This window comes from Hymenobacter sp. CRA2, assembly GCF_002007105.1.
Lineage (GTDB): Bacteria > Bacteroidota > Bacteroidia > Cytophagales > Hymenobacteraceae > Solirubrum.
Map to the genome: position 1 here is coordinate 115343 of NZ_MVBC01000013.1, position 57671 is coordinate 173013.

The following is a 57671-nucleotide window of genomic DNA, read 5'->3' on the forward strand; positions in this document are numbered from 1 at the left end:
GGCACCGGGCTTGCAAAGAGACTGGCAAGGACGCAGCGTCCTGATTTCCAAAAGAGAAACCACCCTCCCCAACCGTTTTCAGCCATGAAAAAGCAACTCTTCAGCCTCGCTCTTATCCTCGGTCTTGCTGGCTCGTTTGCCGGTTCTTCCTTCGCCGCCGACTTTGGCAAAGACCACGACAAGGACCGCCGCGCGCTGCGCCAGGACCGCGACCGTGACGGCCGCCAGGACAAAGGCCGTAAGCAGGACCGCAAAGACGACGCCCAGCGCCGGCAGCAGCGCCTCGACCGGATGGCCAAGGAGCTTGACCTGAGCAAGAAGCAGCAGGAAAAAGTAGCCAAGATCTTCCAGGATCAGCAGCAGCAAATGCAGGCCCTGCGCGGCCGCTCGCAGGGTGCCGACCGCGGCGCCCGCATGGCCGACGCCAAGCGCATCCGCGAGACCGGCGACAAGCAGCTGAAGGACGTGCTGTCGAAAAAGCAGTACGCGCAGTTTGAGGCCAAGCGCCAGGAACGCCTGAAGCAGATGCAGCAGCGCCACGGCCAGCACGACCAGCGCCGCGACTTCGGCCGCCGCAGCTAAGCTAGCCGCTGCCTGCTCCCTGGTTTGCCTGAATCAGGAGCAGCAAAAACCGCCCCGCCGCGTTTGTCGGCGGGGCGGTTTTGTTATTCTGGCGCCGTCAGCGTAAAGTATTTCGCGTATCATCCCGATTACTTAAGTACGCCGCGCCTCCCTCCTGCCTATGCCGCACCTCAACGCTTCTGCTGCCCGCTCGGCCCGTTTCTGGGCGGCCCGGCGCCACCTGCTTCAAACCATCGGCAGCGTGGGGGCGGTGTTTGTGGGCGTGCTGCTGGCCATGGCGCTGCTGCTGTGGGTGCCGGGGCGGGCGCTGCTGCCGCTGGCCCTGGTGGGGTTGCCCATCGGGTGGGCACTGGGCGTGCTGGAGGCGGTGGTGTTTCCGGCGCTGGTGCAGCGGTTTTCGCTGCGGGTGGCCTCGCTGCTGAAGTTTCTGGGCCATTTTCCGCTGCTGGGCCTGCTGTACGGCGGCTTTGAGCTGGTGGCGCAGCGGCTGAACCTGCCCCAGCTCTGGACGGTGCCCGCCGGCCAAACGCCCAGCCTGGTGCTGCACGTGCTGCGGGTGGCTATCATTTACCAGCTGGCTGTGTTCATAGCCTCGCTGATGCGGCAGCTGCTGCAGCGTATGAGCGGGCGTCGGCTGCGGGAGCTGCTGCAAGGGCGCTACCAGCAGCCCGAGGCCGAGGACCGCCTTTTTCTGTTCGTCGACCTGAAAGACTCGACCCGGCTGGCCGAGGCCCTGGGCAACGAGCGGTACAGCCGCTTCGTGCGCGACTTTTTCCGCGACGTGAGCCCGGCCATCACCGCCAGCCGCGGCGAGGTGTACCAGTACGTGGGCGACGAAGTGGTGGTGACGTGGCTTTCCGGCGTGGGGCTGCGCTACGCCAACTGCCTGCACTGCTTCTTTGAGATGCAGCGGCTGATAGAAGAGCGGCGCGCCTACTACCAGCGCGAGTACGACGCCGTGCCCACCTTCAAGGCCGGGGCGCACGGCGGCCTGGTTACCACGGTACTGGTGGGCACCGCGCACCGCGAGCTGGTGCACCACGGCGACGTGCTCAACACCACGGCCCGCATTCAGGCACAATGCAACGCGCTGGGCAGCCGGTTTCTGATTTCGGCCGCGCTGCGCGAGCAGCTGGGGCTGCAGCCCGAGTTTCACTTTACGCCCCTGGGCGGCCACAACCTGCGCGGCAAAATCGGCAGCACCGAGCTGCTGGACGTGCAGGAATACCTTCCGATTCTGGCATGAGAAAACCTTTCAAAACCGCCGGCCGCTGGGTGCTGAGCCTGCTGATTTTGCTGCTGCTGGCCGGCGTGGCCTTTGCCAACCTCAGCCCCGAGCTGGGCGGCAAGCCCACCAAGGCCCAGCGCGCGGCCTACGCCAAATCGGGCCACTACCGGGACGGGGAGTTTCAGAACCTGGTGCCCACCGAGGTAATGACCGGCGGCAGCACCATGGGCCTGTTGTGGCGCTTTTTGTTTACGAAGACGCCGCACGAGCGGCCCGCCGCGCCGCTGCCCACCCAGCCGCTGGACTCGGCGCGCATCCGGCAAAAAACCGCCGCAACGCTGCGCGTGACGTGGTTTGGCCACTCGGCCAGCCTGGTGGAAATAGCCGGCCACAACGTGCTGCTCGACCCGATGCTGAGCGTAGACATGGGCCCGATTTCGTGGGTGACGCCCAAGCGCTACAACCCGCAGCTGGCCATCAGCCCCCAGCAGCTGCCGCGCATTGCGGCCGTGCTCATCTCGCACGACCACTACGACCACCTCGACTACAAAACCATCCGTGAGCTACGCGACAAAGTCGACAACTTCTACGTGCCGCTGGGCGTGGGCGCGCACCTGCTGCTATGGGGCGTGGCCCCGACCAAGGTGCACGAGCTGGATTGGAACGACTCCGTGCGGCTGCCAGGCCTGACCATCGTCAGCCAGCCCGCGCGGCACTTTTCGGGCCGGGGTCTGACCAACCGCAACTCCACCTCGTGGTCGTCGTGGGTGCTGAAGGCGGATAACGGGCGGCGCGTGTTCTACAGCGGCGACGGGGGCTACGGGCCGCACTTCGCCGCCATCGGCCGCAAGCACGGCCCCTTCGATCTGGCCCTGATGGAGTGCGGGCAATATGACCAGAACTGGAGCCAGATCCACATGATGCCCGAGCAGAGCGTGCAGGCCGCCCTCGATGTGCGCGCCCGCGTGTACCAGCCGGTGCATTGGGGGGCTTTCACCGAAGCCCACCACGCCTGGAACGAGCCCGTGACGCGCGCTGCCGCCGAAGCTGCACGGCGGCAGCTGTCCATCGCCACGCCCGAGCTGGGCCAGCCCATAACCGTGGGCGTCGGCCCGCTGCCGCAAACGCGCTGGTGGCAGTGATTAGGTGGCTATGGCAGCTCCCGCGAAGCAAGGCTATTATACCGAGCCCTGTGCTGAACCAGGACAATGCGAGTTAATCAGATTGCGAGGCCAGCACTAAGGTTAAGGCTAGTTCCCCTCCTCAGCTGAGGAGGGGCTAGGGGTGGTTGACCTTGACGTTTAGCCGTCATCTAACTCTAGACTTTTAGCTCTAATCTTTCAACCACCCCCAGCCCCTCCTCATCTGAGGAGGGGAGCTAGTTTTTAGCTCCGCTGGGCTTGGCTTCTCTGGCTCACTAGCTTTTCAGCGCACCAGCGCGGCCAGCTTGCGGTACAGCTCGGCTTCTTCGAAGGGCTTGGCCACGCAGTCGTTCATGCCGGCGGCCAGGTACTGCTCGGTGTCGCTCTGGAAAGCGTTGGCCGTCAGGGCTAGGATGGGCACTTGGGCGCGTTGCGGATCGGGCAAGGCGCGGATGGCGGCGGTGGCTTCGGTGCCGCTCATGCCGGGCATCTGAATATCCATCAGCACCGCGTCATAGGCGTTGGCAGTGGCCAGGGCTACGCCTTCCGGGCCGTCTTCGGCCTCGTCCAGCTCGGCGCCCCACTCCTCGATGAGCATGCGCGCCACCAGGCGGTTGATGTCGTTGTCTTCCACCAGCAGCAGACGCTTGCCGCGCAGCGCGCCAGTGTCGTAATCGGCGGCAGCGGGAGCGGCGGGGACGGGTGCCGAGGCGGCGCGGGGCAGCGTGAGGCGGAAGATGAACGTGCTGCCCTTGCCCAGTTCGCTTTCCACGCTGAGCGTGCCGCCCATCTGCTCGGCCAACGCGCGCGAAATGGTCAGCCCAAGGCCGGTGCCGCCGAAGTGCCGCGAGGTATCGGCGTAGGCCTGGGTGAAGTTCTCGAAGATGCGCTCCAACTTGTCGGGCGCAATGCCCACGCCGGTGTCGCTGAAGCGAAACTCGATGGTGAGCGAGTCGTCGGTTTCGGCCAGCTGGTAGCCGCCGGCCGTGATTTTGCCGCCGGCGGGCGTGAACTTGATGGCGTTGGAAAACAGGTTGAGAATGATCTGGCTGATGCGGTGCGCGTCGCCGATGGCCTGCGGATTGGGGCAGGACTCGTGCAGGCGAATGGCCTCCACCTCAATGCCTTTTTCCTGCGCCTGCACGAAGAGCGGCTGCGCGGCTTGGTAGAGCACCTCGCACACGTCAAACGGCTCGTGGGCCAGTTCCAGCTTGCCGGAGCTGATTTTGGCCATGTCCAGCACGTCGTTGATGATGCCGAGCAGGTGCTGGCCCGACGAGCGGATAATGCCCACTAGCTCCTGCTGGCGGGCGTTGAGCGGGGTTTTGGCCAGCTGACCGGCCATGCCCAGCACGCCGTTGAGCGGGGTGCGGATTTCGTGGCTCATATTGGCCAGGAAGTTTTCCCGGGCGCGGGCAGCGGCCGTGGCCGCTTCCGTGGCGCGCTTCAGCTCGGTTACGTCGGTGCTCACGCCCAGCACGTGCGGTTCGCCGTCGGCCCAGCTCAGTAGCTGGCGGGTGGTGTGGAAGCAGCGGTGGTTGCCGGGTATAGCCAGCTCGTCTTCCAGCACGCTGGGCTGGCCGGTAGCCAGCACGGCAGCGTCGGCGGCGTCGTGGCGGGCCATCTGCTGAGCCTGTTCGGCGGCTAGCTCGGGCGTCGGTTCGGCGGCCGTAAGGCCCTCGCCCAGGGCCAGAGCCGTAGCATTCCGAAAGACGTAGCGCCCGGCGGCGTCGCGCACGTACACGAGCACGGGGGCCGTGTCGAGCACCTGCTGGATAAACGCCTGCTGGGCAGCCTGCTCCTGCTGCGCTTCCACCAAGGCCGTCTGCTCGGTCAGGTACAGGTTTACGTACTGCTCCTGCGCAAACGGCACGATACGGGCCGAATAGTAGCGCCCGCCCACGTGCAGCTCGCGCTGCATGGGCTGACCGGTGGCCAGCGCCTCCATGGCCCAGCCGAAGGCCTGCTCCCGACCGGCGGCCACTTCCTCGGCCGAAAGCTGAGCGGCCAGGCGCTCGGCGGCGGGGTTGGCAAACAAGCGCTGCTGATTGGGACCCAACCGGTAGATGGGGTTGGGATTCTGCAACGGAATGCGCGCCAGCATCCGCTGCTCAGCCAAAGCCGCGCGCAACGCCTGAATTTCGGCCTGGGCCTCTTCCAGGGTGGTGGGCAGCACCTCAATGGTGGAGGATGTAAGCATCGGAGCGAAAGGTAAGTAGGGCCTGATTGTCCGCAGGGTGCGGCCCGTGGACTAAGGCCGCCAAAGTTCGGGCATTCGAGGCAAATGATATTATATCACACTATTGCCTTTCCGCTGCTACTAGTGGCGCCTCGGCGCCTACCTGCGGCAACAGCAGAATAAACGAGGTACCCAGGCCGGGAATAGAGTTAACCTCTATTTCGATCTGGTGCGCGTCGGCAATGGTCTTGACGATGGACAAGCCCAGCCCGAATGAATCGGCGTCGGCCGCGGCGCCCTTGTGGAACCGCTCGAACAGGTGCGGCAGCTGCCCCTTTGGGATGCCCTGGCCGGTGTCGCGCACTTCCAGGGCGTAGCGACCGGTGCCCGGCTGCCGCCCCCCGATGAGGTAGATGTGCCCGTCGGGGCGGTTGTACTTGATGGCGTTGTTGACGAGGTTGAAGAGCAGGGTGAACAGCAGCCCGCGGTTGGCCTGCGGCAGCAGGTAATCCTCGGCCACTTGCGGGTGCAGGCTCAGCGTACGTACCAGCAGCCGGTCCTGGATTTCCTCGCTGACTTCTTCCACCAGCTGCCGCACCGAGACGGTGTCGTCGCGCTCGAACTGGTCGTTTTCCACCTTGGAGATGAGCAGCAGGGACTTGATGACGCCCCGCAGCCGGTGCAGGGTGCGCTGGGACTCCATGATCTTGACCAGGTTTTCGTCCGACAGCGTCTCGTCGGTGAGCATGTTGTCGAAGCGGTACTGCAGCACCGCCAGGGGCGTGAGCAGCTCGTGGGACGTGTCGGCAATGAACTTGCGCTCCTTTTGAAACGAGGCGCGGATGGTGGTCATCATTTCGCGGATACTCTCGTCGAGGTAGCGAAAGTCGTCGGTGCTGGTGCGAATGGGGGCCAGGTTGAAGGCGGCCGGGTGGCGCACATTGCGCAGGCGCTGGCGGATAATGGTGCCCAGCGGCTCGAGCAGGTAGCGAAAAAAAGCCACGTCGGCCAGGGAGGTGAGTAGGCCTACCACGAGCAGCAAGACCAGCGCGTACTGACGGAAGTTGCGCTCCGTTTCGCCGATGGAGCCGGTACTGCGCCCGATTTCGAGCAGGTAGTGCCGCCCGCCCTGCGCAAAGGAGTAGCTCAGCACCCGGTATTCCACGATTTCGTCCTCCACCGCCCGCTTCGAGTCCTCGATAACGTTGATGTTGGGGCCGGGCGGAATTTCTTCCAGCGAGATAAACTCTTCCTTGAGCAGGTTGTAGCTGCCGTAGGAAGTCTGCCCCTCGGTGAGCAGCGCCCCAATGCCCTGCCGGTAAATCAGGCGCAGCACCTTGTCCTTTTTCTGGGCCAGGCGCTGGTCGGTGGTGAGCAGGGCCACGCGGCTCATCACCAGCGGCAGCACGCCCACCAGCAGCACCAGCAGCAGCAGGCGCGAGACGGCGTTGTAGAGCGAGAACTTGGTTCCGAGCTTCATCCCAGCGGGCGGCTAGAGCTTGACGCGGTAGCCCAGCCCGCGCACAGTTTCGAGGAAGTCGGGCTCGGCAAACTGCCCTAGCTTGCGCCGCAGGTTCTTGATGTGCGCGTCGATGTAGTTCGAGTCGAAGCCGGTGTCGGGCAGGTTGCCCCACACGTGCTCGGTGAGCTGCAGGCGGGTGAGCACGCGGTTGCGGTGCAGCACCAGGTAGCTCAGGATGTCAAACTCCTTCACCGACAGCGCCACCTCCTGGCCCGCGTGCAGCACGCGCCGCTGCTGCACGTCCAGCTCGAAGCCGCCTACGCGTACGGTGGGCTTGTGCAGCCCGAAGCGGCGACGCGTAATGGCGTGCATGCGGGCCAGCAGCTCGGGCAGGGAAAAGGGCTTGGCCAGGTAGTCATCGGCACCCAACTCCAGGCCGCGAATACGGTCCTCTACTGCGCCGCGGGCCGTGAGCACCACCACGGCAGCCGTCAGCTCGTTCTGCTTAGCCTCGGCCAGCAGCTGCAGCCCGTCGCCGTCGGGCAGGCCCAGGTCGAGCAGCACAAAGTCGTAGCTGCCGCCGGCCAGGCAGTCGGTGGCGGCGCGGGCCGTGCGGGCCACGTCGCAGCTGAAGTTGTGCTGATGCAGGAAAAACGCCAGCTCCTTGGCCAGCGTCCGCTCGTCTTCCACAATCAAAACGGTCACGACGGTGCGGATTAGAGGTTGAGCAGCAGGCCCACTGTCCAGTACGAGCGGGCACGGGTCACGTCGTCGGGCAGCAGGTTGACGGGGATGGAGTAGCGCCAGGCCGTTTCCACCGCTACTTTGCCCAGGGTGTAAGTCACCGGCACCCGCGCCTCGTAGTTGAGCACCCGGAAGCGGGTATTGTCGGTGGTGACGGTGGTCGTGGGGCCCTGCCCCTGCCCGCCGTGACCGTTCCCATTTCCGTTGCCGCCGTTGCCGGTCGGCCGCCGCTCGATGCTGGTCTGGGCGAAGTGCTGGGTACCGGCCAGCACGCTCACCCGCGGCTCGATGGACAAGTAGCCCTGGGGCGTGAACACCCGGTTGATTTCGAAGTAGCGGGAGTTGTCGAGGATGAGAAAGGCATCGTGGGCGCCGCCGAACAGGCAGCTGCCGCTCAGGCGCGAGTACACGTAGCCCCAGTCCCAGCCCAGGTAGCCGTCGAGGGAGTTACCCACGGCCGACTTGAGCAGGGGGCTGTTCGGAGCAAAAAAGAAGTGCGAGTAGCTCACCGAGGCGTCCACGCTCTTGGATAAGTCGCCGTCCCAGCCCACCGAAGCATCCGTCTCATCGACGAAGCTGGCGGTGTTGAACAGGTCGTAGCTCACCACCGAGCCCCAGAAGCCGGCGGGCAGCTTATAGGTCAGTTCCCCCGACAAGTAGGGGTAACGCGTGGTCTGGGTACGCCCGAAAAACAAGGAGTTGTTGCCGTAAGTCAGGCCGGCGGTGAAGCGGCCCTTGCTCGTTTTGCTCGAATCGGCCGCCGCCAGCGGGATACCCGGCGTTGCCGCCCGGGCCATGACGGCCGCGGCCAGCAGCACCACTCCAGCCAGCAGGCCACGCCCAAATGCGTAGTAGTTCCGCATAAATGCCTTGCTAATCATCATCCTTCATTAGCCCGGGCACTTAGTGCCCGCGGCCCCGTCCGGCCCCTGCCGGTCGGCCCGCGCCGCCCCTGGCCCCGCGGGCCCCAGCGCCACCGTGCAGCCCCCTGCCCCGCGCCGACATACGCGCTCCACGGGCGCCGCCGGCCTCGTCTACGCGTTCCGGCTTGTTCTGGCGAGCCGCCGGGGGCACGGCCTTCACCGGCGCCTCATCCGCCACGGCAGCTGCCGGCGTCGGCTGGGCCGGTGCCTGGCTCGGCGGCCCCTGCTGTGCCCGCAGGGCACCGGCGCTACACAGGGCGAAAAAAAGAAGTGCAATCTGACGCATGCAAGCGGCAAGTAAGCTGAGGATGAACTACAAAAATATCAAAAACAGGCGCGTCTAACCAGACGTCCTGCCCAACGACAGCCCAAATTCTGACCTCCTCACTCCCGGCAGCGGCTAGTCCTGGCGTCCGCCCGCTCCGAACGGCGGACGGACGCGCAGGGTGCGGCGCTTAGTGGCCGCGGTGCCCAGCCGTGGCGCGGTGTGTGGCGCCGTGGCTGGAAGCGGAGGCGTGGGCATGGCCTCCGGTGGTGCTACGGCCGCGGGCGCTGCGCTGGGGGGCGCGGGCCACGTCGGCGGCGTTGTTGCTGCCGTTGCGCTTGGTGCGGGCCACGGCGCTGATGGCGGCGCCCTTGTCGGCCCCGGTCAGGGTGGTGCTGGCAGCCACGGCGCTGACGTCCTGGCCGTGGTTGCCCACGGTGGCGCCGCCGTTTTCACCATCCTCGGCGTGCTCGGTCTTGGCGGGCTCGGTCTTGGCGGGCTTCACGCGCTTGGTGTGCGTCTTCTCGGTGTGGGGCTGCTCGGGCGTCTGGGCAGCAAAGGTTTGGGCTTGGGCACTCAGGGCAAACAGGGCCAGAACGGGCAGCAAGAGGAGCTTCTTCATGGAAGGTGGTCGGTACAGGTGTGATGATTACGCTGCCAACCTCGCACCCCAACATGAAATGAAAGTGATAAGCCGCCCGGCCACGCTTCGGGAGGCGTTGGCCTTATCCCACATGCTAACTCCCTGCACCAAAAGCAACTGCCCCAATCCGGCAGCGGTGGCGGATTGGGGCAGCGTAAAACTTATCAGACGATTCGGTGGCTCCTTTTCATGAATCCGGCAACCAAGCGGGTTCAGCGCAGCCGGAAGCGTAAGCGGATTTCGGCCCGTGGCCGCAGGGTGATGAGCGGGCGCATCTGCACCGGCGGCTGCTCCACCCACTCCACCTCAAAGCGGCGCAGCACCTCCAGCAGCACCAGCTGCATTTCGGTGAGGGCAAACTGATTGCCGATGCACAGGCGCGGGCCGCCCCCGAAGGGCAGGTACGCGTAGGGCGGCTGCTCGCGCTGCTGTTCCTTGCTGAAGCGCGCCGGTCGGAAAGCTTCGGGCTCGGGCCAGAGCCGCGCTAGGTGGTGCACCCCGTAGAGGTAGGCCGAGATCAGCGTGCCTTTTGGCAATGGCAGGCCGTTGTACTCGTCGTCTTCGGCGGCCTGGCGGTCCACTATCCAGGCGGGCGGGTACAGGCGCAGCGTTTCCTGCACGACTTGCAGCGAATACGGCAGGGCGGGCAGCTCGGCAAAAGTCGGGCGGCGGGGACCGAGCACCGGCTGGGTTTCAGCGCGCATCCGGGCTGCTTCTTCGGGGTGCTGGGCCAGCAGGTACCAGAGCCAGGAAAGCGCGTTGGCGGAAGTTTCGTGGCCGGCCACGAGCAGGATGGCAGCTTCGTCGAGCACCTGCTCGTCGGTCATCGGCTCGCCCGTGTCTTCGTAGCGCGCGTCGAGCAGCATCTGCAGCAGGTCGTCCTTGCCGGCGCCACCCTCCGCTTTGCGCCGCTGAATGTAGCTCATGATAAGCCGGCGCATTTCGGCGGACAGCGCATCGTGGTGGCGGTACTGGCCCGACACGCCCAGCCAGGGCCGCAGGTAGGGCTGGCGCAGGGTACGCACGTAGAAGGCCTGGATATCGGTGAGCAGCTGGGCCATGCGCTGCAGCTCGGCCTCCGTCATGCTGGTGCTGAACACCGAGCGGGCAATGATGCGGAAAGCCGTGGTGGTCATCAGCTCGTGCACCGGCACTTCCACGCTGCCGCCCTGGGCCTGCGCGGCGGCGGCCACGGGCCCCAGGCACTCCTCGATGACGTCGAGCATCAGCTCGGTGAGGGCCGCGAGGCGCTGGCGGTGAAAACCCGGTTGAATGAGGCGGCGCTGCTGCAGCCAGTAGCTGCCCTCGGAAGTGAGCAGGCCGTGCCCGAGGTAGCGCGCCACCCCGTGCGACATCTCCGACTTGGGGTAGTTGCGGTGGTTTTTCTGCAGAATGTGCTGAATCAGGCCCGGGTCGCGGGTGAGCAGCGTGGGGCGCACGCCACCCAGGTGCAACCCGATGGTGTCGCCGAACTGGTCGAGGTAGTCCGAAATGACCGGAATGGGATTGGCGGCCAGGGCCCACGAATTGCGGAAGGAGCGCAGCCGCGGCACGCGGGGCAGATCACGGATTACTGCAGATTTTTCGGATTCCACGGATTTTATAGGCGATTATAGGTCTGGGCTTGTGCGGGACCAGGCTTTGGTAGCTCTGGTATTTCTCTTCGGTTTTGTCCCGCTTCGGCGAGGCTCAAAACCTACCATGCTGGGGCGTAACCGTCCACAATCGAAGATCAGCGAAGCTAAAATCCGTGAAATCCGGCGAATCCGTGCCAATCCATGATTTATCTTTTTTGCCGTTGCCTGCGTACCATCAGGGTGCGGCCGAGTTCGGCCGCGCATCCTCTCGCCTCTTCCTTTCTCCAAACCAAACCGCCCTTCCCTATGTGGATTCAGCAAAAAGCTAACGAACCCGCCTCCCTCCAGGAACTGCAAGGCCACACCGTGGGCCTCAAATTCGAGTGCAACCAGTGCCACACCGAGGTCTTCACCGACCTGATCGGCGTGCCGGCCCCCGACCACCTGGCCAACTCTACGGAAGACGACGGCCAGTTCGAAAAAGAAGAAGTAAAGTGCCCCGGCTGCGACATGACGCACCAGATTACCGTCAAGAGCACCTTCGACGGCGTCACGTTTGATGTATCGGACGTGGCCCCCGACAGCGTGAGCTACCAGATTCCGCCCGCCGAACAGCAATAAGCGGCGCTCCTCGGGGTTCTACCCCGCAGTCAAACGCCCCGCCCCCGTCGTGCTGCGATGGGGGCGGGGCGTTTGGCTGCGGGGCTGGTCAGGCGGTTACGGCTGCGGGTTCGTGAGCTGGCCGATGAACAGGATGGCGTTGGACGACTTCTCGCGGATCAGAAACACAAACGGCCGGTCGAAGCGGACACTAGGCGGCACCGAGGTGGTGGTGATGCCCACCGATGTGGCGGCTGCCGCCTCCGTTCCTTCCTCGTTCACCTCGACGAAGGTCTTGTGCAACACTTCGCTGATAGCCAGGTTCTGTTGCCCGGTGAGCATGCGACTGAAGTTGGCCTGCTGGGTGAAGGCCACGCCCATGCCCATCTGCGTCAGGGTCTGATTGAGGTTGGTTTCGTACTCCAGCTTGAACTTGGGCAGAAACAAATCGATGCTGCTGGGGAAAGCGCCGGCCAGCCACGTGCTCAGGCTCTGGCTGCTCAGGCCCGCCACTACATCCTGCACGGTAGCCGTACCTTTGGGCAGCACCAGCGTCATGCTAAACTGCCGGTTGCCGTAGGGAAGGTCTATCACCTGCTTGGTAGCATCTTGGTAGAGCGCGTATTGGCCGTTGCGCAACTGCATCATCTCCACGGGCTTGGTACTGCCGTTAGGCAGCGTGAAGGACGCCGTACGCGTAAGCTGCCGGTCAAAGCCCGTGGTCCAACTCCCCTTGAAATAGATGGCGTTGATCAAAAACAGCACGTGCGACGGCGTTATGGTCTTGACCAGATCCTTGATTTTGCCGTTGGTTTTCTCCTCCACCCAGGTATTGATGACGGCCTTGGCGGCAGTCGGGTTGCCAAAGTCCAAGCCCTGCACCTTCGCGTCGAAGTACGTGGTGTTCTGCTGCACAAAAGGCGCCTGCAGCTGGTACTGCTGCCCGTGCCACAGACTGTTAGCCGAAGTAAACGTGACCTTTTTGTCGATGCCGCTCAGCAGCTGGTTCAGGCTCTGATACGCTTGGTTGATTTGGGTATCGGTGAGCGGGGCAAAGCCCAATGCGTCGCGCATAGCCGTTTTAGTCGTGCCATCGGCGCCGTTGTAGGCCATGGTGAGGGCCGCCGAAATGCTCAACGGCGAGATGAACACGTTGTCGGCAGGCGCCTGAGCCTGCAGCCGGGCAAACGAGCGAAACGCAAAGTCGTTGGCGCTACCCAGCGTTTGCATTTCCGTTTCCGTCAACGGCCGCAGGTTGGGGGTGTTGTTGTCGTCGGCAGCCGGTCCGGCCACTTCTTTTTGGCAGGCAGTGAGCAGCACCGCGCTGGTGACGGCCGCCACCGCCGTTCGGATAAGGGTTAGGTTCATAGCAGGCAGGGTTGATGGACAGTTCAACAGCCCGGCGCCGGGCTTTCCAGTACACGAGTCACCCGCCGCAGCTTTGGTTGCATGATGCTCTAGCGTGGCCGTCGCAATACGGCCTCCAATCAACCTAACCCGCTCTTTATATATATTATTCTATTTCTCCCGCTCGATGGTGTAGTCAATCAGCTGCTCCAGCGACACGCGGGCCGGCGAAGCAGGAAAGGTGTGCAGAATCTGCACGGCCTCGTCGCGGAACTGCTTCATGCGCTCAATGGCGTAATCCAGCCCACCCGATTTTTTCACGAACTCGATGACGGCCTGCACGCGGTCAGCGCGGCCGTCGTTGTTCTTGACGTTGTAGATAATGCGGCGCTTCTGCAGCCACGGAGCTTGCTGCAAGGCGTAAATCAGGGGCAGCGTCATCTTTTTCTCCTTGATGTCGATGCCGACAGGCTTGCCGATTTCGGCCGTGCCGAAGTCAAACAGGTCGTCCTTAATCTGAAAAGCCATGCCCACCTTCTCGCCGAACAAGCGGGCGCGCTCCACCAACTCCTTGCTCGCCCCTACTGATGAGGCGCCCACGGCCGTGCAGGAGGCAATGAGCGAGGCGGTTTTCTGCCGGATGATGTCGAAGTACACGTCCTCGGTGATGTCGAGGCGGCGGGCTTTTTCGATCTGCAGCAGCTCACCCTCGCTTAGTTCGCGCACGGCGTTGTTGACGATTTTGAGCAGGTCGAAATCGTCGTTTTCCAGCGCCAGGGCCATGCCGCGCGAGAGCAGGTAGTCACCCACCAGCACGGCAATCTTGTTTTTCCAGAGCGCATTGACGGAAAAGAAGCCGCGGCGGTAGTTGGATTCGTCCACCACGTCGTCGTGCACCAGCGTGGCCGTGTGCAGCAGCTCGATGAGGGCCGCGCCGCGGAAAGTGGCCTCGGGCAGGGCGGCGGTGGGGTCCTGGCTGGCGGTGTGGGCCGTCAAGAAGACGAACATCGGGCGCAGCTGCTTGCCTTTGCGCTTGATGATGTACCCCATGATTTTGTCCAGCAGCAGCACCCGCGTTTGCATGGACTGGCGGAATTTGGTTTCAAATTCCTGCATTTCGGCCGCTATCGGGGCCTGTATATCGTCCAGCGAATATCTCATGCGGTGGTTGGGCGCGCAATGATACGCACGCGGCGGCAGTTTTCGGCACAATACGGCGGGCCGAGTGCCGAGGCTGCGTAGATTAGGGCAATCAGCCCACGTCCGTCGTCGCCATGTATGCCGTTGCTACCGCCGCCCATTGCGCCCACTGCCAAGCCGAGCTGCACGGCGACTTCTGCCCCCGCTGCAGCGAGAAGCACCTCGGCCATCACGACTACTCCCGGGCGCACTTCGCCGAGCACACCGTGGATACGGCCACGCACTTCGACGCGCAGGTGGTGCGCGGCACCTGGAGCCTGCTCTCCCGCCCCGGCCACATGACAGCGGAAGTGCTACGCGGCTGCCGGGTACCTTGGCCAAAGCCCCTGCAGCCGCTGACCATCTTGCCGGTGCTGCTGGCCCGGTTTATCCGCTTGGTGCTGCAGCGGCCCATCGATGCCGTCTGGGCTGCTACCGCTTTTCGGCCTAGGTATGCTGCTGAGCCTCGTGGTATGGGGCTATGCCCTGTAGCAACGCATCTACGGCGGCCGGTCCTGGCTGAATCTGCTGTGGGCTGGGGTGGGCAGCGTATTCTTTGCCTTTCTGCGATGTACGTGTACCGCCCTTTTCTTTTCGCGGTTACTTACCTGCTGGTCTAACCCCAGCGGCTGCCCGCTTGTTGTTCTTCGCACCCGTTCCCTCCGCTATGGCTACTCCCACCCGGCTTGATTTTGCCCTGACGCCCGGCCACCACACCCGCGCCTTCGCCGCCGATGCCCGCTTCGTGCCCGATGGCCGCCCCAAGCCGGTGGTGGTATTCGTGCACGGCTTCAAGGGCTTCAAGGATTGGGGCCACTTCAACCTGCTGGCTGATTATTTCGCCCATCAGGGCTTTGTGTTCGTGAAGCTGAACCTCTCGCACAACGGCGTGGTCATTGGCGGGACCGGCGACCTGGAGGACCTGGAAGCTTTCGGGCGCAACAACTTCAGCCTTGAGCTGGACGACATCGGCTGCCTACTCGATGCGCTGCACCAAGCCGGCCAGACGCCCATCCCAGCCGCCGAGCTGGACCTGAGCCGGCTTTACCTGATAGGCCACAGCCGGGGCGGAGGGCTGGTCATGCTCAAGGCCGCCGAAGACGCCCGCGTACGTGCCGTGGCCACCTGGGCACCCATCACCGACGTCAACCCCGGCTGGCCGGAGGCCATGATGGCGCACTGGCAGCAAGCCGGCGTGATGCACGTGGAAAACGCCCGCACCAAGCAGCAATTGCCGCTGTACTTTCAGATTGTCGAGGATTATCACCAGAACCGGCGCCGCCTCGACATTCAGCACAACCTACGCCGCAAGCTGCGTCAGCCCCTGCTCATCATCCACGGCGACCAGGACGAGACGCTGCCCGTGGCCAAAGTGCCGCTGCTGCAGGCCGCCAAGCCCGACGCCGAAGTGGTCATTCTGCCCGGGGCGGGGCATATGTTTGGCGGGGCGCACCCGTGGCCGCAATCTGAGCTGCCCGAGCTGGCAGCGGAGGTAGCAGCCCGCACTGCGGCGTTTTTTGCGCAGCACTAACGGTTGTCGGCCTGTTTCTATCTTGCCCCGGCCTAAGCCATTCTCTTCTCCTCTCACTCCCCATGAAATCTGCCCCCGCGCCTGCCCACACCGCTTACCTGCTGCTCGGCTCCAACCTCGGGGAGCGGGTGGTGACGCTCCACCGCGCTCTGGTGGCTTTGGCTGAATGCGCCGGCAAGATCAAGACGGTGTCGGCGGTGTACGAAACCGCCGCCTGGGGCAACGAGGGGCAGCCCGCGTTTCTGAATCAAGCCGTACAGCTCGGCACCGACCTGAACCCGCAGGAACTGTTGCGAGCCTGCCAGCAGGTCGAAAACGACTTCGGCCGGGAGCGGCTGGAGCCCTGGGGCCCGCGCACCCTCGACGTGGATATCCTCTTCTACGACGACCTGGTCCTCGATTCCGAACAGCTAACCATTCCGCACCCGCGCCTGCAGGAGCGCATGTTTGCTTTGGTGCCCCTAGCCGATATTGCCACCACCTACGTGCACCCGCGGCTGCAACGCTCCGTCGCGGATTTGCTGGCCGACTGCCCTGATAAGCTGCCCGTAGAGCAGTGGATGGGCGACTTGTAAGCCCTTTCGCGTCGCTTACGGGCGCGGCGTGGGCCAGCTGAGCACCTGCATCTGGTGGCAGAAATGCGCCACCCGCCCGGCTCGCGCTACCGGGTATAGCAGCCAGAGCGCCAGCACCCACCGCAGCCAAGGCCGGCGGGGCTGCAGGCTGGCTGCGGCCTCGGCCAGCACCAGCAGGAAGGCGCCATACACCACAGCAGCGTAGCGTTCCACGTCGTACACATTGCCCCCAGCGCGGCTCATCACCGTCGTGCCGATGTGGCAGAGCAGGTAGCACAGCACCACTGTACCCAGCAGGCGTACAAAGGGTGCACGGCTGCGCCAAACTGCATAGCCTAGGCTCAGCAGCAGCACGGGTAATATCAGCTCGAAAAGCCAGTGCTTGGGCCAGCCGGCCTGCTGCACGGGCACCAGCCAGCGCGTGAGCACGTAGCCGTAGTCGCCCAGGGTTTCGCGCAGGCCCTGCCAGCCGCGGCTGCGGTACAGCTCGGGCGTAGCCGCCGCACGCTTGGCGTAGAGCAGCCAGGCGCCGTTGCCGAGGCCTATCACGAGAGCGTGTATCAGCCACCGACGCCAGTGGGCCCGCCACTCATAGCCGTAGTACACTAGCAGGCCCAGGCCCACGCCAAGCAGCAAAAACAGGCCGGACATACGCTGCAACGGCAGCAACAGGCCTAGTACCGTAGCGGCAGCCCACCAACTAAACCGCCGGTTGCGCAGATAAGCGTAAAGGCAGCTGGCGTAGCCAGCAAACAGCGCCTGAAACACCGGCTCCGACCACACAAACTTGGCTGTAACCAGCCAGGGCGCCGCCACAGCCAGTGCTGCTACCAGGCCGGTCGCCAAGTAGCGCTGCGGCAATAGTTGCCAGGCCAGCCAACTCCACCCTGCCCAGCATAGTAGGGTGCTGAGGAGCTGTAGGGCCGTAGTCCACGCGCGCTCCTGCTCCACGCCCGGCGCCAGCAGCACTGGATACAGCGGCCCCCACGACGTGTAGGGCGTGCCGTCAGGGTTCAGCAGCCGGCCCGACCCGGCCCAGCTCGCCGCCGCTGCCAGGTAAAAGCGCGAATCGGAAGTGCCTGCCAGGCCCGGCGCCAGCGCATACCACAGCAGCCCCAGCAAGGCCGCAGCGCTTAGCAGCACCACGGCCCGCGGCATGCTCAGCCAGGAAAAGGCGCCGGGGCGGGAAGAAGCAGTACGCATGAGCCGACAATGAAAGAGCCGGCGGACACCGGCTCTTTCTCTTTTATCGTTACTGGGCGGAGCTGGTGGCCGCCTGCGGCGAAATTTTCTTCACCAGGCCTTGCAGCACTTTGCCCGGGCCGCACTCCACAAATTCGGTGGCGTCGTCCTGCGTCATACGCTGCACCGATTGGGTCCAGCGCACGGGAGCGGTCAGCTGGCGGATGAGGTTCTGGCGGATTTCGTCCGGGTCGGTGTGCGGGGCCGCGTCCACGTTCTGGTACACCGGGCAGCGGCCGGCGCTGAAGGTGGTGCGCCCGATGGCCTCGGCCAGCGCCGCTTCCGCCGATTGCATCAGCGGGGAGTGGAAAGCCCCCCCCACCGGCAGGGGCAGGGCGCGCTTGGCGCCGGCGGCTTTCATGGCTTCGCAGGCCTGCTCGATACCGGCCTTGGAACCGCTGATAACCAGCTGGCCGGGACAGTTGTAGTTGGCGGCTACTACCACATTGCCGCCCTGGGTGATTTCCTGGCAGATGCGCTCCACCACCGCGTCGTCGAGGCCGAGGATGGCGGCCATGGTGCCGGGCTGCTCTTCGCAGGCGGACTGCATGGCCTGAGCCCGGCGAGCCACCAGCGGCAGCGCGTCCTCAAACTTCAGTACGCCCGCCGCCACCAGCGCCGAAAATTCGCCGAGCGAATGCCCCGCTACCATATCGGGCTGCAGGCCGGGCGTGGTCACGAACTGCGCCACCGAGTGCACGAAAATGGCCGGCTGCGTCACGTCGGTGCGGCGCAGGTCTTCGTCGGAGCCGGTAAACATGATGTCGGTGAGCGAGAAACCCAGGATGTCGTTGGCCTGCGCCATCAGGCGCTGAGCCTCGGGGTGCTGCTCAAACAAGTCGCGGCCCATGCCGGTAAACTGGCTGCCCTGGCCGGGAAATACTACTGCTTTCATCGAGGAAGTCGGTGGGATAATGCGTTGCGGACTCAATCTACGCCTCAGCCAGCGGTTGGCCGGCCGAAACGGGCCGCAAGGTGCGCAATGAAGCCTTTACGCGCAAAATCGGGCTGCTGCTTCTGGCTTTATCGTCATGCCGTTCGCTCAAGCCAAGTGCTGAGTTAAGCCAACAAAAAAGGGCCGTCGACGCATCGACGGCCCTTTTCCTTTGTCAGCGCAACCGGTTTAGCGCATTACCTCCAGCCAGCCTTTGTAAGAGCGGACGGTACGCTTCAGGTTGTTGAACTCTACCTCAATCAGGTAGTAGTAAGTGCCCGCCGAAGCTTTGGCGCCGCCGTCGCGGCCTTCGCCGCTCCGGACCCCGCCGCCGTCCCACAGGGTCAGGTCAGCTGCGGCGTTGCCTTCGTATACTTTCACACCCCAGCGGTTGAAGATCTGCACCTTGGCCCGGGTGATGGGCGTGGCAAAAATCGGGCGGAATGTGTCGTTCGAGCCGTCGCCGTTGGGCGTGAAGATATTCGGCAGCACAAACACCTCGCAGTTGTCCTGGCACTCGATGTTGCTTTGCACGCTGCTCTGCCCCGTCGAATCCACTGCCACCACGGCGTAGCAGCCGGCGGCCGAGGTCAGGTTGCGGTGCACGAAGCTGCGCACCGGCGTACGGCCGATTTCGGTGAACTGCCCGTCCTGCGTGGGGCTGTAGAGCACCCGGTAGAAGGCGATGTTGCGGCCGCAGTCAGCGGGCGTATTACCCAGGACCCAAGTCAGTCGGTTATCATACAGAGCTTGGCGGCCCCGCGGCAGGCTGGTGGCCACGCTGTCGCAGTTGATGGGGCGCAGCGTCAGGATGGGCGGGCATGGAATGGAGGCCAAAGCCACGCACCGCACTTGGCTGAGGTTGATCAGGTTGGTGGGCAGGTTGGCGGCGCCGTAGGTGCCGTTGGTTTCCACGTAGTAGCAGTACGTCTGGTTTTTGCGCAGCGGTACGGCCGCGGTGCCTCGGTCGGTAAAGGTGCCGCCGTTGCGGGTAGCCACCGTGTCGCCGATGAGCACAAACGTAGTCGAGCCCGGGTCACGGCGGAAGATGCGCGTACGCTGACGGCTGTTGTCCCAGGGCACGTTGTAGGTCCAGGTCAGCTTGATGCTGTTGCCCAGGGCATTGGCTACCCCAGCCAGTCGTACGCTGCTCGCGGGCCCGGCCGTTTCGGTCAATACCGCCGAATTCGGCTGGCTCGATACGTTGCTGAAGAACTCCAGCCGGTAAGTGTAGGCTTTGTTCTCAGTATCAAGGTTGCCATCCACGTACACCGTATCATTCAGGTTCGAGAACGTGCGCACCAGCGTATAGCCGTTGGTAGCCGGGTTCTGCGTTTCGCCGCGGAAGAGGCGGTAGCCGACGGGTGGGGTAAAGCCGGAGGTGCTGAACGGCTTGGTCCACTTCACCGTGATTTGGCCGGTGGTAGCGTCGGTGCGGTCGACGGTGACGTTGGTGAAGAGGGCGGCGCGTCCCTGCAGGGTGACGCAGGCTTCGCGCGAGGCCAGGCTGGCCCCGCCGGCCGGGCGGGGAAACTCGGCGTAGATGCGGTAGCAGTAGGTCTTGCCCCGGTCCAGCCCGCGCCCGGCGTTGTCGTCGAGGAAGGTCTGCAGGTTGGCCGCCACCGTGCCCACCTGCACGTAGCCCGCGCTGGCCGGGATGCCCACGTCGCAGGCCCCCGACGGGTTCCAGGTGGACGGGTTCTCCTTGCGGTAGATCAGCAGCCGCGAAGCGTTCTGGCACACGTACCGGTCCCACGTCAGCTGCACCGTGCTGCCCTGCGCCGCGGCCCGCAGGTTCGTCGGCGGCGGGCCCACCACCGTGATGCGCCACGGCCGCTCGTCAATCAGCACCGGCCCGCTCGTGGGCTGGTCTTCGGCCTTGAACACGACTTGGGTCGGATCGGTCGCGACGTCGGAGCAGCTCGTCGACCACGTGAACACGCCCTCGGCGCGCCCAGCTTGGTTAACCGTTTGGCGGAAGGTGGCCGGCGGGAAAATACCGCCGTACGCCGTCAGCCGAATAGCATTGTTGTCCGGGTCGGTGGCCCGAATCGTGCGCGTGATAGTAGTACCTGCTACCACGCACGTATCACGCGGTACAATCACCAGTGGCCGCTGGTTAGCCGTGGCAAATACGGTCACCTGCATGTCGCGCAGCACTTCCCCGATCTTGCGCCTGCCGCCGTTGGCGTCGCGCCGCCATTCCTCTACCACAAAGGCCACGTTGTAGTCGCCGAGCAGCCCCGGCGAGTTCCACACCATCTGCCCCGTGACCACGCTCAGGTCCAGCACGGCGTTATTGCCGGGTTGGCCAACGGGCGGCCCGGGGTAAGCAACCTGCGTGCCTTGAAAGCTCGGGTCATCGGGAAACAGGTAGCCCGGCAGGTTGGTCGGCTGCGGCCGGTTGCCGCCGGGGTTGATGGTGCCCTGCACGCCGCGCGGGTCGTACTGGCAGATGCGCAGCTTGTAGGCTAGTGAGTCGCCATCGGCATCGGAAGCGGCCGGGTTGTGCAGGAATACCTGCGCCCGCGCCGCCCGGTCGACAGCCGGTGCGTTGAGCACTGGCGAACGGTTCACCCCCAGCGTCGGGTCGATGGTGATGAGCGTGTAGATATAAAAGTTGCGCTGGTCGGACGAGGGTACGTTTCGGATGCCGGTAGCGCGGTTTTCGCCGATAAAAGCCACTGTGTACCGCCCCGGAGCATTATAAGTATGCTCGAAGTAGTACACGTTGCGGTTGATATTGTTGCCGATGTTGGTGCCACGCCCGCCCTGCCGAAACACGGTCGCATTGGTCCCGTCACCGAAGAAAATAACCTCGTCGTTTTTTGCGTCGGCGGGCGAAGTCAAATCCGTATAGGTAATCATCTTAAAAAAGATGCGCAACGGATTTCGCCCCGCAGTCGTGTCGGACTTGGCCTGAATGTCGCCGGCCCGGATGTGCGTGGCCCAGGCCGCGGGGGCGGTCAACAGCACCAGGACCAATAAGAACGCCAGACTGGCCAAGCTACGTTTGGCTGAGTCGCGGAGTAATGGAAATGTCATACAGCTAGACGGTTAGGAAGCGTCGGCGGGAGCAGCAAAAGGTGGGGAAAAACCAGATAACAACCTAACAAAAACCGTACGCAAACGGTTGCGTAGGAGGCATCATCCGTGTAACGGCAAGCAGGGCAGCCTGGTTCACCTGCAAGCTCGTGGGTTTTGGGTGACGCACAAGTGAATTGTTTCATAGCAGGTCGGCCCGTACCTTTGACCAGTACAATCGACCTTTTTCTCACCCTTCCGTTCACCTATGAGTTGGCTTAGCAACGCGCTTACCAGCAGCATTGGCCGCAAGATCATCATGGCCGTCACAGGACTTTTCCTGTGTTCGTTTCTGGTGATTCACTTGATTGGTAACCTCCAGTTGTTCAAGAACGACGGCGGCCAAGCTTTTAATGTGTATTCCCACTTCATGGGCACCAATCCCGTCATCCGAACCATCGAATGGGTTCTAGTGGCGGGATTCGTGTTTCACATCTACGAGTCGATCATGCTCACCCGCCGCAACAAGGCAGCGCGGGGCCCGCAAGGCTACGTGGTCAACCACAACGAGCAGAATTCGCCCTGGCAGTCCCGCAATATGGGCATTCTGGGCACCATCATTCTGATCTTCCTGTTGATCCACTTGTACAACTTCTTCTACCGGGCCCGCTTCGGCGACCTGGATCCGGACATCAACAACAACGATGACTTGTACACGCTGGTTGTCAGCTCTTTCCACCAGTGGTGGTATGTGCTGCTGTACGTACTAGCGCAGATTGCCTTGGCTTACCACCTCATTCACGGTTTCAAGAGCGCGTTCCAGACGCTGGGCCTGACCCACCGCAAGTACACGCCCTTCATTACGTACTTCGGCTACGCCTTCTCCATCATCGTGTGTGCGGGCTTTGCGGTGATGCCGCTGTACTTCTTCTTCATCAAGTAACCTCACCAGTTTACATCCGATATGAAGCTGGAATCAAAAATTCCCGAAGGGCCGTTGGCCGAGAAGTGGGACAAGCATAAGTTCAACGTTAAGCTCGTCAACCCCGCCAACAAGCGGAAGTACGACGTTATCGTGGTAGGTACCGGCCTGGCTGGGGCTTCGGCTGCCGCCTCGCTGGCCGAGCTGGGCTACAACGTGAAAGCCTTCTCCTTCCACGACTCGCCCCGCCGCGCGCACTCCATCGCCGCACAGGGCGGTATCAACGCCGCCAAGAACTACCAGAACGACGGCGACTCTGTGTACCGTCTGTTCTACGACACCGTGAAGGGCGGTGACTACCGCGCCCGCGAAGCCAACGTGTACCGCCTCGCGCAGGTGTCGGTGAACATCATCGACCAGTGCGTGGCCCAGGGCGTGCCCTTCGCCCGCGAGTACGGCGGATTGCTGGCCAACCGCTCCTTCGGCGGCGCCCAGGTAAGCCGGACGTTCTACGCCCGCGGCCAGACGGGCCAGCAGCTGCTGCTCGGGGCCTACTCGGCCCTGTCGCGCCAGATTGCTTATGGCAAGGTGAAGATGTACACCCGCACGGAGATGCTGGATCTGGTGATTGTCGACGGGCAGGCCCGCGGCATCATCACCCGTAACCTCATCACGGGCGAAATTCAGCAGCACGCGGCCCACGCGGTGGTGCTGGCTACCGGCGGCTACGGCAACGTGTTCTACCTAAGCACCAACGCCAAGTACTCGAACGCTACGGCTGCGTGGCGCGCCCACAAGAAAGGCGCCCTGTTTGCCAACCCCTGCTTCACCCAGATTCACCCCACCTGCATCCCCGTATCGGGGGACTACCAGTCGAAGCTGACGCTGATGTCGGAGTCGCTGCGCAACGACGGCCGCGTGTGGGTGCCGCGCACCAAGGAAATGGCCGAGCGCCTGCGCACTGGTCAAGTCCGCGTTGCCGACATTCCGGAGGAAGAGCGCGACTACTTCCTGGAGCGCAAGTACCCTGCCTTCGGCAACCTGGTGCCGCGCGACGTAGCCTCGCGCAACGCCAAAATGATGTGCGACGAAGGTCGTGGCGTGGGGACAACCGGCTTGGCCGTGTTCCTGGACTTCGCCGACTCCATCAAGCGCAACGGTGCCGCTTGGGTTGACGCCAAGTACGGCAACCTGTTTGCCATGTACGAGAAAATCACCGGCGAAAACCCCTACGAGGTGCCCATGCGCATCTATCCGGCCGTGCACTACACCATGGGCGGCCTGTGGGTGGATTACAACTTGCAGACCACCATTCCGGGCCTGTACGCCACCGGCGAGTGTAACTTCTCGGACCACGGTGCCAACCGCCTCGGCGCTTCGGCCCTAATGCAAGGCCTGGCCGACGGTTACTTCGTGATTCCCTACACCATCGGGGATTACCTGGCCCAAACGGCGCCCAAGCCGGTAACGACTGAGCACCCGGCCTTCAACGAAGCCGAAGCCAATGTCCGCGCTCAGATTCAGAAGCTGCTCAGCATCAACGGGACGCGCACGCCGGACGACTTCCACAAGGCCCTGGGCCATATCATGTGGGAGAAATGCGGCATGGCTCGTTCCGCCGAAGGCCTGCAGCAAGCCAAAGCAGAGATTCAGAAGCTGCGCCGCGAGTTCTGGCAGGACCTGAAAGTAGTGGGCACCGGCGAGGAGCTGAACCAGACCCTGGAGAAAGCCGCCCGTGTGGCCGACTTCATTGAGCTGGGCGAGCTGATGGTAGACGATGCCTACCACCGCAACGAAAGCTGCGGCGGCCACTTCCGCGAGGAATACCAAACGCCGGAAGGGGAAGCCCTGCGCGACGACGAGCACTTCGCTTACGTGGCCGCGTGGGAATACCAAGGTGAAAACTCGCCCGAGCTGCTGCACAAGGAGGACCTCGTGTTCGAAAACGTGAAGCTCACGCAGCGTAGCTACAAGTAATTTTAAAAGACCTTAGATGTAGACAGTAGAAGTGAGAGCCGCGCCCCGGCCGGGCTTCGCCAAGCTTACGCCGCCCCGACTCTCACCTCTCACTTCTCGCGTCTCACTTCTCAATAAGAAAATGGCTGGAAGTAACCCCAATGCCAAACCCTTAAACCTCACGCTGAAGGTGTGGCGGCAGAAAAACCGCAACACCAACGGCCAGATGGTGGATTACCAGGTGCGGGACATTTCGCAGGAGATGTCGTTCCTGGAAATGCTGGACGTGCTGAACGAAGACCTGCTGCGCAAAGGCGAAGAGCCGGTTGCCTTCGACCACGACTGCCGCGAAGGCATTTGTGGCTCGTGCAACCTGTTCATCAACGGCCGTGCCCACGGCCCGGAGCCGGGCACGACGACCTGCCAGCTGCACATGCGCAAGTTCAACGACGGTGACACCATCACCATCGAGCCCTGGCGCGCTGAGGCCTTCCCCGTCAACAAGGACCTGTCGGTGGACCGCTCGGCCTTCGACCGCATCATCCAGGCGGGCGGCTACGTGTCGGTAAACACCGGCGGCGTGCCCGACGCTAACGAAATTCCGATTCCGAAGTCGATTGCCGACCAGGCGTTCGACGCGGCTACCTGCATCGGCTGCGGCGCTTGCGTAGCAGCCTGCAAAAACGCTTCGGCGATGCTGTTCGTTTCGGCCAAGGTGTCGCAGCTGGCACTGCTGCCCCAGGGCCAGGTGGAACGCAAGCAGCGCGTGGAAAACATGGTGGCTCAGATGGACAAGGAAGGCTTCGGCGCTTGCACCAACATCGGCTCGTGCGCCGCGGAGTGCCCGGTGGGCATCTCGCTGGAGAACATTGCCATCCTCAACCGCGAATTCCTCGCTGCTAAGGCTACCTCGAATAACCTTGCCTAGGGTTTCGTGGTTTGAACAACACAAAAAAAGCGAACCGGGTAGCCGGTTCGCTTTTTTGTTTGTGCGTTGCCTAGAATTGGGAAGTAAGAACGATGCCGGCCGTACCTAATTCGTCTTAATGCTCAATTTTTAATTATTACTTTCTCCGATGATAACCATCGTTGCCGGCACCAACCGGCGCAACTCGCGCGCCCGCCGCATCAGCGACCTGTACGCCGCTCAATTGCGGGAATTCGGTGCTGATTCCCGGATTCTGGACCTGGCAGACCTGCCCGCCGACTTCACAGCTACCGCCCTCTACGACAATGCCGGTCTGCACCCCGAGTTCAACCAGCTGGTGAGCCTGGCCAGCGACGCGGACAAGCTCGTGTTTGTGGTGCCCGAATACAATTGTTCTTATCCCGGGGTGCTCAAAGCCTTCATTGATGGCCTCCCCTACCCGGGCGGCATCCGCAACAAAAAGGCGGCACTGGTTGGCTTGTCATCGGGCACGCAAGGCGGCCTGCTGGCCCTGAGTCATCTCACCGATGTGCTGATGTATCTGGGCACGGCGGTGCTCCCCCTGCGCGTGCGCCTGCCCACCATCGAGGCTTCCCTTACGACTACGGGCCAACTTAACAATCCGCTATTTGAGCAACTGATACGGGAACAGGCAGAGCAGTTCTTGCAGTTCTGAAGTTCCCGGTCGGTCTGCGCGGACAAAGTCTGTGTTTGTTGGGGTGAAACCTATGCCGGAAAGCTATATTTAGGCGGCTTAACCCTTACCACGCGTGCAAAAGTGCTTGGCCATCTGCCTTACCTTGCTCATCCTGCTGCAGTCGTTCAGCCGGGAGCTGCTGGTAATGGATTACGCCTTGCACAAGGAGCGTATCACGCAGCTGTTTTGCGTGAACAAGGACAAGCCTCAGCTGCACTGCAACGGCAAGTGCCATTTGCGCCGGCAGCTGGCGCAATCAGCAGCGGAGAAGAAAACCCCGGACCGCGCCACTAAACTCAAACTTGACGCGGCCCTAGTACCCACCCGGCTGGTGTTTACGCCCGCAGTAGTGGTTTTGGCGTCAGCTGAGTATGCCGTCCTGGTTGGGTCGAAGTATGGGCACGAAGCGCCGAGCGGTATTTTCCGCCCGCCGGTAAGCTGAGCCTGAACGTTGGGCTGCCCGTCAGCATCCAGGCGCCCCCTGCTTACCTTCCACCCAGCTTTCCACCCATGACTTTCCGTACGCTTTCTTCCTGTTCCGCTGCCATTTTGTGCGCAGCCACTGCCTTGCTCTTCACGGCCTGCGACGACGATAACGAGACGCCCGCGAAGGGCAAGCTCAACGTTGAATTCGAGAACGTGGCCGGTAGCCAGCCGCTGAACTTTGGCAGCACGTATACCACGGCCGCCGGTGACCCGTTCACCGTGAGCAAATTCAATTACTACATTTCCAACATCAAGCTGACCAAAACCGACGGCACTGAGTGGGCCGAGCGGGAAAGCTACCACTTGGTGAAGCAAGCCGACGCCGGCTCGCGCAGCTTTCAGCTAACGGACATTCCGGCGGGTGAGTACAAAAAGCTGACCTTCACCATCGGCGTCGACAGCGCCCGCAACGTGTCGGGCGCGCAAACGGGCGCATTGGATCCGCTCAACGACATGTTCTGGACCTGGAGCACGGGCTACGTGTTCCTGAAGATGGAAGGCAACTCCCCGAAGTCACCGACGGGAAACCTGCAGTTCCACATCGGCGGCTTCCGTTCCCCCAACAACACTATTCGGACCGTGTCGCCGGGCATGCCCGCGGGCGTTACCGTGCAGGTTACGGCCAAGAAAACGTCGGCAATTCACTTGCAGGCCGACGTGCTCAAGATGTTCACCGGCCCGAACCCCATTCAGTTTGCGCAGACGTCCAACACGGGTCACAGCTCGGACCCGAATTCGGTGAAAATTGCCGCTAACTACGCCGCGGGCATGTTTACCATTGCTCACGTGCGCGCCGGCGAGTAAAAGCCTTTGGCCATGAAGCGTACCCGGACAGCCCCGTTGGCCGCCGTGCTGGCGGGGCTGCTCATGGCAGGGTGCCAGCCCGATGCCGATGTGCAGCAGCCCGCCGAAGCGGTGCCGGGCAGCGTGCTGCCTGGCAATTTCCCCACGCCGGTGTACGCCCTGGAGCAGAACTCGCCTGACCGCGCGACGTTCGAGTTGGGCCGCCGCCTTTTTTACGACAAGCGGCTGTCGGGCGACGGTACGGTAGCCTGTAGCTCGTGCCATCTGCAGCCAGCGGCCTTTGCCGACCCTGGCCGAGCTTTCAGCACCGGGGTGCAGGGCCGATTGGGGACGCGCAATACCCCGCCGCTGCAAAACCTGCGCTGGCGCCGCACCTTGCTGTGGGACGGTGGCGCTTCCAACCTGGAAGTTATGCCGCTGGCGCCGCTCACCAATCCCCTGGAAATGGACGGTTCGCTGGCTGGGGCCCTGCAAACGCTCAACGCCGATGCCTACTACCGCCGCCGGTTTGCCGCCGTGTACGGCGAGGGGCCGATAAACTCCCAGCAGTTTTTGCGGGCGCTGGCACAGTATCTGGCCGGCCTCACTTCGGCCAATAGCCGCTACGACCATTACGTGCGCCGTGAAGGCGGCGCGTTCGATGCCACCGAGCTGCGCGGCCTGGCTATTTTTCGCGCCAACTGCGCCAGCTGCCACGCCACGGATCTGTTTACCGACGAGTCGTTTCGCAACAACGGCCTGGACCGTAGCTTTCCCGCCGACTCCGGCCGGGCCCATATTACTGGCCGCCGCGGCGAACGAGGCCTGTTCAAAGTCCCCAGCCTGCGCAACGTGGCCCTGACAGCCCCCTACATGCACGACGGCCGTTTCCCAACGCTCGGCGCCGTGCTGGCGCATTACGACCACGGCGTAGTGGAATCGGCGACCCTTGACCCGGCTTTGCGCCGCCCGGACGGCTCCCTCGGCATTCCGCTTTCAGCCCAGCAGCAAGCCGAGTTGCTGGCTTTCCTGCAAACCCTCACCGATGAACCATTGCTGACCAACCCGCAGCTAGGCCCACCGCAGTAACGTCGCTTGCGGCGAGTTGAGCGGGGTTGAACTGCTAAGTCAACCCAGTGGTTTCCTATTGAAAAGCAGTATTTTCAGCCCACCACCCTCTCTACCCCGTACCCGTGTTAAAACCCTCTACTTGGCGTTCTTGGTGGGCACTGCTTCCCGCGGGGCTGTTTTTTCTGGCCGTAGCCTGTCAACCCGACAAAGACGTTCCAGCGGAAACGTTTAGCGCCCCGACACCCATGACATTTCCGATGCCAGCCCAAGCCGGCTGGCCGGCCCCACAACCCATGCCAGCCGATAACCCCCTCACGGAGGAAGGCGTTGCCCTAGGGCGCCGGCTGTTTTATGAGAAGCAGTTGTCCGCCGATGGCACTATCTCCTGCGCCTCCTGTCACCAGCAAAGCAAAGCCTTTACCGATGGCCGTGCCTTTGCTATTGGCGTAAACGGGCAGCAGCACCGGCGCAGCAGCATGTCACTGGTCAATCTGGCCTGGGACAAGAGCTTTACCTGGGATGGCGCTACCAACAGCCTGGAGACCCAGGCGCGGGTGCCGCTGGAAAACCCCGTCGAAATGCACCAGTCGCTGGCTACCAGTGCGAGTAAGCTGCAGCAGCTCGGCAACTACCCGCAGCTATTCGGCAAGGCGTTCGGCTCGTCCCAGATTACGGAAGACAACATTCTCAAAGCCCTGGCGCAGTTTGAGCGGACGCTGGTGTCTTACAACTCAAAGTATGATCGATCTAAGCGCGGGGAAGTGCGCCTGACCGCTGATGAGCAGGCTGGGCTGGATTTGTTCAGCACTCACTCAGGCCCTGGAATCAACGGTGCCGAGTGCTTCCACTGCCACAGCTTGCCGAGCGTATCAGGCATCCACGAATTCACCAACAACGGCGTCGATGTGGCCCCCTTCGCCGACCCCGGCCGCGGCGGCGTTACGGGTCAGGCCTTCGAGGTCGGCCGCTTCAAGATTCCGAACCTGCGCAACGTGGCGCTGACGGCCCCCTACATGCACGACGGCCGCTTCCAAACGCTGGAGGAAGTAATCGACCATTACAGCGACCATGTCAAAAGCGCCCCGACCACCGATGGCATCCTGTTCAGCAACCCTAATAATTTCCCGTCGGGCCGTATCCTGCTGAACGCCGACCAGAAACGCCAGATCCTGGCCTTTCTGCACACGCTCACGGACACTTCGTTTCTCACCGACCCGCGCTACTCCGACCCCAACCCCTAGTCAGCATCGCGCCCCAAGCAAAGGCCCCGCCCGGTTGCGTACCGGGCGGGGCTTTTGCTTGGGGCGCGCAGTATGGCCAAGCTAGTCCACGTTGTCGTGCAGGAAGCGGTTGTCGCCGAGCAGCTCGTTGTCGTCCGAGAGGTTAAAGCGCGAGATGTTGCGCTCCGACGAGGGCTGCACCTGCTCCAGCTTCACCTGCCGACGCAAGTAGGCCGGTACCTCCAGCTGCTCCTTGATAGCATCGTTGGAAATGCCGTTACTCAGCTCCATCAGGCGGCGGCGGCGCTCCTCGGCGCGCGCATCCAGCGACGGACGCGCCGGCGAAACCTGCGGCATTTCCGAGGCGGCCGGGGCCGGTTGCTGCACTACTTGGATGGGCTCGGGCGCCGACGGGATGGGGTACACCACCGGCGGCACGAAGGGCGAAGGCGACTCCAGGTCGAAGCGAGCCTGCGGCTGCTCGGGCAGCGAAGGCTGCACGGGCGGGTAATCGGCGCTGGCAACGGGAGCGGCTACCGGCGCGGGCGGCACCACCACGGGGCTGGCCGCCGTCGGGCGTACGGCTACGGGCTCATGACGGTCCTTGTCGAAGAGGTTGATTTGCGGATCAGCTACCACCGGGGCCGTTTCGGCTTTGGCGGGCTGCAGATCCGTGAAGCCGCCCATGATGGAGATGCTGTGCGTGTCGCGGGCAAAGCCGGTGGCAATAACCGTCACGCGGATGCTCTGGCCCAGCGTGCCGTCGATGCCGTGGCCGAAAATCACCTCGGCATCCTGACCGGCTTTGGCTTGGATGTACTCCGTGATTTCCGTCAGCTCGTCCATTTCCAGCTCGGCCTGGTCGCCCGACATAATGCTGAGCAGGATCTTCTGCGCGCCGTGGATGTCGGTGTTGTTCAGCAACGGTGAAGCCAGGGCCTCCTCGGCAGCGCGACGGGCGCGGTTTTCGCCCTCGGTGATGCTGCTGCCCATCACGGCCGCACCCGAGTCCTTCATGACGGTTTTCACGTCTTCAAAGTCCACGTTTACATCGGCCGTCACGGTGATGATTTCGGCAATGGACTTGGCAGCGGTGCTCAGCACGTTGTCGGCCTTGGCGAAAGCCGAGCGGATGGGCAGGTTGCCGTACATCTCGCGCAGCTTGTCGTTGAGGATGACGAGCACCGTGTCGCAGTTGTCGCTCAGGTCGCGGATACCCATTTCGGCCTGCTGGCGCTTCTTGCGGCCCTCAAACAGGAAGGGCGCCGTTACGATGCCGACCGTCAGAATGCCCAGCTCCTTGGCTACTTTGGCAATAACCGGCGCGGCGCCCGTACCGGTGCCCCCGCCCATGCCCGCCGTGATGAACACCATTTTGGTGCCGTTGCTGAGCAGCTCGCGGATTTGCTCGCGGCTCTCGATAGCGGCCTGCTTGCCGCGTTCGGGGTTGGCACCGGCGCCGAGGCCTTCGGTCAGGTCCACACCGATTTGCAGTCTATTGGGCACGGAAGAGCTCTGCAACGCTTGCTTGTCGGTGTTGCAGATGACGAATTCCACGTCCTTGATGCCCTGCGAGAACATGTGGTTGACGGCGTTGGAGCCGCCGCCACCCACGCCAATCACCTTGATGATGGACTTGCTCTGGGGCGCGATATCAAATTTAAAATCCATATGGCTGGGGAGGTCAGATGGCTGAGGAAATGGCTAAGGCGTTGACGTGCCAAATGGTTAAATGGCTGAGGTTTCCATTGGTAGAGCTACTTGCTCCGGAACATTCAGCCATCTAACCATTTGACAATGTAGCCATTTAGTACTGTTTATCGTCGAAATCGTCGATGAGCAGGCCTTTCGTACGGCTCAGGATGTCGCGGAAGAAACCGGCAGCCTTGCTCGGCTGCTTGGGCTGCTCCGGCTTGGCGGGCTGCTGCGGCTGCTGATTTTGCGGCGTGACCGGCTGCGTATTCTGCCGGACCGAAGCCTCATGCGGGCGCGTCATGGTGTACTCGTCATACTGCTGGCGGCCGCCGCGGTCGTCGAGCGAGCGGTAGCCGGCCAGCACCAGGCCCACCGTGGTAGCGTACATCGGCGACTTCACCGCCTCGATGCGCGACTTGCCCAGGTGCTCGTTGGGGTAGCCGATGCGGGTATCCATGCCGGTGATGTACTCGGTCAGCTGCACCAGGTTTTGCAGCTGCGAGCCGCCGCCCGTCAGCACGATGCCGGCGGCGAGGCCTTTCTCGAAGCCGGTGCGCTGAATCTCGGCGTACACCAGCTCCAGAATTTCCTCCATGCGGGCCTCAATGATGTAGGCCAGGTTCTTCAGGCTGATTTCCTTGGGGGCCCGGTCGCGCAGGCCGGGGATGCTCACGATTTCGTACTCGGAAGCCTCCTCGGCAATGGCCTTGCCGAACTTCACCTTCAGTTGCTCGGCCTGGTTCTGCATTACCATGCAGCCCTGCTTGATGTCCGACGTGATGATGTTGCCGCCGAAGGGCAATACCGCCGCGTGGCGAATGATGCCGTCCTTGAAGATGGCCAGGTCGGTGGTGCCGCCGCCGATGTCAATCAGCGCAACGCCTGCTTCCTTCTCCTCGTCCGACAGCACCGACATGCTCGACGCCAGCGGCTCCAGAATCAGGTTGTCGATTTCCAGGCCGGCCTTTGTGACACACTTGTTGATGTTGTTGATGGCCGTGCTCTGGGCCGTGATGATGTGGAAGTTGCCCTCCAGGCGCACCCCCGACATGCCCACCGGGTCCATGATGCCTTCCTCGTAATCCACCTTATAATCCTGCGGCATTACGTGGATAATTTCGGAGCCGGGCGGCGTCACCAGCCGATACATATCGTTGGTGAGACGCATCACGTCTTCCTGGGTAATTTCCGAATCCTGCGAGGCGCGGGTAATCGAGCCGTTGTGCTGCAACGACTTAATGTGCTGACCGGCAATACCGACGTTAACGATGCCGATATTAATCCCGGACTGTTCTTCCGCCTGCCGAATGGCGCGCTTAATTGCATCCACGGTCTTGTCGATATTCGACACGATGCCGCGCACAACCCCCTCCGACACGGCTTTGCCCATGCCGAGAATTTCGAGTTTACCGAACTCATTTTTACGACCCACCAAGGCGCAGATTTTGGTGGTGCCAATGTCGAGGCCGACGACGATTTTATCTTGTTGCATGGGGTATGGCGGGGCAGTGGAGAGGTGTTCGGGGAATCAGGGAGAGCGGAAAACGCAGAAATCCAGCGCAATTTAACGCTGGTGCTATTCGCAAATTATTTGGTTTTGGAATTCCACATTGACGCGGTGGTAGGTGTCCCATCCTAAAGCTGGAGGAATTTGGCGGTAAAATACCATTAGTTTGGCAAATTTTTCCGAAATATTCTCCGGATATCCAAATTCTACGCGCTGGTCACCTACCTGTTGAGTGAAAATTATTTTTCCGTTCGGGGACAAAAATACTTCAGCAACTTGAGCCCGCCAGAAAGGATGCTCGTCTACGTAACGCAAAAAATCAAGATACCGGCTACCGGTAGAATCTTGGAAAAATTGAGCGTTTAATGGGCTCCCTCCTACTCGGGCAATAGGAACCACCCGCGCCGAGTACAGCGAGGACAATGGCAGGGACTGTCCGTCGGCGTCGAGGTACTGGTCCTGGCTGGCGTCGGGGTGCACCAGGCGTGCGATGGGGCGGTTCTGGCGCACATCGGCGTGCAGGTTGCCGCCCAGGTCGCGGTACACCTGGGCATCTTTCACGAACGGGTGCGTTTTGAGCCGGCCCTCAAGAGCGCGCAGGTCGAGGTCCTGCTGCGCGGCCCCGCGCAGTTGCTGGTTGCCATTACGCGTGAGCAGGGACGTCACCTGCTGTTCGCTGATAAAGAAATTGTTAAACTCGTTGCTGATCGTAACGATGACGGCGCCTACCGGCCGGGAGGCCTGACGCACAGAGGCAAAGACGGTCAGGGCCGTCAGCAAAAGCAGACAGCCAATACCGAAAAGTACATTTTTCGCCTTACGCTTCAGCGCCATACCACTTGTTCCGCAAGATTTTTTTCAATTCCGGCACCAATTGATCGATGTCGCCGGCTCCGACCGTGGCAATGACCTCAAACTCGTCGTCGGCGTAGCGCTCGGCCTGCGCGGCTTGCTCTTTGGAAAGCAAGGCCTTACGCGGGCTGGTGAGCTTGTCGAAGATGATTTCGGACGTAACGCCGGCTATCGGCAACTCGCGTGCCGGATATATCGGCAGCAGAATTACCTCGTCGGCCAGACTCAGGCTCTGGGCAAAGCCCTCGGCGAAGTCGCGGGTGCGGGTAAACAGGTGCGGCTGGAAGATGACGCGAAGCTTCCGGCCGGGGTACAAAGCGCGTACAGAACGCAGAAAGGCCTCTATCTCGCGCGGGTGGTGGGCATAATCATCCAAGTAAGCCCGCTCCTCCCCTTGCGTCACCACAAACTCGAAACGGCGGTTGACGCCGCGGTAAGCAGCCACGGCGGCGGGCAACTGTTCCCAGCTCAGCCCCACAGCATGCGCGGCGCCGGCGGCGGCCAGCATGTTTTCTACGTTGTGGAAGCCTGGCACGGGCAGCTGCAGCTCGGCCACGTAGGCGGCTTCCAGCCCGGGGGCTACCAGCTCGAAGCGGAAGGTATGGCCGTGGGCACGCACCTGGGCGGCATGCAGATCGGGACCCTGCTTGTCGGTGAGGCCGTAGCGCAGCACGCGCACGCCCGGCGGCACGGCCTGGGCCACGCTTGGGTCGGCGGTGTGGTTCAGCAGCAGGGTGCCGCCGGGTTTGATCTGACCGACAAACTCCCGGAACGACTGCACCAGCGCGTCCTTATCGCCGTAAATGTCGAGGTGGTCGGCATCGGTGCTGGTAACGATGGCCACGTCGGGGTGCAGCGTGAGGAAGCTGCGGTCGTACTCGTCGGCTTCGACTACTATCGGAACATCCGGGCCCGCTTCGGCCGGGGGCAGCAGGAGGTTGGAGCCAAGATTGACGCTGATGCCGCCCAGAAATGCGCCGGCGGGCATACCTGCGTGGTGCAGCAGGTGAGCCACCATGCTACTGGTGGTGGTTTTGCCGTGGGTGCCGGCTACGGCCACAGTGCGGCGGCCCGCGGTGAGCAGGCCCAGCACCTGGCTGCGCTTACGGATGTCGTAGTCCTGCTCGCGCAGCCACGCCCACTCCTGATGGTCCTTGGGAATGGCTGGCGTGAGCACTACCAGCGTCTGGGCCTTGTTCTCGCGCACCTCCGTCGGCAGTTGGGCCGGCGCGTCGTCATAATGAATCAGGATGCCTTCCTGAGCCAGGGCTTCCGTCAGTGGGGTGCGCGTCTTGTCATAGCCCCATACTTGGTGGCCGTTGGCCCGAAACCAGCGCGCCAGCGCCGACATGCCGATGCCGCCGATGCCGAGGAAGTAGACGTAGGGAAACTGGGCGACTGGATTCATCGGGCAGCTTGCTTGGCGCGTTGGCGGTCAATGAGAACTTCCAGCTCGTCGACGATGGTGCTGGTGGCGGCGGGACGAGCCAGCGGCTCGATGTTGCGGCGCAGCTCGGCCTGCTTAGCCGGGTCGCGCAGCAAGTCCAGAGCCACGCTGTAGAGCCTGTCAGCGGCTTCGGCGTCGGTGACGAGCAGGGCGGCGTGGCGCGTGGAGAGGGCGCGCGCGTTTTTGGTCTGGTGGTCTTCGGCCACGTTGGGCGAAGGCACCAGCACGCAGGGCTTGCCCGTCAGGCACAGCTCCGACACCGACAAGGCCCCGGCTCGGCTGATAACCACGTCGGCGGCGGCGTAGGCCAGGTCCATGCGCTTAATGAACTCCAGCGCGTGCAGTCCGTGTGCCTGGTACTCGGCCGCTTGCTGCTCGGCCGTGGGGAAGTACAGCTTGCCGGTTTGCCAGAGCAGCTGCACACCGGCTTCCTGCAGGCGCGGCAGCGCCGCGGCGGTGGCATGGTTCAGGGTGCGGGCCCCAAGGCTGCCGCCGATGACGAGCAATACTGGTTTATCAGGGTCGAGGCCGAAAAAGCGCAGGGCTTCGGCCCGGTCGCCGCCCGCAATTTCGCTGCGCACGGGGTTGCCGGTGAGCTTCAGCCGGTCGGCGGGGAAGAACTTTTCCATGCCTTCGTAGGCCACGCAGATCTTGTCGACACGGCGGGCCAGCAGCTTGTTTACCAAGCCGGCGTAGGAATTCTGCTCCTGAATCAGGGCGGGTACGGCGCGCGAGGTTGCCGCCAGCAGCACCGGCGCGGAGGCATAGCCGCCCACGCCCACCACGGCATCGGGCCGAAACGACTCAACCAGCTTGCCCGCTTTGCGCACCGATTGGAACACTTTCAGCGGAAACAGCAGGTTTTCGGGCGTAAGGCGGCGCTGCAGCCCGCTGATGTTCAGGCCCACGATGCGGTAACCAGCCTCGGGCACCCGGGTCATTTCCATGCGGCCATTGGCGCCCACAAATAGAATGTCGGCGTCGGGGCGGCGGCGCTTCAGCTCGTTGGCAATGGCCACGGCCGGGAAAATGTGCCCACCCGTACCCCCGCCGCTAATGATGACGCGGCAGGAAGCATTGGGATTAGGCTCGATATGCAAGGCCGATTCGGGCATGTTGTTGTTCTAAGTCAGATTCTTGCAGAGGGCACGCTAGGTTGCTCCAACGGGGCTACGCCAGCGCCGTCTGCTTGGCAATGCGCGGCTCGTCGTCCGGTTCACCCACCATCGGGCGGATTTCCCGCTCGCCGCGGCTTACACTGAGTATGATGCCGATGCTCAGGCCGGTGAAAATCAACGAGGTGCCCCCCATACTCAGCATGGGCAAGGGCAGACCGGTAATCGGGCCGAGGCCTACGGCTACACCCATGTTCACCATGGCCTGCAGCACCAGGCTAAAGCACAGGCCCGCCGAAAGCAGGCCCCCAAAGGCGCCGTAACTTCGCATCACCGTCAGTAGGCCGCGGTACAGGAAGGCCAGGTAGAGGAACAACACCGCAATGCCGCCGAGCATGCCGTACTCCTCAATGATGATGGCGTAGATGAAGTCAGAATACGGGTGCGGCATGATGTTGCGCTCCGTGCTCTGCCCTGGGCCTTTGCCTACCAGGCCGCCGGTGGAAATAGCAATGTAGCTGTGCTCCAGCTGAAACGGCACCGGCTTGCTCTTGTCGGTGAAGTTCTGGATACGCGACACCACCGTCTTGCCACGCTGTCCAGTGGCCAGGCCGATGCCGCCGACCACAGTGCCGATGAGCACCATGATGAGCATCTGTTTCAGGGGCACGCGGCCGATGAACATCAGCAGCAGGCAGGTAAAAAACAGCAGCAGCGCCGTTGAGGCGTTGGACATCACGATGATGCCACAAATCACGCCGACCCACAGCATTACGGGCAGCAGCGTGGTCTTGAAGTTCTCGATGTACTGCTGCCGCCGGCTGAGCATGCTGGCCAAGTGCGAAATCAGGGCGAGCTTGGCTAAGTCGGACGGCTGGAAGGTCTGGTTAATCACCGGAATGGTCAGCCAGCGCGAGGCGTCGTTCACAGTGGTGCCGCCCACGAAGTAGGTGAATATCAGCAACGGCACCGAAGCCAGCAGCGCGTATAAGGACAGACGCGAGTAGTGGCGATAGTCGATGCGGTGGGCCAGCCAGGCAAAGAACAAGCCCACCACAATCAGGCCGGTGTGCTTGATGAGGAAGTACTCGGTGTTGCCGCCCATCTTCTTATAGGCCAGCGTGCCCGTGGCCGAGTACACCACCGCAATGGAGATAAACGAAAACATCAGCACGATGGCCCAGAGCACCGGGTCACCTTTCAGGTTGTTCCGCAGCCAGTTTTTGACGGGTTCCATAGCGGTGAGGTTGTGAGATGGTGAAATGGTGAGTTGATGGGCAACGAAACGGCTACGTCAGAACGGCACACGCACCATTTCACGATTTCACCAACTCACTGACCGCCTGGGCAAATTGCCGGCCGCGGTCTTCGTAGTTCTTGAATAGGTCGAAGGAGGCGCAGGCGGGCGAGAGCAGCACCACGTCACCGGCCTGGGCCAGTTCGGCGGCGCGGTGCACGGCGTAGCGCACGTCCTGGGTTTCTTCCACCAGCGGCACCACCCCGTCGAAGGCGGCGCGCAGCTTGGCGTTGTCGACGCCGAGGCAGATCAGGGCTTTTACTTTCTGCTGCGCCAGTGGCACCAGCGTGCTGTAGTCGTTGCCCTTATCGGTGCCGCCGGCAATCCAGATCAGCGGAGCTTTCACGCCGTCCAGCGCGTACCAAGCCGCCTCCACGTTGGTGGCCTTGCTGTCGTTGATGAACTGCGCGCCGCCTATTTCGCCCACGGGCTGCAGGCGGTGGTCGGCATTGCTGAAGGTCGGCAGGGCAGCCTCGATCTGCTTCACCGACAGGCCAGCCACACGGGCTGCAAGGATGGCCGCAGCCATGTTCTGGCGGTTGTGCTGCCCGATGAGCGGCGAGCGGGCAATGCTCACGTCCTCGTGGTCATCGTCCTGCACCTGCGGAATGTCGAGGCGCAAGGTGGTTTCGGCGACGTAGCGGCCGGCGCAGTGAATGTCCGGGCGGCGGTGCAGGCTGAAGGGCAGGTCATTGGTATCGACGAACACCGATTGGTATTCCTGCTGAATCACCCGGTCGTCGGCGTTGTACACGAAGTACGAGCTGCTGTCCAGGTTGCGGGTGATGCGCAGCTTGGCCTGGGCGTATTCCTCCAGGCTGTAGTGGTAACGGTCGAGGTGGTCGGGCGTGATGTTGAGCAGCACGGCCACGGTGGGCGTGTAGTCGTAGGTGTCGTCGAGTTGGAAAGAGCTCAGCTCCAGCACAAACCAATCGAAGGTATCCTCAATAACCTGCTCGGCGAAGGAGTGGCCCACGTTGCCGGCCAGGCCCACGTTGTAGCCAGCCTCCTTGAGCAGGTGGTAGGTCAGCAGCGTGGTAGTGGTTTTGCCGTTGGTGCCTGTAATGGCAATGCTTTGGGCCTTGGTGTAGCGGCTGGCCAGGTCAATTTCGGAGATGACCGAAATTTTCTTTTCCCGCACGGCCTGCATCACCGGAGCTTTTTCCGGGATGCCCGGGCTCTTCACGATTTCGTCGGCCGTGAGGATTTCCTCCAGCGTGTGCGTGCCTTCCTCGAAGCGGATGCCGGCTTTGTCGAGCTTCTCCTTGTAGATAGGCTTGAGCGCACCGCCATCCGACACGAACACGTCGTAGCCCTTGGCCTGCCCGAGCAGGGCGGCTCCTACTCCGCTTTCGCCGGAGCCGAGAATGACCAGTTTTTTGCCTTCGCTGGAGTGCTGCATGGGTTTAGCGCAGTTTGAGGGTTACCAGGGTGAGCACAGCCAGCATGATGCCCACAATCCAGAAGCGCGACACGATTTTGGACTCGTGGTAGCCCAGCTTCTGGTAGTGGTGGTGCAAAGGCGACATGCGCAGCAGGCGGCGGCCTTCGCCGTATTTCTTCTTGGTGTACTTGAAGTAGCTCACCTGCAGAATAACCGAGAGGTTCTCGACCAGGAAAATGCCGCAGAGCACCGGAATCAGCAGCTCCTTGCGCACGATCAGGGAAAGCACCGCGATGATGCCGCCGATAGCCAGGGAACCGGTGTCACCCATGAAGACCTGCGCCGGGTACGAGTTGTACCACAGGAAGCCCACGCAGGCCCCCACGAAGGCAGTACAGAAAATGGTCAGCTCGCCCACGTTCGGGATGAACATGATGTCGAGGTAATCGGCCAGCACGGCGTTGCCCGATACGAAGGCGAAGATGCCCAGCGTGGTGCCGATGATGGCCGAAGTGCCGGCCGCCAGCCCGTCGAGGCCGTCGGTGATGTTGGCTCCGTTCGACACCGCCGTGATGATGAAAATCACGATGGGAATGTAGAAGAAGGCGTAGTACTCGTTGAAAAAGTCGCCGGCGGTGGCAAACAGGTCGCCGTAGTTCAGCTCATTGTTCTTGGCGAAGGGGATGGTGGTAATCATCAGCTTCACGTCCTGGTACACGCGACTGGCGTCCACGGCCGAAATCTGGCCGTTTGCCAGCAGATACTGGCGCACCGTTACGTCGTGGCTGAAGAAGAGCACCCAGCCCACCGTCAGGCCCAACCCGATCTGCCCCAGCATCTTGAAGCGGCCGGCCAGGCCTTCCTTGTCCTTCTTAACGACCTTGATGTAGTCATCGACGAAGCCGATGAGCCCCAGCCACACCGTGCTGAGCAGCATCAGGATAACGTAGATGTTGTCGAGCTTAGCGAAGAGCAGCGTGGGCACCAGGATGGCCAGCAGAATGATGAGGCCGCCCATGGTGGGAGTGCCCTTCTTCTCCAACTGCCCCTGCAGGCCCAGGTCGCGCACCGTCTCCCCGATCTGCCGGCGTCGCAAAATGGCAATCAACTGCTTACCGAACAGCTGCGCGATGATGAGCGACGTGACCACGGCCATGGCGGCGCGGAACGAGGTGTATTGGAAAACCCCCGTGCCGGGCACGTTGTAGTGGCGGTGCAAAAAATCGAAGAGGTAGTAGAGCATTGGTCAGGCTGGTGCGGCGCCGCTTCAGGCGCCAGGAAGCCGCAAATTTTCGGCTTTTTCGGCAGTGGTCAAACGTTGCGTTTGCGGGGATTTTGTGCTATTCCGGTGGATTAGAACGAGTCCAGTAGAACGTCCCACGGAACGTCATTCCGAGCTTGTCGAGGAATCTCGCTGGATAGTAACTTCAATCGTTGAGTTTTCTATCTAACGTCAGCACACGAGATGTCTGAACTTCGCTCGACACGACGTTCTATGTGGCGGCTTATCATAAGCTCAGCAGCTCGTAAGCTTCCAGTAGCACCAGTCTATCGTCGAAAGCGGAACGCTGCCCCTGAATTTCCTGGTAGTTTTCGTGGCCTTTACCCGCTACCAGCACAATGTCGCCGGGACGGGCCAGGGCGCAGGCCGTTTTGATGGCTTCGCGGCGGTCAGGCACGGTCAGGTACTTGCCCGCGTCGGTGGGGCGCACGCCCGCCTGCATCTGGCGCAGAATTTCGTTCGGGTCCTCGAAGCGGGGGTTATCGGAGGTCAGCACGGCCCGGTCGGACAGGCGGCAGGCCAAATCGGCCATGATGGGGCGCTTGGCCCCGTCGCGGTTGCCGCCGCAGCCCACCACCGTGATGACGGCTTGCTCGGGCCGGCGGATATCGGCAATGGTTTGCAGCACGTTTTCCAGCGCGTCGGGCGTGTGAGCGTAGTCCACAATGCCGACCACGCGCTTGCGCGGCGACACCACCGGCTCGAAGCGGCCCGGCGCCGACGTGAGGCCCGAAAGGACCGTCAGAGTTTCCTCGGGCTCCTCGCCCAACAGCGTGGCCGCGCCGTACACGGCCAGCAGGTTGTAGGCATTGAACACGCCGATGAGGCGAAACTGCACCTCGTGCCCATCTACTTCGAGTAGCAGGCCTTCGACGCTGTTCTCGATGAGGCGGCCGCGCACCGTGGCCTGGCTGCGCAGCGAATAGGTAGTCTTCTTGGCCTTGGTGTTCTGCAGCATCACCATGCCGCGCTTGTCGTCGGCGTTGGTAAGCGCAAAAGCCGAGGCCGGCAGCATGTCGAAAAAGCCCTTCTTGGCCTTCAGGTAGTTATCGAATGTGCCGTGGTAATCGAGGTGGTCGTGGGTGAGGTTGGTAAAGATGCCGCCGGCAAATTCCAGCCCCGTCACGCGGTGCTGCACCACCGCGTGCGAGCTGACTTCCATGAACGCGTGGGTGCAGCGGGCCGCTACCATGCGCGCCAGCAGCTCGTTGAGCCGGATGGCGTCGGGCGTGGTATGGGTGGCCGGAATGACTTCGTCACCAATCTGGTTTTGCACCGTCGAGAGCAAACCGGCCTTGTAGCCGCGGGCCGCAAACAGCTTGTGCAGCATGGTGGCGGTGGTGGTTTTGCCGTTGGTACCCGTCACGCCCACCAGCTTCAGCTGCTGGCTGGGGTGGCCGTAGAAAGCCGCCGCCATGTGGGCCATGGCTTCGGCGCTGTCTTTTACCTGTACGTACGTCGCGCCTCCGGCCAGCTTGGCTGGCAACTCCTCGCACACCACTACGGTGGCCCCCTGGGCTACGGCCTTCGGGATGAATTGATGGCCATCGGCCTGCACACCGCGCAGGGCAAAGAAGGCCGTGCCGGGGGCGGCCTGCCGCGAGTCGAGGGTGAGGCTGGTAACCGCGGCATCGGCCGGGCCGTGCTGGGCCAGCACCGTTACGGCGGTCAGCAGCTTAGGCAGCAGATGCGTCGGTTCGGAAGGCGAAGAGGTCAAAGTAACTAGGGCAGGAAAGTCAACGGAAAAGGTTAGGCGCGGCGGCCGGCTTTGCGGCTCGTGGGCTGGGCCGCGGCGGGCTTGGAGCGGGCCGGGCGCTGGCCCGGGAACAAGGCTCCCGGCTCGTCGGGGCGGGTAATGGGCTGACCGGTGGGCGACACGGGCTCGGGAATGACCGTGGGCTCCGGCGTCACGGTGGGCTTGGGCGGGGCGTAGGGCAACACCGGTGCGGCGGCTTTGGCCACCAGCGTGGGATCTTTCAACTCCAGCATCACCACGGCGCCGCGCTGCAGGGGCATGCCCGCCGGCACCGACTGGCGCGCCACCCGCCCCGTGCCAATGGTGCGCACGCGCAGGCCGCGGTTTTCGAGCAGGTACAGCGCGTCGCGGCGGCTCAGGCCCGCTACGTTGGGCATGCGGCCCTGGCGCACCGGCAGCGGCTGCCACTGCAGAGCCGTTACGCCTCGCGGCGTATCGGCGCGCACCCAGTCGTCGGCGCTGGCGCCCTCGGAGCGGCTATTTACCCCGATGCGGCTGCACACCAGCTGTAGGTCTTCCTGCATGCCCACGTGGGCGGCCGGCACCCGCGACTTGTGCACCGGCGCGCGGGCCAGCAGCGGCCGCTGGCTGGCCTGGTCGCGGGCCATGGCCTTGTCGGCCACTTCGCGGAACACCGGGGCGGCCACGTCGGCGCCGTAGATGCGGCCGTTCTTGGGCGAGTCCACCACCACGATGCAGGAATACTTGGGCTTATCGGCCGGGAAATAGCCGCAGAAGGAGGTGGAATAAGTCTTGGTGTAGCGGCCGTTCTTGAACTTCCAGGCCGTACCGGTTTTACCGGCAATGCTGTAGTCGGGCGTGCGGATACCGCGGGCGGTGCCGTGCGTCACCACGCCTTCCATCATGGCCTTTACCTTAGCCAGCGTGGCGTCGGAGCAGATTTTGGGGTTGAGCACCTTGGTTTCGTAGCGCTCCAGCACTTGGTCGGCCTGCTTGATTTCCTTCACGATGACAGGCTGAATCTTCACCCCCCCGTTGGCCACGGCGTTGTAGAAGGCCAGCGTCTGCAGCGGGGCCAGCTTCAGCTCGTAGCCGATGCTCATCGTGGAGAGCGAAGTGTGGCTCCAGGTGCGGTCGGTGGGGTCCTTCACGTAAGGCCGCGCTTCGCCCGACATCTGGAAGCCCAGCGGCTGGTGCAGCCCGAACTTCTTCAGGTAGTCGGTGTAGTCGCTGGGCTTGGCGGCGAAGTGGTCGTTCACCAGCTTGGCCACGCCGATGTTGGAGGACTTTTCGAACACCTGCTGCACGGTAATCTTGCCGTAGGGGTGCGAGTCGGTCTTCACGGCGCCGGCAATTTTCATGGAGCCCGAGCGACCGGTATTCACGGTGTCGTTCAGGTCCAGCTCGGGGTTGTCCTCAAACAGAGCCATCATCGAGGCCAGCTTGAAGGTTGAGCCCGGTTCGGTGCGGCCCTGGTCGGCAATGGCGTAGTTGTAGTCCTCGCGGTACACGCCGTCGGCTACCTTGCCCAGGTTGGCTACGGCCTTGATTTCGCCGGTTTTCACCTCCATCAGAATCACCGTGCCGTACTGCGCGTTGTTATCCACCAGGCTGCGCAGCAAGGCATTTTCGGCCACGTCCTGCAGGTTGATGTCGAGCGTGGACTTGATGTCGTAGCCGGCCTGGGGCTTGATTTCGGTGCCGTCGTATACGGGCTTGAGGCCGCCGGGCAGGCGCTCAAACAGCGCTTCGCCGTCCTTGCCGGCCAGTTCTTTGTTGAAGGTGTATTCCAGGCCCGCGCCGTGCTTTTCCTCGTTCACGAAGCCAATGGTGCGCTGGGCCAGCCCGCCGAAGGGCCGGAAACGCTTGTCCACCTTCTCGAAAATAACGCCTCCCTTGCGCCGGGCCCGGAAAATGGGCCAGGTCGCCAGCAGCTTCTTTTCCTGAAAGTTGATCTGCCGGGAATTCAGGCGGATGTAGCGGCTTTCCTTCTTGTGGGCGTTGACGAGCCGCTGCCGGTATTCGCGCGGGCTTCGGTCGCCAAAAAAGCGCGACAACAGCAGGGCCAGGGAGTCGACCTTGCTAGCAAACAGCTCGTCGTTCACCACCGAGGGGTCCCAGGCCACCCGGTAGAAGGGCAGCGAGGTAGCCATGATGCTTTCGTTGTCGGAGAGGATGCTGCCGCGGGTGGCAAACACCGGCTGGTACACGATGCGCCGCTGTTGCTCCAGAGCGCGCCACTTGTCCCCTTCCTGGTACTGAATGCGCTGAATCTTCCACACGATGGCGCACGAGAAAATCAGCACGCCGAGGAAGGCGAGCCGCACCCGCGTAACGATGGATTTTTTAACGCTACCCTGCTGCTTGCTCATGCTATTGCGGCGCTAGTGTTGCTCGGCCTCGGCGGGCGTTTCGGGAGTGGTCGACGGCGTAATAACCGGGTTGGCGCCGGCGGCGGCCAGCGAGTCGCGCACGGCCCGGGCCGCAATAGAGTCGGCGGTGAGCACGGGGGCTTGGTCCAGTTCGGCCTCGTCGAGGCCGCCGGCTGGCACCGTGATGCGGAAGGGCGGCGAGGAGCTTTCCACCAGCCCGTAGGCAGCCACGCGGCGGGCCACCTCGCTTTGCTTGCTGGCCTCCATGTAGTCGGCCTTGAGCGTGGTGTAGTCGGCCCGCAGGTCTTCGGTTTCGGTCTTGAGCTTCTGGATGCTGCGGTTCATGCGGGTCGCGTAGTGCGTGTTGCCGATGTAGAGCAGAATCAAAAACATCACGAACAGCGTGTGCGGCAGAAAGCGCACGGGTACGCCGTCGCGGAACAGGCCGTCGACGTTGAGCACGCGCTCTACCAGGGAGAAAATGCTCCAGGTCGATTGCCGACGCGCTTTCCGCTCGGGCCGGGGGGCGCGTTCGGGCTCCGGTGCGTCGTCCGCTTCCACCGGGCGCGCCGGCTCGGGCGCCGGGGGCGGCACGATTTCGCGCGGCGTATTCTGGCGCGGCTGCGCGGCGGGCGGACGAGCGGTGTTTACGGCCACGGACAGGTCAGGACTTAGGTTTTAGCGGAAACTCGTTGCGGCTTCCAACCCGCAATTTAGCGCTCCGCGCCCGGTTGTTCAGCTGCAGTTCTTCCTCCGACGCGGTAATGGGCTTGCGCGTCAGCACTTCGAAGGGCTTCTGGGGGTTGCCGTACAGGTCCTTGTCGGCCTCGCCGAAGAACTTGCCCGCCGCCAGATAATTCTTCACCAGCCGGTCTTCCAGCGAGTGGTAGCTCATCACCACCAGCCGCCCGCCGGGCCGCAGCACCTGCGCGCACTGCTCCAGCATGGCCTGCAGCACGGCCAGCTCGTTGTTTACTTCGATGCGCAGGGCCTGAAAGACCTGCGCCAGGTACTTATTTTCCTTGCCGCGCGGGGTGCAGCTGGCAATGGCTTTCTTGAGGTCGGCGATGGTGGCAAGGCCGCGGCTGCCGCGGGCCTGCACCACGGCCCTGGCCAGGGTGCGGGCGTTCTGCACCTCGCCGTACATGCCGAAGATGCGGTGCAGCTCGGCCTCTGAGTACTGGTTGACCACGTCGGCGGCCGTGGGGCCGTCCTCGGGGTTCATGCGCATGTCCAGCGGCCCATCGAAGCGGGTGCTGAAGCCGCGCTCCGGGGTATCGAACTGGTAGCTCGACACGCCCAAATCGGCCAGCAGGCCATCCACCTGGCCGGCGCCGTGCTCTTCCAAAGCGCGCTGCAAGTCGCCGAAGTTGGAGCGGATAAAGGTAAACCGGTCGCCGCGGGGACCCTGCAGCAGCACCTGCGCCTGTCGTTCGGCGTCGGCGTCCTGGTCAAAGGAGTACAAGCGGCCCTGCGGACCCAGCTGCTCCAGAATAGCCCAAGAGTGCCCGCCGCCGCCAAAGGTCACGTCGACGTAGCGGCCGTCGGGGCGCAGGTCGAGCCCATCAAGGCACTCCTGCAGCATCACGGGGCGGTGGTACGTGGCGTTGGGGGTGTCCATGCTCATGCAGCGAGGCCGCCGGCGGGCGGAGTTTCGGTGAGGAATTTTTGGGCGAGCTTGGAGAAGCTCTGCTGGTCTTTGATCAGGTATTCGTCGTAGCGGTCCGGGTCCCAGATTTCGCAGCGGTTGCCGAGGCCCACGATGATGGCTTCCTTCTCGATGCCGGCGTAGCGCCGCATCGAGCCCGGCAACCCGAAGCGCCCGATGTTGTCGAACTCCACCTCCGTCATGCCGCGGAAGAAGTTGCGCTGAAACTGCCGGTACTCCTCGTTGAACTCGTCCAGCGCCATTACCTTCTCGTGAATCACCTGCCAAGCCGAGCGCGGGTAAAGCACCAGGCAAGGCTCGAAGCCGCGCACCAGCACCAGCTGGTTGCCCGACGGCTCGGGCAGGTTGCCCTTTACCTTGGCCGGCAACACAAGCCGCCCTTTCGGGTCAAGCTTGCATTCGTATTCGCCGGAGAGCAGGTGCATGGGAAGGGCTGATTAGGTGCGGGCGCAGGGTCGGTAAGCAAAAGTACGCAAGCCCCTCCAAAAGGCCACCACCTTTTACCATTTTCTACCACCAGCAGAAACGCCCATTTCAACGCGCAAAGGCACTTTTTGTTGGATGCCTTTCAGAAGCGGGGTAGAAAGTGGTAAATGCAAACCACCGTTGCCATTTTGGCAGCCTTCGGCAATGGCTGAGTTTACCAGCTCCTTTGTGCTGCGCGAGTAAGCGCACGCCAAGCCAGCTGAATTTTGCACGTGCCGGTACGTTATCTGAACCAATGGCGGGGCATTCGTGTGTACTTTTGTGCTGTGTCACAACGCTCGTTACTTCTGCGCCTCACTAGCTTATGGCTGGCTCTGCTGGTGCTCACCGCCTCGGTGGGCCTCACGGTGCAGCAGCATACCTGCCACGTGAGCGGACAGACGCAGCGAGCGGTGGTGCTCATGCCCCACCACGGCTGCGCGCCCGAGGCTATGGCCGCCGCGGCTCCCAAAGCCGGTTGCGCCCTGCCAGCGGTGCTGAAAAAGGCCACCCTACAGGACGGCTGCTGCGCCTTCAGCGCGCATCACCACAAGGTAGATGCCTCGGCGCATGACCTGGGCTGGGGCAAGGTGCCCGTGCCGGCCCTGTTGGCCGTGCTACCGACTACGCCCGAGTGGCCGATGCCCGTAACCGCACCCGCCGTTGTGGGCCAGCGGGTACTGCACGCCGCCGATGCCTCGCCCCCACCCCGCGCTGGCCGGGCGCTGCTGACTTTTGTGTGCACGCTCATTGTCTAGAGTAGGCTTCTTTCTCGCATTGGGCACCTGATTCGTCAGCGCGGCCCTGCTAGCTCGTGCTAGCTCTCAACTGCTCGGAAGAACCTAACTTTCTGACCTCATGCCTGCTTCTTCGCGAAGCCACGCCCTGCGTGCCATGCCCCTGCTCTTGCTCGGGGCCGCGCCGGCGGCTTTCGCCCAAACCGCTCCGGCCCCTGTGCGGGGCGAAGTTACCGACGGCGCCTCGCGCGCCGCGCTGCCCGGTGCCATCGTGCGCTGGCTCGGCACCGACCAAGCCGCTACCACCGACGAGTGGGGCCTGTTCGTGCTGCCTTACTCGGCCAAGGCTACCACCAACCTGCTCATCATCAATGCGCTAGGCTACCGCGCCGATACGGTGCAAGCCGGCCCCTTCGTGCGCGTGCCTTTGAAGGCCAATGCCGAGTTGCAGGAGGTAGTCATCACCGACCGTGCGCCGAGCTACTCCTCGCTCACGCCCACCCACACCCAGGTTATCAGCAGCCGCGACCTGACCAAGTCGGCCTGCTGCAACCTGGCCGAGAGCTTCGAGACCAACGCCTCGGTGGAAGTGACAACCACCGATGCGGCCTCCGGCGCCAAGCAGATTCAGCTGCTGGGCCTCGACGGCTCTTACTCGCTGCTGACGGTGGACAACCTGCCCGCGCTGCGGGGCCTCTCCTCCCCTTACCGACTCAATTACCTGGCCGGGCCCTGGATTGAGAGCATCGATATCATCAAGGGCATGGGCTCGGTGGTGAACGGCTACGAGTCGATTTCGGGGCAAGTGAACGTGCGCCTGAAGGAGCCTGAAAAGACGGATCGGCTCCTTTTCAACGCCTACGTCAACGACTTCGGCAAATTCGACCTGAACCTGAACACCTCGGCTCGCCTGAGCCCGAAGTGGAGCACAGCCCTGCTGCTGCACGCCGACCACCTCGCGGGCCGCGTCGACCGCAACAAAGACGGCTTCCTCGACCTACCGCTGGCCACCCAGTACAATGTGCTGAACAAGTGGAAGTACAAGTCGGGCGAGGCCGTGGTGAGCGAAGTGGGCGTGGGTGCCCTGCGCGAGACCCGGCAGGGCGGGCAAATGGGCTTCCGCGAAAACGACGCCAGCAACCCGTATTACGGCATCACGCAGCAAACCACGCGCTACACGGCCTACGGCAAGACGTCGTACACCTGGCCTACCAAGCCTTACCAGAGCCTGGGCCTGCTCGTGTCGGGCACCAGCCACGATTTTAACTCGAGCTACGGAGCCAGCACCTACGGCCTGAGCTTCGACTACAGCCACGACCCGGACCACGCCGGCCACTTCCGCCCGCAGCGGCAGTACAACGGAACCCAGCGCACCGGCCTGGCCACGCTGCTGTTTCAGAGTGCCATCGGCAACACGGCGCACGTGTACCGCCTCGGCGCCAGCTACCTCTACGACGACTACCAGGAGTACCTGCGCAACGGCTTCCGGCCCGGCGAAACGGCCGCGCAGGAGCAGCAGCGCAGTCTGCGGGCCCGCACTGAGCGGGTGCCCGGGACCTTCGCCGAGTACACCTACCAGAACTCCAAGAACCTGACCGTGGTGGCCGGCGCCCGCGCCGATTACCACAACCTCTACGGCTGGTTTCTGACGCCGCGCCTGAACGTGAAGGTCGACGCGACGCAGAGCACGGTGCTGCGCTTGGCCGCTGGCCGCGGCTACCGCGTGGCCAATCCCATTGCCGAAAACGCCGGTATGCTGGTGAGCAGCCGCCCGTTCAGTATTGCCTCGGACCTACAGCCGGAAAAAGCCTGGAACGTGGGCGGTTCGTTTTCGCAGTACTTCACCGTGGCAGGCCGGCAGGCTACCTTCGTGGCCGATTACTACCACACTATTTTCCAGAACCAGGTGGTGGCCGACCCGTACTCCCTGCCTTCGTTGCTGCTGATCAGCAACCTGGCGCCGGGTGGCCGCTCCTACTCGCGCAGCTTCCAGGCGGAGGTGCAGGTAGAACCGGCCAAGGGCCTGCAGGCCAAGGCGGCCTATAAGTGGCTGGACGTGAAAACCACCTACGGCACGGAGCTGCTGGCCAAGCCGCTGACACCCCAGCACCGCCTTTTTGCCAACCTGAGCTACGCCAGTGCCTACGACAAGTGGCGCGCCGACCTGACCGCCCAATGGTACGGTCAGCGGCCCTACGCGCCCGGCCTGATGCACCAGCACGATGCGGGCACCGGTACTGCCAAAGTGCTCTACTCGCCGCGCTACGCCACGCTGAACGCGCAGCTGACCCGGGCCTTCAAGCGCTTCGACGTGTACGTGGGCGTGGAAAACCTGACCAACTACCGTCAGCGCAACCCCATCGAAGCGGCCGACCAGCCTTTTGGCCCCAACTTCGATGCGGCCATGAACTGGGGGCCCATTTACGGACGTTTGACCTACGCCGGCCTGCGCTTCCGATTGGAATAGTTATTGATTTGATGCGGCTTGCCGCTCTTCACTTTGCTTCTTTTCTTCCGCATGAAATCCTTCCGCTCCCTCTGCTTCGGCCTGTTGGCCGTATTCTTCGCCTCGGCTGCTAATGCGCAGACTGCCCCGGCCAAAACCAAGCTCAAGCCCGGCACCGAGCAAGTGCAAATCAAAACCTCGGCCGTGTGCGACATGTGCAAGGCCCGGCTCGAAAAGTCCCTGGCTTACGAGAAAGGCGTGCAGTCGGCTACCCTCGATGTGCCCACGCAAGTCATGACGGTGGTGTTCCGGGCCGATAAAACCACGCCCGACGCTCTGCGCGCCGCCGTGTCCGCCACCGGCTACGACGCCGACCAACAGATGGCCAACGCTAAGGCCTATGACCGGCTGCCCGATTGCTGCAAGAAGACCAACGGCATCCACGCCAACTAACTTGCTCCCAGGCATACGAAGGCCGGACCGGTAGTATCGGTCCGGCCTTCGTGCGTAATGGACTTCCGCGGAGCAGCTACGCCGCGGCCGCCCCTAGTCGCTGCATATCGAACTCCAGTTCGAGGCGCAAGGGCAGGGCCCGCGTCAGGCGGCACCGGTGTGTGCCGGAAAGCTCCAGCGTAAACCAATCGGTGCGCAGGTATTCCAGCAGGTTTACCTGGTTTTCCACGGTCATGTGCACCACGTGGGGCTGCACATGGGCCTCCGCGAAGGCAGCCACGAGCACCTTCCGATTCTGCGTGGTCAGAAAACACTGGCCGCTGCCCAATGCCTTAAGGTTGGACATTTTCCCGGAGCCCTCCGATTCATCCGGCAGCAATTCCAGCCGGGCGGCGCGCAGCGTCAGCGCCACCACGTTGGGCTCCGTCAGCGGGGCCAGACAGCTCAGGTTGCCCGGCAGATTTACTTCTGCCAGGTAGATCAGGTCAAGCGACGGGCCAATTTGCAGCCTGAGGGTGCGCACGCTACCAAGGCGCACACGCTCGTGGCGCGCAATGGTGAGGGCTACCCCCAGCACAACGGGCGGCCCGGTGCGAACGGCAAGCGGGGCCATGGCATAAACATTGTAAGTGAAGGCGGAGGCGCAGCACAAATTCCAGGCAGTCAACCGAATGCCCAACCTTTCATCAGTCCTGCTACGATGAAAAGGGCAAGACAGTCATTTCCTGGATTCCAAAATTGAACAAACTCCGGCCGTTAGTAGACCAACATGGGATTTAAGTAGCTTAACGTAGCTTTCTTCCCATCCCAACTAATTGTCGTAACGCACTAGTTTGTATATTCACCCCCATTCTCGATTTCACCCTGGTCATGAAGATTTCTTGTTTGCTTCTCGACGACGACCCGCTCGTATTGGATCTGCTACAGGCCTATGTAGCAATGACCGATGTGCTGGACGTGAAAGCAACCTTCACTGACCCGCTGGAGGCCCACCGCTACCTGCTCGACAATCCGGTGCAGGTGCTTTTTTCCGACGTCACCATGCCCCACCTTTCGGGGTTGGACCTGGTGCGCTCCTTGCACGAGCCGCCCCTGGTGGTGCTGATGACGGCCTTTCCGCAGTACGCCATGGAGGGCTTCAACCTCGACGTGTGCGACTTTCTGTTGAAGCCCATTTCGCTGGACCGTTTCCTCAAAGCCGTCAACAAAGTAGCGGGGCTGCTGCGCGCCAGCCAGCCAGCCGTGCCCATGGGGGCCGATGACGTGCTTTCCGGCTGGGGCTCGTTCTTCATCCGCACCGATTCGCAGTTCGTGCGCCTGCACTACCGCGAAGTCCTCTACATCGAGGCGTTGAAGGACTTCACCAAAATCAACACCGTGGACGGGCGCACCCACCTGACCCTGGTGAACCTCAAGAACCTGGAAGAGCAGCTGCCCGCGGGCATGTTTGTGCGCACGCACCGCTCCTACCTCGTCAACGCCGCGCGGATCGACTCGGTCAGCAGCCAGGAAGTGCGCGTCGGGGGGCGGGCCTTACCGCTCGGGCAGACCTACCGCGACCAGGTGACGGAGCGCATTGTCAACAAAGCGCTTATCCGGCGGCAACATTAGACTTACCGCGCGGGCCGGCTTACGACTTCGTGGTCCGGCTCAGGCACCACCCCGTAAGGCTCGGCCGCCAGAATGGTAAACCGGAACGTGGAGCCCTGCCCCTGCTGGCTGGTAAAGCTCAGCTGGCCGCCGTTGTGCTCCACGAAGTCCTTGCACAGGCGCAGCCCCAGGCCGGTGCCTTTTTCGCGAGCGGTACCCAGCGTGGTATGATGCCCGGCCTCACCGAAAATCTTATCGTAGTCGGCTGGTGCAATGCCCACGCCCGTGTCGCGCACGGCCACATCCCACCACTTGCCTTGTCGCTGCGCCGAAATGGTGACAGTCCCACCGCTCGGCGTGAATTTGATGGCGTTCGAGAGCAGGTTGCGTAGTACCAGGCGCGTCATGTTCAGGTCGGCCCGGGCGGCGTGCGGCTCCCGCAGGTGATTCAGCACCATGATGTGCTTACGTTCGGCGTCGCCGAGCAGCAGGGCCAGGCACTCTTCGGCCACGGCATCAAGGCGAAACACCTCGGGGCGCGGTCCGCCACCCTGCATCTGGGTAGCGGCCCAGTTGAGCATGTTGTCGAGCAGGCGCAGCGTCGTGTCGAGGGTACGGGTGAGGCGGTCGGAGTGCGCCGCCAGCTTCTCAGGCGGCAGGGAACCGAGCGAAAGCAGCGTCAGCAGGGAATACAGCGAGCTTAAGGGACTGCGCAAATCGTGCGAAATCACCGAGAACAGCGTGTCCTTGGTGCGGTTGAGCTGATCCAGTTGCTCCTTTTGACGGCTGATAGCCGCGTTTTTGCGCTCCAGTAGCAGGTTAATCCGCAGCTGCTCTTTGCGCCCCCGGTACAGTGCGCCCACGGCCAGCAGCAGCAGCAAGGCCCCCACGCCCAGCACGTTGCGCGCCAGCTTCTGACGACGCAGGTTGGCTTCCTGCACTTCGCGCTTCTTGTTCAGCAGCTGAATTTCCCGCTCTTTCTTCTCCGTTTCGTAACGCGTACGCAGCTCGGCCACCTGGGCGGCGCGCTGCTGGGCGTGTACGCTGTCCTGCAGCCCCACGAAGCGGGTGAGAGCGGCCAGGGCCGCCGTGTTGTCGCCCCGCTGGCGGTACAGCTCCGCCAGGCTGTGGTATAGCTCGCTGAGCCGGCCCTTGCTCGGGTTTTGCCGGGCCAGGGGCAGGGCCCGCAGCAGGTAACGCTCGGCCGTGGCGGAGTTGCCAACGGCCAAATTGCCGGCGGCTACCGATTGAAACAAAGTCACCTGCAAATCCTGCGGTGCTTGGCGGCGGGGAAGCTGCCCCAGCGCCCGGGTGTAATAGCCGAGCGCCACTTCCTGGTTGCCCACCGTGGCGTACACTTCGCCCGCGCTGTGCAGCGCATAAGCCACGGCCACGCTGTCATGCAACGCGGCGGCCTTTTCCATGCTCAACCGCAGGTAATAGATGGCACGGCTGAAGTGGCGCTGCTCCAGGTGCATCCGCCCGATGGCGTGCAGCGTAATGGCCGCGCTGCGGGCGTTGCCCAGTTGCTGCCACAGCCCGTAAGCACGCTGATAGGCCATCATAGCCTGCGGCCACGCGCGCTGGCTGGCATACAGGTCAGCGAAATGTTCGTACAGGTGCGCCTGCGCGCTTTTGTCGGGTAGATGGTCAAAGCGGCGCAGCGCTTCCATGTAGCTCAGGCGGGCGTGCCCGGTGTCGCCCTGCGCAAAGCGGATACGCCCGAGCAATTCCCAGGCTCCGGCCGTACCAAGGGCATTGCCGGTGCGTTGGAAGAGCTGCAGCGCCTGTCGCGAATGAACGAGAGCCTGGTCGTAGCGCTGCAGATTCAGCAGTACCGTTGCCAGGCGGGTGTGCGCCAAGGCGGCCCGCGCCGGAGCGTTGTCGGTGGCTAACTGCAGTTCCCGTTTTGCGACGCGCAATGTTTCGGCCGGGTTAGGCAAGACCGGCGGGAGCGGCGCATAGCGCAAGGTCCCCGGTAGGCCTACCTCCTCGTCGCTGGAGTGCGGCGGACTACCCAGCACCTTGGTCGCCACCGTCAGCAGCACGACCGCTGCCAGCCACCGCCGCGAAGACCGACGAAGCTGGAAGGGACAGAACAGTAACGGCAGAGTTGAAAGCAAAGTGAGCGGTGGCCTTGGTCCCGGGTCTATTTTTTCCTAGCTAAAAATAGGAAAAAATTTAGGAAAGCCCCCTCACTTGGCTATTCGTTTTTTATGCTTCTGAAGCTTTGGCCCGCCAAAGCCGCCACCACGGCAAATACGGCTGGTCATGATGTTCGTAATGATATCCGAAAAAATAACAACTTATGAAAGCCCAAATGTGATATGGCAGCTGACTATGTGACTTATGCACATTGTCCACGGCATGCTCCCCACGGTGCGGTAAGTATGTGCCAAAATAAAATAATTGGACTGTAGCAAGAACAGCTGGCACCATCCAGAAGGCTATTACCTGCGGCGTCGGAAAAAAGTACTTCAGCACGTTGAAGGTGACGGCCATCAGCAGCATTTGCCACCACGTGATGTAGTTGCGGGCGAAACGCAGCAGCCACGGGCCAAAGCCCTGGTGCTGCCCGTCGTGAAAGTCCGGGTCGTCGTCGGTAGCTACGTGGCGGTGGTGCGCGTGGTGCCGGGGCAGCAGGCGTGGGTACCAATTGAAGGCAAACAGCAGCGCAGTCAGGGTACCGATGGCGTTGTTCAGCCGTTTGTTGGCACTCACCACGCCGTGCATTGCATCATGAGCGGTGATAAACAGGCCCGTGTAGAGGTGGGTTTGCACTAGCAGCAGCAGATAGGGCCACGGCGTGTTCCAGCGGGGCTGGTAAAAGGCTAATAGATACACCAGCAGTCCAGCCCAGCAAGCCAGAATCAGCAGGGCCATGCCAACACCCTTGTAGCCCAACGGAGCCGGCTTTACGCGAACCGTCGGAAGCTGAGCGTGCGCAACCGCTGGCTGGTGTAGCCCTTCGCCCGCGCGGATGTGCATCGTTTCCCTCATTTACGCCGCTTTCACTTACTACTCGAGAGCCGCATCAACGCATCGCGGACGTCCTCCATCAGCCACATGGGCGTGCTGGTGGCGCCGCAGATGCCCACTGACTGCCCGGCCTCAAACCACGACGAACACAGCTCTTCCACCTTGGAAATGAAGTGAGTATTGGGGTTGGTTTCCTTGCAGGCCTGGTAGAGCACCTTGCCGTTGGAGCTTTTCGTACCCGACACGAATACGACCTGATCGTACTCGGCGGCGAAACGGCGTAGCTCCTGGTCGCGGTTCGATACCTGCCGGCAAATCGTGTCGTTGGCCGCCACCTGGTAGCCGCGCCCTTCCAACTCGCCTTTGATGCGGTAAAACGAGTCGGTGCTCTTGGTGGTCTGGCTGTAGAGCGTGATGTTGGCCGGCAGTTCGTGACGCAGCAGCTCGTCGAGGCTTTCGAACACGACAGCGTCGCCGCGGGTCTGGCCGAGCAGGCCACGCACCTCGGCGTGGCCGTGCTTGCCGTAGATGAAAATCTTATCCTGCCGGTCGTAGCTGGTTTTGATGCGGTTCTGCAGCTTCAGCACCACTGGGCACGAGGCGTCGATCAGCGTCAGGTTGTTCTGCAGGGCCATCTGGTAGGTGCTCGGCGGCTCGCCGTGCGCCCGGATGAGCACTTTCTCGCCACGCAGCCCGGCCAGCGTATCGTAATCAATGATGCGCAGGCCACGCTTTTCGAGGCGCTCGACCTCCTCATCGTTGTGCACGATGTCGCCAAGGCAATACAAGTATCCCTGCTCGTCGAGGATGTCTTCGGCCATCTGGATGGCGTAGATCACCCCGAAGCAGAAGCCGGAATGCGGATCAATGCGGACGCTGAGGTTGAGCGGCATAACTGGCTCGGTAACCGGTGAACCGGACGGATGGTTGCGGCAAACCGCCGTTAAAAAGTACATAATCAGACCAATTTGGTCTTAGATAGGCTTATAAACACCTATTCCGGGAGTTGGCGCAGCTGCGCGGCCTGGGGCCCACGCACGTGTTCGTGCGTTAACATAAAGTCGCGCACGACTCGAAATGATTCCGCGTCGAGCCCGGATTTTGGGTGCTGCAACAAGGTGGTAGTCAGCATTTCCCGGTCTTCGTCCACGTGCTTGCTGGCGCCCAGAAAACCCGGCAGGTTGCTTTCGATGCTGAAGCGCAGGAAGCGGATTTCGGGGTTTCGGGGGTTGAGCTGCACGGCGTGGTCGAACTGTCGGCTGGCCGATTTCACCCGGTCGAGCTTGTCAAACAGCCCGCCGGTGTGCTTGGCCATGATGGCTTCCGAAGCGGCTTTGTAGGCCAGTACCACGGCGTCGCGCTCGGTGTAGGCGTTCATCAGCTCGTAGAAGCGGCGGCTGGCAGCTTCGTCGGCAGCGGCTTGGCGGTAGTGCTGGCGCAGCTTGGGCAGCGCGTAGGGCGTCGTATGGGCGTCGGAAACGGACACGGTGGCGATACTGGTGAGCAGAAGGCTGAGCGGTGATTTCACGGGCGGGGCTGGCGGCACGGTTTAGATGGCCCGCAGCCGGTAACGGAAATACGAGCCCACGAGCAGCAAGAGTTTCGTGTTGTCAGGCACGCGCACCCGCCCAGCCAGAATACGCTGCGCCGGTGCCTGCCGGATTTTGTCGAAAAGCTTGAGGTAGTACACGTAGGCGAGGTATACGCCCAGGCGGGCCGTGCGCGGCAGCTGGCAGATACCTTCGTAACCGGCCTCAAAATCGGCGCGGATGTCTTCCTCAATGGCGCGCTTGGCGTCGTCGTCAAAGCATTCGTAGCGCAGGCCCGGGAAGTACACGCGGCCCCGGTCCTCGAAATCGGAACGCAGGTCGCGCAGGAAATTGATTTTCTGAAACGCAGCCCCGAGGCGGCGCGCCGGGTGGCGCAGCTGTTCAAACTGGGCGTCGTCCCCCTCGCAAAATACACGCAGGCACATCAGCCCCACTACCTCCGCCGAGCCGTAGATGTACTCATTATAGAGCGGCTCGTCGTAGCAGAGGTCCTCCAGATCCATGGCCATGCTGCGCAGAAAGGCCTCGATGAACTCCCGGTCGATGCCGTAGCGGTGCACGGCCAGCTGGAAGGCGTGCAGCACGGGGTTCATGCTGAACTGCTCCTCAATGGCGCGGTAGGTTTCGTCCCGAAACTCTCGCAGCAGGGCGGCTTTGTCCCGGTCGTGAAAGGTATCCACAATCTCATCGGCCCAGCGCACAAACCCATACACGGCGTAAATGGCCTCGTGAAAGCGCGGGTCGAGGGTGCGGATGCCGAGCGTAAACGAGGTGCTGTAGCGCTGCGTGATGAGCTTGCTGCAAGCCAGGCTGGCGCGGTCGAACAGAGCCACGTGGTCCACCACGGGCGGCGACGAAACGGGGGGCGACAGGGTGGCCATACGGTGTGGTTGTGGTGGGAATGACGGGCAAACGAGGCAGGCTACCGACGGGCGGCACCCCGCACAGCGGCCAATAAGTTACTTATTGTCAGGCAAAAACCGGAAACTCCTTTTCTACTTCCTTGGCCACTATCTGCCCCGAAATCAGGGAGGGCGGTACCCCCGGGCCGGGCACGGTAAGCTGCCCGGTAAAGTAGAGGTTGTTGATTTTGGGGCTTTTGAGCGTGGGCTTAAGAATAGCCGTCTGGCGCAGGGTATTGGCCAGGCCGTAGGCATTGCCTTTGAAGGCGTGGTAATCTTCTACGAATTCGCGGTGCGCATAGCTGCGCTGGTATACTACCAGGTCGCGTACGGGCTGGCCGGTGTGGCGCTCCAGGCGCGTCATCACCATGTCGTAGTAGCGCTGCCGGATCGTGTCGTCGTCGCCGGAAAGGCCCGGGGCCACGGGAATGAGCAGAAACAGGTTTTCCTGTCCGGCCGGGGCCACGGTAGGGTCCGTCGCGCTAGGCACGCTGGCGTAGAACAGCGGCTTGGTGGGCCAAGCCGGGGCTTCGTATATCTCGTGGGCGTGCCGGTTGAAGTCCTCGTCGAAGAACAGGTTGTGGTGCTCCACATTGCGCAGCTTCTCCTTCAGCCCTACGTAGTACAGCAAGGACGACGGCGCCATGGTGCGCGTATCCCAATACTTAGGCGAGTAGTGGCGGTGTTCGGGCGCCAGCAGGTGCTGCTCCACGTGGTGGTAATCGGCACCGGCTACCACAATGTCGGCTTCGTGCAGGCCCTGCGAGGTGAGCACACCGGTAGCCTGTCCATTAGCTACTTGGATTTCCTGCACCTCCTGATCGTACTCGATGCGGACGCCTTGCGCCTCGGCTACGCGCACCATGGCTTCCACAATCTTGTGCATGCCGCCCATCGGGTACCAGGTGCCCAGGGCCAGGTCGGCGTAGTTCATGAGGGCGTACAGCGCGGGCGTGTTCTGAGGAGTGGCGC

Annotated in this window: 50 protein-coding genes (1 of these 50 cut by a window edge); 19 read left to right on the plus strand and 31 right to left on the minus strand. The window is 62.7% G+C overall.

The genetic code is table 11. From position 1 onward, the window contains the following. Window positions 1–84 precede the first annotated feature (84 nt). The 3 genes from B0919_RS19080 to B0919_RS19090 all read left to right on the plus strand — a co-directional run bounded on the left by B0919_RS19080 (window position 85) and on the right by B0919_RS19090 (window position 2952). Entirely contained in the window at window positions 85–582 is a 498-nt protein-coding gene (locus tag B0919_RS19080) for a hypothetical protein (RefSeq protein WP_078013886.1), read from the plus strand. Between the two features lie 160 nt (window positions 583–742). Beyond that, the gene (locus B0919_RS19085; protein WP_078013887.1) at window positions 743–1828 is read left to right on the plus strand and encodes an adenylate/guanylate cyclase domain-containing protein; all 1086 of its coding nucleotides are present in this window, start codon (window positions 743–745) and stop codon (window positions 1826–1828) included. Next, a complete protein-coding gene (locus B0919_RS19090; protein ID WP_078013888.1) occupies window positions 1825–2952 on the plus strand; it encodes an MBL fold metallo-hydrolase in 1128 nt (375 codons plus the stop codon). Before B0919_RS19085 ends, B0919_RS19090 begins: the two co-directional genes overlap by 4 nt. 283 nt (window positions 2953–3235) lie before the next feature. On the opposite strand, the gene B0919_RS19095 is transcribed toward B0919_RS19090, so the two are convergent. The 6 genes from B0919_RS19095 to B0919_RS19125 form a co-directional block, all read right to left on the minus strand. Continuing rightward, window positions 3236–5152, minus strand: coding sequence for an ATP-binding protein (locus B0919_RS19095; RefSeq protein WP_078013889.1), 1917 nt, complete (start codon window positions 5150–5152; stop codon window positions 3236–3238). Window positions 5153–5252: 100 nt separating this feature from the next. Then, window positions 5253–6611: a sensor histidine kinase gene (locus B0919_RS19100; RefSeq protein WP_078013890.1), complete on the minus strand. Its 1359-nt coding sequence runs from the start codon at window positions 6609–6611 to the stop codon at window positions 5253–5255. Between the two features lie 12 nt (window positions 6612–6623). Continuing rightward, window positions 6624–7298, minus strand: coding sequence for a response regulator transcription factor (locus B0919_RS19105; protein ID WP_078013891.1), 675 nt, complete (start codon window positions 7296–7298; stop codon window positions 6624–6626). Between the two features lie 11 nt (window positions 7299–7309). Continuing rightward, window positions 7310–8200: a hypothetical protein gene (locus tag B0919_RS19110; protein WP_139362257.1), complete on the minus strand. Its 891-nt coding sequence runs from the start codon at window positions 8198–8200 to the stop codon at window positions 7310–7312. Between the two features lie 515 nt (window positions 8201–8715). Then, window positions 8716–9147 (minus strand): hypothetical protein, encoded by a 432-nt coding sequence (locus B0919_RS19120; protein WP_078013894.1) that lies wholly within the window; start codon window positions 9145–9147, stop codon window positions 8716–8718. A 233-nt stretch (window positions 9148–9380) separates the two neighbouring features. After that, a complete protein-coding gene (locus tag B0919_RS19125; RefSeq protein ID WP_176133138.1) occupies window positions 9381–10721 on the minus strand; it encodes a cytochrome P450 in 1341 nt (446 codons plus the stop codon). A 330-nt stretch (window positions 10722–11051) separates the two neighbouring features. On the opposite strand from B0919_RS19125, the gene B0919_RS19130 reads away from it, so the two are divergent. Continuing rightward, a complete protein-coding gene (locus B0919_RS19130; RefSeq protein ID WP_078013896.1) occupies window positions 11052–11366 on the plus strand; it encodes a hypothetical protein in 315 nt (104 codons plus the stop codon). Between the two features lie 96 nt (window positions 11367–11462). Here the strand turns inward: B0919_RS19130 and B0919_RS19135 are convergent, their stop codons facing one another. Together B0919_RS19135 and B0919_RS19140 are read right to left on the minus strand one after the other, a co-directional pair. Beyond that, entirely contained in the window at window positions 11463–12713 is a 1251-nt protein-coding gene (locus B0919_RS19135) for a serpin family protein (RefSeq protein ID WP_078013897.1), read from the minus strand. Between the two features lie 150 nt (window positions 12714–12863). After that, window positions 12864–13853, minus strand: coding sequence for a polyprenyl synthetase family protein (locus tag B0919_RS19140; RefSeq protein ID WP_078013898.1), 990 nt, complete (start codon window positions 13851–13853; stop codon window positions 12864–12866). Between the two features lie 113 nt (window positions 13854–13966). On the opposite strand from B0919_RS19140, the gene B0919_RS19145 reads away from it, so the two are divergent. From B0919_RS19145 to folK, 3 genes are all read left to right on the plus strand, one after another. After that, window positions 13967–14491: a hypothetical protein gene (locus B0919_RS19145; protein ID WP_078013899.1), complete on the plus strand. Its 525-nt coding sequence runs from the start codon at window positions 13967–13969 to the stop codon at window positions 14489–14491. Window positions 14492–14538: 47 nt separating this feature from the next. Beyond that, window positions 14539–15402, plus strand: coding sequence for an alpha/beta hydrolase family protein (locus B0919_RS19150; protein WP_078013900.1), 864 nt, complete (start codon window positions 14539–14541; stop codon window positions 15400–15402). A 62-nt stretch (window positions 15403–15464) separates the two neighbouring features. Next, a complete protein-coding gene (folK, locus tag B0919_RS19155) occupies window positions 15465–15977 on the plus strand; it encodes a 2-amino-4-hydroxy-6-hydroxymethyldihydropteridine diphosphokinase (RefSeq protein WP_078013901.1) in 513 nt (170 codons plus the stop codon). Between the two features lie 15 nt (window positions 15978–15992). Here folK and B0919_RS19160 read toward each other — a convergent pair whose 3' ends face one another. The 3 genes from B0919_RS19160 to B0919_RS19170 all read right to left on the minus strand — a co-directional run bounded on the left by B0919_RS19160 (window position 15993) and on the right by B0919_RS19170 (window position 21198). Further along, the gene (locus B0919_RS19160; RefSeq protein WP_078013902.1) at window positions 15993–17180 is read right to left on the minus strand and encodes a hypothetical protein; all 1188 of its coding nucleotides are present in this window, start codon (window positions 17178–17180) and stop codon (window positions 15993–15995) included. Between the two features lie 49 nt (window positions 17181–17229). After that, window positions 17230–18114: an ACP S-malonyltransferase gene (gene fabD / locus B0919_RS19165; protein ID WP_078013903.1), complete on the minus strand. Its 885-nt coding sequence runs from the start codon at window positions 18112–18114 to the stop codon at window positions 17230–17232. 228 nt (window positions 18115–18342) lie between these two features. Further along, on the minus strand, window positions 18343–21198 hold the full coding sequence (locus tag B0919_RS19170; RefSeq protein ID WP_078013904.1) for a gliding motility-associated C-terminal domain-containing protein: 2856 nt from the start codon (window positions 21196–21198) through the stop codon (window positions 18343–18345). A 247-nt stretch (window positions 21199–21445) separates the two neighbouring features. On the opposite strand from B0919_RS19170, the gene B0919_RS19175 reads away from it, so the two are divergent. The 8 genes from B0919_RS19175 (at window position 21446) to B0919_RS19210 (ending at window position 29261) form a co-directional block, all read left to right on the plus strand. Continuing rightward, on the plus strand, window positions 21446–22120 hold the full coding sequence (locus B0919_RS19175; RefSeq protein WP_078013905.1) for a succinate dehydrogenase cytochrome b subunit: 675 nt from the start codon (window positions 21446–21448) through the stop codon (window positions 22118–22120). Window positions 22121–22141: 21 nt separating this feature from the next. Beyond that, window positions 22142–24076, plus strand: a complete 1935-nt coding sequence (locus B0919_RS19180) for a fumarate reductase/succinate dehydrogenase flavoprotein subunit (protein WP_078013906.1) — start codon at window positions 22142–22144, stop codon at window positions 24074–24076. A gap of 121 nt (window positions 24077–24197) precedes the next feature. After that, on the plus strand, window positions 24198–24983 hold the full coding sequence (locus B0919_RS19185; protein WP_078013907.1) for a succinate dehydrogenase/fumarate reductase iron-sulfur subunit: 786 nt from the start codon (window positions 24198–24200) through the stop codon (window positions 24981–24983). Between the two features lie 148 nt (window positions 24984–25131). Beyond that, window positions 25132–25659 (plus strand): NADPH-dependent FMN reductase, encoded by a 528-nt coding sequence (locus B0919_RS19190; RefSeq protein ID WP_078013908.1) that lies wholly within the window; start codon window positions 25132–25134, stop codon window positions 25657–25659. Window positions 25660–25753: 94 nt separating this feature from the next. Then, window positions 25754–26122: a hypothetical protein gene (locus B0919_RS19195; protein ID WP_139362258.1), complete on the plus strand. Its 369-nt coding sequence runs from the start codon at window positions 25754–25756 to the stop codon at window positions 26120–26122. Window positions 26123–26190: 68 nt separating this feature from the next. After that, on the plus strand, window positions 26191–26970 hold the full coding sequence (locus tag B0919_RS19200; protein WP_139362259.1) for an MbnP family protein: 780 nt from the start codon (window positions 26191–26193) through the stop codon (window positions 26968–26970). Between the two features lie 12 nt (window positions 26971–26982). Further along, on the plus strand, window positions 26983–28038 hold the full coding sequence (locus B0919_RS19205) for a cytochrome-c peroxidase (RefSeq protein ID WP_139362260.1): 1056 nt from the start codon (window positions 26983–26985) through the stop codon (window positions 28036–28038). Between the two features lie 275 nt (window positions 28039–28313). Then, entirely contained in the window at window positions 28314–29261 is a 948-nt protein-coding gene (locus B0919_RS19210; protein ID WP_176133139.1) for a cytochrome-c peroxidase, read from the plus strand. 81 nt (window positions 29262–29342) lie between these two features. Here B0919_RS19210 and ftsZ read toward each other — a convergent pair whose 3' ends face one another. From ftsZ to mraZ, 13 genes are all read right to left on the minus strand, one after another. Beyond that, complete coding sequence (gene ftsZ / locus B0919_RS19215) at window positions 29343–30911, minus strand: cell division protein FtsZ (RefSeq protein WP_078013913.1); 1569 nt, start codon at window positions 30909–30911, stop codon at window positions 29343–29345. Window positions 30912–31047: 136 nt separating this feature from the next. Then, on the minus strand, window positions 31048–32427 hold the full coding sequence (ftsA, locus tag B0919_RS19220) for a cell division protein FtsA (RefSeq protein WP_078013914.1): 1380 nt from the start codon (window positions 32425–32427) through the stop codon (window positions 31048–31050). 84 nt (window positions 32428–32511) lie between these two features. After that, window positions 32512–33276: a cell division protein FtsQ/DivIB gene (locus tag B0919_RS19225; protein ID WP_254846618.1), complete on the minus strand. Its 765-nt coding sequence runs from the start codon at window positions 33274–33276 to the stop codon at window positions 32512–32514. Further along, window positions 33260–34702 (minus strand): UDP-N-acetylmuramate--L-alanine ligase, encoded by a 1443-nt coding sequence (gene murC, locus B0919_RS19230; protein ID WP_078013915.1) that lies wholly within the window; start codon window positions 34700–34702, stop codon window positions 33260–33262. Before murC ends, B0919_RS19225 begins: the two co-directional genes overlap by 17 nt. Beyond that, a complete protein-coding gene (gene murG / locus B0919_RS19235) occupies window positions 34699–35856 on the minus strand; it encodes an undecaprenyldiphospho-muramoylpentapeptide beta-N-acetylglucosaminyltransferase (protein WP_078013916.1) in 1158 nt (385 codons plus the stop codon). Before murG ends, murC begins: the two co-directional genes overlap by 4 nt. Before the next feature lie 55 nt (window positions 35857–35911). Further along, the gene (locus B0919_RS19240) at window positions 35912–37093 is read right to left on the minus strand and encodes an FtsW/RodA/SpoVE family cell cycle protein (protein ID WP_078013917.1); all 1182 of its coding nucleotides are present in this window, start codon (window positions 37091–37093) and stop codon (window positions 35912–35914) included. Window positions 37094–37172: 79 nt separating this feature from the next. Beyond that, the gene (gene murD, locus B0919_RS19245) at window positions 37173–38555 is read right to left on the minus strand and encodes a UDP-N-acetylmuramoyl-L-alanine--D-glutamate ligase (RefSeq protein ID WP_078013918.1); all 1383 of its coding nucleotides are present in this window, start codon (window positions 38553–38555) and stop codon (window positions 37173–37175) included. Between the two features lie 4 nt (window positions 38556–38559). Then, entirely contained in the window at window positions 38560–39780 is a 1221-nt protein-coding gene (mraY, locus tag B0919_RS19250; protein WP_078013919.1) for a phospho-N-acetylmuramoyl-pentapeptide-transferase, read from the minus strand. 265 nt (window positions 39781–40045) lie between these two features. Then, window positions 40046–41536: a UDP-N-acetylmuramoyl-L-alanyl-D-glutamate--2,6-diaminopimelate ligase gene (locus B0919_RS19255; protein ID WP_410503632.1), complete on the minus strand. Its 1491-nt coding sequence runs from the start codon at window positions 41534–41536 to the stop codon at window positions 40046–40048. A 32-nt stretch (window positions 41537–41568) separates the two neighbouring features. After that, a complete protein-coding gene (locus tag B0919_RS19260) occupies window positions 41569–43908 on the minus strand; it encodes a penicillin-binding protein (RefSeq protein ID WP_078013920.1) in 2340 nt (779 codons plus the stop codon). A gap of 12 nt (window positions 43909–43920) precedes the next feature. Continuing rightward, entirely contained in the window at window positions 43921–44565 is a 645-nt protein-coding gene (locus B0919_RS25970) for an FtsL-like putative cell division protein (RefSeq protein ID WP_317043900.1), read from the minus strand. A 7-nt stretch (window positions 44566–44572) separates the two neighbouring features. Beyond that, window positions 44573–45535 (minus strand): 16S rRNA (cytosine(1402)-N(4))-methyltransferase RsmH, encoded by a 963-nt coding sequence (rsmH, locus tag B0919_RS19270; protein ID WP_254846619.1) that lies wholly within the window; start codon window positions 45533–45535, stop codon window positions 44573–44575. Then, the gene (mraZ, locus tag B0919_RS19275; protein ID WP_078013922.1) at window positions 45532–46002 is read right to left on the minus strand and encodes a division/cell wall cluster transcriptional repressor MraZ; all 471 of its coding nucleotides are present in this window, start codon (window positions 46000–46002) and stop codon (window positions 45532–45534) included. The genes rsmH and mraZ overlap by 4 nt, the downstream gene beginning before the upstream one ends. A 327-nt stretch (window positions 46003–46329) precedes the next feature. Between mraZ and B0919_RS19280 the strand changes: the two genes are divergently transcribed. The 3 genes from B0919_RS19280 to B0919_RS19290 all read left to right on the plus strand — a co-directional run bounded on the left by B0919_RS19280 (window position 46330) and on the right by B0919_RS19290 (window position 49678). After that, entirely contained in the window at window positions 46330–46800 is a 471-nt protein-coding gene (locus B0919_RS19280) for a hypothetical protein (protein WP_139362261.1), read from the plus strand. A gap of 100 nt (window positions 46801–46900) precedes the next feature. Next, window positions 46901–49246 (plus strand): TonB-dependent receptor plug domain-containing protein, encoded by a 2346-nt coding sequence (locus B0919_RS19285; RefSeq protein ID WP_078013924.1) that lies wholly within the window; start codon window positions 46901–46903, stop codon window positions 49244–49246. A 51-nt stretch (window positions 49247–49297) separates the two neighbouring features. After that, on the plus strand, window positions 49298–49678 hold the full coding sequence (locus B0919_RS19290) for a heavy-metal-associated domain-containing protein (RefSeq protein WP_078013925.1): 381 nt from the start codon (window positions 49298–49300) through the stop codon (window positions 49676–49678). 76 nt (window positions 49679–49754) lie between these two features. Here B0919_RS19290 and B0919_RS19295 read toward each other — a convergent pair whose 3' ends face one another. Beyond that, window positions 49755–50291, minus strand: a complete 537-nt coding sequence (locus tag B0919_RS19295) for a hypothetical protein (RefSeq protein WP_078013926.1) — start codon at window positions 50289–50291, stop codon at window positions 49755–49757. A gap of 257 nt (window positions 50292–50548) precedes the next feature. Here B0919_RS19295 and B0919_RS19300 point away from each other — a divergent pair, with 257 nt between their 5' ends. Next, window positions 50549–51289, plus strand: coding sequence for a LytR/AlgR family response regulator transcription factor (locus tag B0919_RS19300; protein WP_078013927.1), 741 nt, complete (start codon window positions 50549–50551; stop codon window positions 51287–51289). A 2-nt stretch (window positions 51290–51291) separates the two neighbouring features. Here B0919_RS19300 and B0919_RS19305 read toward each other — a convergent pair whose 3' ends face one another. The 6 genes from B0919_RS19305 to B0919_RS19330 form a co-directional block, all read right to left on the minus strand. Further along, complete coding sequence (locus B0919_RS19305) at window positions 51292–53190, minus strand: sensor histidine kinase (protein WP_139362262.1); 1899 nt, start codon at window positions 53188–53190, stop codon at window positions 51292–51294. A 292-nt stretch (window positions 53191–53482) separates the two neighbouring features. Beyond that, window positions 53483–54151, minus strand: a complete 669-nt coding sequence (locus B0919_RS19310) for a fatty acid desaturase (RefSeq protein ID WP_217701048.1) — start codon at window positions 54149–54151, stop codon at window positions 53483–53485. A gap of 128 nt (window positions 54152–54279) precedes the next feature. Continuing rightward, window positions 54280–55140 carry a 4-hydroxy-3-methylbut-2-enyl diphosphate reductase gene (locus B0919_RS19315; RefSeq protein ID WP_078013929.1) on the minus strand — a complete coding sequence of 287 codons (861 nt, stop codon included), beginning with the start codon at window positions 55138–55140 and terminating at the stop codon, window positions 54280–54282. Between the two features lie 101 nt (window positions 55141–55241). Next, complete coding sequence (locus B0919_RS19320) at window positions 55242–55733, minus strand: hypothetical protein (protein WP_139362263.1); 492 nt, start codon at window positions 55731–55733, stop codon at window positions 55242–55244. 63 nt (window positions 55734–55796) lie between these two features. Beyond that, window positions 55797–56678 (minus strand): phytoene/squalene synthase family protein, encoded by an 882-nt coding sequence (locus B0919_RS19325; protein WP_078013931.1) that lies wholly within the window; start codon window positions 56676–56678, stop codon window positions 55797–55799. Window positions 56679–56766: 88 nt separating this feature from the next. Next, window positions 56767–57671, minus strand: partial view of a phytoene desaturase family protein gene (locus tag B0919_RS19330; RefSeq protein WP_254846620.1) — the 3' portion only. Its footprint extends 595 nt past the window's final position; 905 of the gene's 1500 nt are visible here — the last part of the coding sequence; its start codon lies beyond the right edge, outside the window; it ends in the stop codon at window positions 56767–56769.

Bases quoted from the DNA above. Each gene is read 5' to 3' on its own strand.
- B0919_RS19080 (WP_078013886.1), top strand. From the start codon at position 85: ATGAAAAAGCAACTCTTCAGCCTCGCTCTTATCCTCGGTCTTGCTGGC.
- B0919_RS19085 (WP_078013887.1), top strand. From the start codon at position 743: ATGCCGCACCTCAACGCTTCTGCTGCCCGCTCGGCCCGTTTCTGGGCG.
- B0919_RS19090 (WP_078013888.1), top strand. From the start codon at position 1,825: ATGAGAAAACCTTTCAAAACCGCCGGCCGCTGGGTGCTGAGCCTGCTG.
- B0919_RS19095 (WP_078013889.1), bottom strand. From the start codon at position 5,152: ATGCTTACATCCTCCACCATTGAGGTGCTGCCCACCACCCTGGAAGAG.
- B0919_RS19100 (WP_078013890.1), bottom strand. From the start codon at position 6,611: ATGAAGCTCGGAACCAAGTTCTCGCTCTACAACGCCGTCTCGCGCCTG.
- B0919_RS19110 (WP_139362257.1), bottom strand. From the start codon at position 8,200: ATGCGGAACTACTACGCATTTGGGCGTGGCCTGCTGGCTGGAGTGGTG.
- B0919_RS19120 (WP_078013894.1), bottom strand. From the start codon at position 9,147: ATGAAGAAGCTCCTCTTGCTGCCCGTTCTGGCCCTGTTTGCCCTGAGT.
- B0919_RS19130 (WP_078013896.1), top strand. From the start codon at position 11,052: ATGTGGATTCAGCAAAAAGCTAACGAACCCGCCTCCCTCCAGGAACTG.
- B0919_RS19135 (WP_078013897.1), bottom strand. From the start codon at position 12,713: ATGAACCTAACCCTTATCCGAACGGCGGTGGCGGCCGTCACCAGCGCG.
- B0919_RS19140 (WP_078013898.1), bottom strand. From the start codon at position 13,853: ATGAGATATTCGCTGGACGATATACAGGCCCCGATAGCGGCCGAAATG.
- B0919_RS19145 (WP_078013899.1), top strand. From the start codon at position 13,967: ATGTATGCCGTTGCTACCGCCGCCCATTGCGCCCACTGCCAAGCCGAG.
- B0919_RS19150 (WP_078013900.1), top strand. From the start codon at position 14,539: ATGGCTACTCCCACCCGGCTTGATTTTGCCCTGACGCCCGGCCACCAC.
- folK (WP_078013901.1), top strand. From the start codon at position 15,465: ATGAAATCTGCCCCCGCGCCTGCCCACACCGCTTACCTGCTGCTCGGC.
- B0919_RS19160 (WP_078013902.1), bottom strand. From the start codon at position 17,180: ATGCGTACTGCTTCTTCCCGCCCCGGCGCCTTTTCCTGGCTGAGCATG.
- fabD (WP_078013903.1), bottom strand. From the start codon at position 18,114: ATGAAAGCAGTAGTATTTCCCGGCCAGGGCAGCCAGTTTACCGGCATG.
- B0919_RS19170 (WP_078013904.1), bottom strand. From the start codon at position 21,198: ATGACATTTCCATTACTCCGCGACTCAGCCAAACGTAGCTTGGCCAGT.
- B0919_RS19175 (WP_078013905.1), top strand. From the start codon at position 21,446: ATGAGTTGGCTTAGCAACGCGCTTACCAGCAGCATTGGCCGCAAGATC.
- B0919_RS19180 (WP_078013906.1), top strand. From the start codon at position 22,142: ATGAAGCTGGAATCAAAAATTCCCGAAGGGCCGTTGGCCGAGAAGTGG.
- B0919_RS19185 (WP_078013907.1), top strand. From the start codon at position 24,198: ATGGCTGGAAGTAACCCCAATGCCAAACCCTTAAACCTCACGCTGAAG.
- B0919_RS19190 (WP_078013908.1), top strand. From the start codon at position 25,132: ATGATAACCATCGTTGCCGGCACCAACCGGCGCAACTCGCGCGCCCGC.
- B0919_RS19200 (WP_139362259.1), top strand. From the start codon at position 26,191: ATGACTTTCCGTACGCTTTCTTCCTGTTCCGCTGCCATTTTGTGCGCA.
- B0919_RS19205 (WP_139362260.1), top strand. From the start codon at position 26,983: ATGAAGCGTACCCGGACAGCCCCGTTGGCCGCCGTGCTGGCGGGGCTG.
- B0919_RS19210 (WP_176133139.1), top strand. From the start codon at position 28,314: ATGCCAGCCGATAACCCCCTCACGGAGGAAGGCGTTGCCCTAGGGCGC.
- ftsZ (WP_078013913.1), bottom strand. From the start codon at position 30,911: ATGGATTTTAAATTTGATATCGCGCCCCAGAGCAAGTCCATCATCAAG.
- ftsA (WP_078013914.1), bottom strand. From the start codon at position 32,427: ATGCAACAAGATAAAATCGTCGTCGGCCTCGACATTGGCACCACCAAA.
- B0919_RS19225 (WP_254846618.1), bottom strand. From the start codon at position 33,276: ATGGCGCTGAAGCGTAAGGCGAAAAATGTACTTTTCGGTATTGGCTGT.
- murC (WP_078013915.1), bottom strand. From the start codon at position 34,702: ATGAATCCAGTCGCCCAGTTTCCCTACGTCTACTTCCTCGGCATCGGC.
- murG (WP_078013916.1), bottom strand. From the start codon at position 35,856: ATGCCCGAATCGGCCTTGCATATCGAGCCTAATCCCAATGCTTCCTGC.
- B0919_RS19240 (WP_078013917.1), bottom strand. From the start codon at position 37,093: ATGGAACCCGTCAAAAACTGGCTGCGGAACAACCTGAAAGGTGACCCG.
- murD (WP_078013918.1), bottom strand. From the start codon at position 38,555: ATGCAGCACTCCAGCGAAGGCAAAAAACTGGTCATTCTCGGCTCCGGC.
- mraY (WP_078013919.1), bottom strand. From the start codon at position 39,780: ATGCTCTACTACCTCTTCGATTTTTTGCACCGCCACTACAACGTGCCC.
- B0919_RS19260 (WP_078013920.1), bottom strand. From the start codon at position 43,908: ATGAGCAAGCAGCAGGGTAGCGTTAAAAAATCCATCGTTACGCGGGTG.
- rsmH (WP_254846619.1), bottom strand. From the start codon at position 45,535: ATGAGCATGGACACCCCCAACGCCACGTACCACCGCCCCGTGATGCTG.
- mraZ (WP_078013922.1), bottom strand. From the start codon at position 46,002: ATGCACCTGCTCTCCGGCGAATACGAATGCAAGCTTGACCCGAAAGGG.
- B0919_RS19285 (WP_078013924.1), top strand. From the start codon at position 46,901: ATGCCTGCTTCTTCGCGAAGCCACGCCCTGCGTGCCATGCCCCTGCTC.
- B0919_RS19290 (WP_078013925.1), top strand. From the start codon at position 49,298: ATGAAATCCTTCCGCTCCCTCTGCTTCGGCCTGTTGGCCGTATTCTTC.
- B0919_RS19295 (WP_078013926.1), bottom strand. From the start codon at position 50,291: ATGGCCCCGCTTGCCGTTCGCACCGGGCCGCCCGTTGTGCTGGGGGTA.
- B0919_RS19300 (WP_078013927.1), top strand. From the start codon at position 50,549: ATGAAGATTTCTTGTTTGCTTCTCGACGACGACCCGCTCGTATTGGAT.
- B0919_RS19310 (WP_217701048.1), bottom strand. From the start codon at position 54,151: ATGGCCCTGCTGATTCTGGCTTGCTGGGCTGGACTGCTGGTGTATCTA.
- B0919_RS19315 (WP_078013929.1), bottom strand. From the start codon at position 55,140: ATGCCGCTCAACCTCAGCGTCCGCATTGATCCGCATTCCGGCTTCTGC.
- B0919_RS19325 (WP_078013931.1), bottom strand. From the start codon at position 56,678: ATGGCCACCCTGTCGCCCCCCGTTTCGTCGCCGCCCGTGGTGGACCAC.